General features: G+C 70.6%; 47 protein-coding genes, 1 tRNA gene and 1 pseudogene (1 of these 49 running past the window's edge). 29 read left to right on the top strand and 20 right to left on the bottom strand.

Annotated elements, in window-relative coordinates:
• Positions 1-505 carry the 5' portion of a Crp/Fnr family transcriptional regulator gene (locus A6A06_RS28425; protein ID WP_003981529.1) on the bottom strand. It extends 170 nt beyond the left edge of the window, so the window shows 505 of its 675 coding nt (coding positions 1-505); it begins with the start codon at positions 503-505; its stop codon lies off the left edge, out of view.
• Between the two features lie 287 nt (positions 506-792).
• Between A6A06_RS28425 and nth the strand changes: the two genes are divergently transcribed.
• From nth to A6A06_RS28410, 3 genes are all read left to right on the top strand, one after another.
• On the top strand, positions 793-1833 hold the full coding sequence (gene nth / locus A6A06_RS28420) for an endonuclease III (RefSeq protein WP_073765896.1): 1041 nt from the start codon (positions 793-795) through the stop codon (positions 1831-1833).
• Between the two features lie 191 nt (positions 1834-2024).
• Entirely contained in the window at positions 2025-2729 is a 705-nt protein-coding gene (locus A6A06_RS28415; protein ID WP_073764854.1) for an NUDIX hydrolase, read from the top strand.
• Between the two features lie 13 nt (positions 2730-2742).
• Positions 2743-3945 (top strand): MarP family serine protease, encoded by a 1203-nt coding sequence (locus A6A06_RS28410; protein WP_073764852.1) that lies wholly within the window; start codon positions 2743-2745, stop codon positions 3943-3945.
• 72 nt (positions 3946-4017) lie between these two features.
• Here the strand turns inward: A6A06_RS28410 and A6A06_RS28405 are convergent, their stop codons facing one another.
• From A6A06_RS28405 to A6A06_RS28370, 8 genes are all read right to left on the bottom strand, one after another.
• The gene (locus A6A06_RS28405) at positions 4018-4215 is read right to left on the bottom strand and encodes a hypothetical protein (RefSeq protein ID WP_073764850.1); all 198 of its coding nucleotides are present in this window, start codon (positions 4213-4215) and stop codon (positions 4018-4020) included.
• A 146-nt stretch (positions 4216-4361) separates the two neighbouring features.
• Complete coding sequence (locus A6A06_RS28400; protein ID WP_073764848.1) at positions 4362-5288, bottom strand: alpha/beta fold hydrolase; 927 nt, start codon at positions 5286-5288, stop codon at positions 4362-4364.
• A complete protein-coding gene (locus A6A06_RS28395) occupies positions 5285-5743 on the bottom strand; it encodes a phage holin family protein (RefSeq protein WP_073764846.1) in 459 nt (152 codons plus the stop codon). Before A6A06_RS28395 ends, A6A06_RS28400 begins: the two co-directional genes overlap by 4 nt.
• Before the next feature lie 44 nt (positions 5744-5787).
• The gene (gene nhaA, locus A6A06_RS28390) at positions 5788-7140 is read right to left on the bottom strand and encodes a Na+/H+ antiporter NhaA (RefSeq protein WP_443333806.1); all 1353 of its coding nucleotides are present in this window, start codon (positions 7138-7140) and stop codon (positions 5788-5790) included.
• Between the two features lie 345 nt (positions 7141-7485).
• Entirely contained in the window at positions 7486-9450 is a 1965-nt protein-coding gene (gene acs / locus A6A06_RS28385; protein WP_073764842.1) for an acetate--CoA ligase, read from the bottom strand.
• 189 nt (positions 9451-9639) lie between these two features.
• On the bottom strand, positions 9640-10521 hold the full coding sequence (locus A6A06_RS28380; protein WP_073764840.1) for an SDR family NAD(P)-dependent oxidoreductase: 882 nt from the start codon (positions 10519-10521) through the stop codon (positions 9640-9642).
• Positions 10521-10988 carry a MarR family winged helix-turn-helix transcriptional regulator gene (locus A6A06_RS28375; protein WP_079194417.1) on the bottom strand — a complete coding sequence of 156 codons (468 nt, stop codon included), beginning with the start codon at positions 10986-10988 and terminating at the stop codon, positions 10521-10523. Before A6A06_RS28375 ends, A6A06_RS28380 begins: the two co-directional genes overlap by 1 nt.
• A 74-nt stretch (positions 10989-11062) precedes the next feature.
• On the bottom strand, positions 11063-13357 hold the full coding sequence (locus A6A06_RS28370; RefSeq protein ID WP_073764836.1) for a bifunctional SulP family inorganic anion transporter/carbonic anhydrase: 2295 nt from the start codon (positions 13355-13357) through the stop codon (positions 11063-11065).
• A 328-nt stretch (positions 13358-13685) separates the two neighbouring features.
• Between A6A06_RS28370 and A6A06_RS28365 the strand changes: the two genes are divergently transcribed.
• Entirely contained in the window at positions 13686-14975 is a 1290-nt protein-coding gene (locus A6A06_RS28365) for a hypothetical protein (protein WP_199931233.1), read from the top strand.
• A 44-nt stretch (positions 14976-15019) separates the two neighbouring features.
• Here the strand turns inward: A6A06_RS28365 and A6A06_RS28360 are convergent, their stop codons facing one another.
• On the bottom strand, positions 15020-16006 hold the full coding sequence (locus A6A06_RS28360; protein WP_073764834.1) for an ATP-binding protein: 987 nt from the start codon (positions 16004-16006) through the stop codon (positions 15020-15022).
• Between the two features lie 110 nt (positions 16007-16116).
• Here A6A06_RS28360 and A6A06_RS28355 point away from each other — a divergent pair, with 110 nt between their 5' ends.
• Positions 16117-16938 (top strand): oxidoreductase, encoded by an 822-nt coding sequence (locus A6A06_RS28355; protein ID WP_073764832.1) that lies wholly within the window; start codon positions 16117-16119, stop codon positions 16936-16938.
• A 394-nt stretch (positions 16939-17332) separates the two neighbouring features.
• Here the strand turns inward: A6A06_RS28355 and A6A06_RS28350 are convergent, their stop codons facing one another.
• Positions 17333-18217 (bottom strand): HAD family hydrolase, encoded by an 885-nt coding sequence (locus A6A06_RS28350; RefSeq protein ID WP_073764830.1) that lies wholly within the window; start codon positions 18215-18217, stop codon positions 17333-17335.
• A gap of 436 nt (positions 18218-18653) precedes the next feature.
• Here A6A06_RS28350 and ssd point away from each other — a divergent pair, with 436 nt between their 5' ends.
• From ssd to A6A06_RS28310, 8 genes are all read left to right on the top strand, one after another.
• Positions 18654-19826, top strand: coding sequence for a septum site-determining protein Ssd (ssd, locus tag A6A06_RS28345; RefSeq protein WP_073764828.1), 1173 nt, complete (start codon positions 18654-18656; stop codon positions 19824-19826).
• Entirely contained in the window at positions 19823-21070 is a 1248-nt protein-coding gene (locus A6A06_RS28340; RefSeq protein ID WP_443333794.1) for a TadA family conjugal transfer-associated ATPase, read from the top strand. Before ssd ends, A6A06_RS28340 begins: the two co-directional genes overlap by 4 nt.
• Entirely contained in the window at positions 21067-22104 is a 1038-nt protein-coding gene (locus tag A6A06_RS28335; protein WP_073764826.1) for a type II secretion system F family protein, read from the top strand. The genes A6A06_RS28340 and A6A06_RS28335 overlap by 4 nt, the downstream gene beginning before the upstream one ends.
• 220 nt (positions 22105-22324) lie before the next feature.
• Entirely contained in the window at positions 22325-22930 is a 606-nt protein-coding gene (locus tag A6A06_RS28330) for a type II secretion system F family protein (RefSeq protein WP_338015959.1), read from the top strand.
• An 89-nt stretch (positions 22931-23019) separates the two neighbouring features.
• On the top strand, positions 23020-23337 hold the full coding sequence (locus tag A6A06_RS43590) for a DUF4244 domain-containing protein (RefSeq protein ID WP_338015958.1): 318 nt from the start codon (positions 23020-23022) through the stop codon (positions 23335-23337).
• Positions 23330-23683, top strand: coding sequence for a TadE family type IV pilus minor pilin (locus A6A06_RS28320; RefSeq protein ID WP_073764822.1), 354 nt, complete (start codon positions 23330-23332; stop codon positions 23681-23683). Before A6A06_RS43590 ends, A6A06_RS28320 begins: the two co-directional genes overlap by 8 nt.
• Positions 23658-24059: an Rv3654c family TadE-like protein gene (locus A6A06_RS28315; RefSeq protein ID WP_073764820.1), complete on the top strand. Its 402-nt coding sequence runs from the start codon at positions 23658-23660 to the stop codon at positions 24057-24059. The genes A6A06_RS28320 and A6A06_RS28315 overlap by 26 nt, the downstream gene beginning before the upstream one ends.
• Positions 24060-24184: 125 nt before the next feature.
• Positions 24185-24523, top strand: coding sequence for a cupin domain-containing protein (locus A6A06_RS28310; RefSeq protein ID WP_073764818.1), 339 nt, complete (start codon positions 24185-24187; stop codon positions 24521-24523).
• Positions 24524-24697: 174 nt separating this feature from the next.
• Here the strand turns inward: A6A06_RS28310 and A6A06_RS28305 are convergent, their stop codons facing one another.
• Positions 24698-27145 (bottom strand): DEAD/DEAH box helicase, encoded by a 2448-nt coding sequence (locus A6A06_RS28305; protein ID WP_073764816.1) that lies wholly within the window; start codon positions 27143-27145, stop codon positions 24698-24700.
• Between the two features lie 55 nt (positions 27146-27200).
• On the opposite strand from A6A06_RS28305, the gene bldG reads away from it, so the two are divergent.
• The 7 genes from bldG (at position 27201) to A6A06_RS28270 (ending at position 35052) form a co-directional block, all read left to right on the top strand.
• The gene (gene bldG, locus A6A06_RS28300) at positions 27201-27542 is read left to right on the top strand and encodes an anti-sigma factor antagonist BldG (RefSeq protein ID WP_004571875.1); all 342 of its coding nucleotides are present in this window, start codon (positions 27201-27203) and stop codon (positions 27540-27542) included.
• Between the two features lie 109 nt (positions 27543-27651).
• Positions 27652-28125 (top strand): ATP-binding protein, encoded by a 474-nt coding sequence (locus tag A6A06_RS28295; protein ID WP_073764814.1) that lies wholly within the window; start codon positions 27652-27654, stop codon positions 28123-28125.
• 956 nt (positions 28126-29081) lie between these two features.
• Complete coding sequence (locus tag A6A06_RS28290; protein WP_073764812.1) at positions 29082-31478, top strand: sodium-translocating pyrophosphatase; 2397 nt, start codon at positions 29082-29084, stop codon at positions 31476-31478.
• Between the two features lie 202 nt (positions 31479-31680).
• A complete protein-coding gene (locus tag A6A06_RS28285; RefSeq protein WP_073765890.1) occupies positions 31681-32262 on the top strand; it encodes a small secreted protein in 582 nt (193 codons plus the stop codon).
• Between the two features lie 205 nt (positions 32263-32467).
• Positions 32468-34018, top strand: a complete 1551-nt coding sequence (locus tag A6A06_RS28280; protein WP_073764810.1) for a DUF7059 domain-containing protein — start codon at positions 32468-32470, stop codon at positions 34016-34018.
• 156 nt (positions 34019-34174) lie between these two features.
• Complete coding sequence (locus A6A06_RS28275; RefSeq protein WP_073764808.1) at positions 34175-34366, top strand: hypothetical protein; 192 nt, start codon at positions 34175-34177, stop codon at positions 34364-34366.
• Positions 34367-34650: 284 nt separating this feature from the next.
• A complete protein-coding gene (locus A6A06_RS28270; protein WP_073765888.1) occupies positions 34651-35052 on the top strand; it encodes a hypothetical protein in 402 nt (133 codons plus the stop codon).
• A gap of 93 nt (positions 35053-35145) precedes the next feature.
• Here A6A06_RS28270 and A6A06_RS28265 read toward each other — a convergent pair whose 3' ends face one another.
• Positions 35146-35529 (bottom strand): DUF2752 domain-containing protein, encoded by a 384-nt coding sequence (locus tag A6A06_RS28265; RefSeq protein WP_242441039.1) that lies wholly within the window; start codon positions 35527-35529, stop codon positions 35146-35148.
• Positions 35530-36097: 568 nt separating this feature from the next.
• On the opposite strand from A6A06_RS28265, the gene topA reads away from it, so the two are divergent.
• The 6 genes from topA (at position 36098) to A6A06_RS28235 (ending at position 46221) form a co-directional block, all read left to right on the top strand.
• Positions 36098-38971, top strand: a complete 2874-nt coding sequence (gene topA, locus A6A06_RS28260) for a type I DNA topoisomerase (RefSeq protein ID WP_073764804.1) — start codon at positions 36098-36100, stop codon at positions 38969-38971.
• An 18-nt stretch (positions 38972-38989) separates the two neighbouring features.
• Positions 38990-39454, top strand: coding sequence for a hypothetical protein (locus A6A06_RS28255; RefSeq protein WP_073764802.1), 465 nt, complete (start codon positions 38990-38992; stop codon positions 39452-39454).
• A gap of 9 nt (positions 39455-39463) precedes the next feature.
• Positions 39464-42808 (top strand): dTMP kinase, encoded by a 3345-nt coding sequence (gene tmk, locus A6A06_RS28250; protein ID WP_073764800.1) that lies wholly within the window; start codon positions 39464-39466, stop codon positions 42806-42808.
• Between the two features lie 177 nt (positions 42809-42985).
• On the top strand, positions 42986-44215 hold the full coding sequence (locus tag A6A06_RS28245; RefSeq protein ID WP_073764798.1) for a DNA polymerase III subunit delta': 1230 nt from the start codon (positions 42986-42988) through the stop codon (positions 44213-44215).
• Positions 44216-44487: 272 nt separating this feature from the next.
• Positions 44488-46089 carry an alpha/beta hydrolase gene (locus tag A6A06_RS28240; RefSeq protein WP_073764796.1) on the top strand — a complete coding sequence of 534 codons (1602 nt, stop codon included), beginning with the start codon at positions 44488-44490 and terminating at the stop codon, positions 46087-46089.
• A gap of 58 nt (positions 46090-46147) precedes the next feature.
• Positions 46148-46221, top strand: a tRNA-Thr gene (locus A6A06_RS28235).
• A gap of 385 nt (positions 46222-46606) precedes the next feature.
• Here the strand turns inward: A6A06_RS28235 and A6A06_RS28230 are convergent.
• From A6A06_RS28230 to A6A06_RS28210, 5 genes are all read right to left on the bottom strand, one after another.
• Positions 46607-47194 carry a class IV adenylate cyclase gene (locus A6A06_RS28230; protein WP_073764794.1) on the bottom strand — a complete coding sequence of 196 codons (588 nt, stop codon included), beginning with the start codon at positions 47192-47194 and terminating at the stop codon, positions 46607-46609.
• The gene (locus tag A6A06_RS28225; protein ID WP_073764792.1) at positions 47184-47879 is read right to left on the bottom strand and encodes a class I SAM-dependent methyltransferase; all 696 of its coding nucleotides are present in this window, start codon (positions 47877-47879) and stop codon (positions 47184-47186) included. Before A6A06_RS28225 ends, A6A06_RS28230 begins: the two co-directional genes overlap by 11 nt.
• Positions 47797-48369, bottom strand: a complete 573-nt coding sequence (locus A6A06_RS28220; protein ID WP_079194471.1) for a hypothetical protein — start codon at positions 48367-48369, stop codon at positions 47797-47799. Before A6A06_RS28220 ends, A6A06_RS28225 begins: the two co-directional genes overlap by 83 nt.
• A gap of 61 nt (positions 48370-48430) precedes the next feature.
• Positions 48431-49333 (bottom strand): radical SAM protein, encoded by a 903-nt coding sequence (locus A6A06_RS28215; protein WP_073764788.1) that lies wholly within the window; start codon positions 49331-49333, stop codon positions 48431-48433.
• A 105-nt stretch (positions 49334-49438) separates the two neighbouring features.
• Complete coding sequence (locus A6A06_RS28210) at positions 49439-50131, bottom strand: HAD family hydrolase (RefSeq protein WP_073764786.1); 693 nt, start codon at positions 50129-50131, stop codon at positions 49439-49441.
• 95 nt (positions 50132-50226) lie between these two features.
• On the opposite strand from A6A06_RS28210, the gene A6A06_RS28205 reads away from it, so the two are divergent.
• Both A6A06_RS28205 and A6A06_RS28200 read left to right on the top strand, forming a co-directional pair.
• Positions 50227-51000, top strand: a complete 774-nt coding sequence (locus tag A6A06_RS28205; protein WP_199931231.1) for an XRE family transcriptional regulator — start codon at positions 50227-50229, stop codon at positions 50998-51000.
• Positions 50987-51454 carry an NUDIX hydrolase gene (locus tag A6A06_RS28200; RefSeq protein ID WP_073764782.1) on the top strand — a complete coding sequence of 156 codons (468 nt, stop codon included), beginning with the start codon at positions 50987-50989 and terminating at the stop codon, positions 51452-51454. Before A6A06_RS28205 ends, A6A06_RS28200 begins: the two co-directional genes overlap by 14 nt.
• Here A6A06_RS28200 and A6A06_RS28195 read toward each other — a convergent pair.
• Positions 51442-52005, bottom strand: coding sequence for an HD domain-containing protein (locus tag A6A06_RS28195; protein ID WP_073764780.1), 564 nt, complete (start codon positions 52003-52005; stop codon positions 51442-51444). The two genes, A6A06_RS28200 and A6A06_RS28195, sit on opposite strands and share 13 nt — an antisense overlap.
• Before the next feature lie 232 nt (positions 52006-52237).
• On the opposite strand from A6A06_RS28195, the gene A6A06_RS28190 reads away from it, so the two are divergent.
• Positions 52238-57118 (top strand): DEAD/DEAH box helicase, encoded by a 4881-nt coding sequence (locus tag A6A06_RS28190; RefSeq protein WP_073764778.1) that lies wholly within the window; start codon positions 52238-52240, stop codon positions 57116-57118.
• Between the two features lie 288 nt (positions 57119-57406).
• On the opposite strand, the pseudogene A6A06_RS28185 reads toward A6A06_RS28190, so the two are convergent.
• Positions 57407-57671 (bottom strand): annotated as a pseudogene (locus A6A06_RS28185) (carboxyl transferase domain-containing protein); the annotation flags it as partial.

Here is a 57671-nt window from a genome sequence, read left to right as displayed (position 1 = left end):
TGCCCTCCTCGGACTGCACGCCGAAGCGGCGCGACAGGTCCAGGAGCGCACGGGCGACCCGGCCCGGCACGTCGGAGAAGACCAGGTCGGACATCTGGTCGTTGGTCTTGCGCAGGCGGCGCGCGACGGCGCGCAGCAGTGCCGTCGCGACCTCCGGGCGGGCGTTGAGCCAGGGCTGGAGGTCGCCGTGGCCGAGGCCCAGCAGCTTGACCTCGGTGAGCGCGGTGGCGGTGGCGGTGCGTGGGCCCGGGTCGAAGAGGGAGAGCTCTCCGATCAGCTCGCCGGGGCCGAGGACGGCGAGCATGTTCTCCCGCCCGTCCGGGGAGGTGCGGTGCAGCTTCACCTTGCCCTCGGTGACCACGTACAGGCGGTCGCCCGGGTCCCCTTCGTGGAACAGGGCGTCGCCGCGGGCGAGCGTGACCTCTCCCATCGAGGCGCGCAGCTCGGCCGCCTGCTCATCGTCGAGCGCCGCGAAGAGCGGTGCGCGCCGCAGAACGTCGTCCACGAGATCTCTCCTTGTCGACATGCTCAAAGGGACCTTGGTCCCCATCATGCCGGAATGCAAAACAGTGCGATCAATCACAAGGATGCCGGACCGGTGGCGCAAGCCATACGGCAGGGGGCCGATTGGGCCCACGGGTACTTGTGATCGGACCGGATGTCAGTGGGTGGCCTTAGTCTGGCCGAGTGTCCAATACGCCGGTGAGAGCACAGGACAAGGGGGCTGAGCGAGTGAGCGCGGGCCGTGATTCCGCTGTGGGCGAACAGGCGCCTGCCGAAGCCGCGAAAGCGGTGAAATCCGAGGAAAAGCCGCAGAAGGCTACGACGCGGAAGAAGTCTGCCGCCACGGCCGCAACCGGCACCTCTGCCGCGAAGACGACGGCGAAGAAGACGACAGCGAAGAAGACCACGGCGAAGAAGACCGCCACCGCCGCGAAGACGACGGCCGCTCCGAAGAAGGCCACCGCGGCCACCACGGCCACCGCGAAGAAGACCACCGCGAAGAAGACGGCCTCGAAGCCCCCCGCCGCCAAAACCCCCACCCCCGCCTCCAAAGCCGCCCCCAAGGCCGAGTCCCGCGTGGCCATGGTGCGCCGCGCCCGCCGGATGAACCGCGAGCTGGCCGAGGTGTATCCGTACGCCCACCCCGAGCTGGACTTCCGCGACTCCTTCGAGCTGCTCGTCGCCACGGTCCTGTCCGCGCAGACCACCGACCTGCGGGTCAACCAGACCACGCCCGCCCTGTTCGCGGCCTATCCCACCCCCGAGGACATGGCCGCCGCCGATCCGGAGCGGCTGGAGGAGCTGATCCGGCCGACCGGCTTCTTCCGGGCCAAGGCGAAGTCCCTGCTGGGCCTCTCGACGGCGCTACGGGACCGTTTCGACGGTGAGGTGCCCGGCCGCCTGGAGGACCTGGTGACGCTGCCGGGCGTCGGCCGCAAGACCGCCAACGTGGTCCTGGGCAACGCCTTCGGCGTACCGGGCATCACGGTCGACACCCACTTCGGGCGGCTGGTCCGGCGGTTCCGCTGGACCGAGCAGCAGGACCCGGAGAAGGTCGAGGCGGAGATCGCCGACATCTTCCCCAAGAGCGAGTGGACGATGCTCTCGCACCGCGTCGTCTTCCACGGCCGCCGTGTCTGCCATTCCCGCAAGCCCGCGTGCGGCGCCTGCCCCATCGCGCACGACTGCCCTTCGTACGGCGAGGGCGAGCTGGACCCGGAGAAGGCGAAGAAGCTGCTCAAGTACGAGATGGGCGGTCAGCCGGGCCAGCGGCTGCGGCCCCCGGCCGACTACCCGGGCACGCCCGCGCCCCCGCTGGCGGGCCGTTGAGCGCGGCCCGCGTCCGGCGCGGCCGGCCCCGGCCTTCCGGCGCCCGTTCCCCCGCCGCCGCTCCGCCCGGGACGAAACCGTCACATCCCGGAGGGGAACCGAACCGGCCCTTTCCGGACTCAGCCTGAAGAGGACCGGCCACGGCCGCATGACCATCGATCCCACCGATCCAAGGGCCTGAGGGGGCGCGTATGACGAGCGCACGGGAGCAGTACGGGAAGACAGCGGCGTACGAGGCGGCCGTCAGTGCCGAGGGCCTGCCGCAGTGGCTGATGCCGGTCTCCCGCGCCGCCGCCACGATCGAGCCCCGGCAGCTGAGCCGGTTCCTGCCGCCCGACAGCGGCGGCCGGCAGTCCGCCGTACTGATCCTCTTCGGGCACGGCGACCGCGGCCCCGAGCTGCTGCTCATGGAGCGTGCGGGCACTCTGCGCTCGCACGCCGGCCAGCCGTCGTTCCCCGGCGGCGCCCTCGACCCCGGGGACGGCGACCCCGAGGGGGAGGGCCCGGTGCGTGCGGCGCTGCGCGAGGCGTGGGAGGAGACCGGCCTGGACCCGTCGGGTGTCCAGGTCTTCGGTGTGCTGCCGCGGCTGTACATCCCCGTGAGCGGCTTCGTCGTCACACCCGTCCTGGGCTGGTGGCGCGAGCCGAGTCCGGTGGGCGCGGTGGACGAGGCGGAGACCGCCCGGGTCTTCACGGTTCCCGTGGCGGATCTCACGGACCCCGCGCACCGGGTGACGGCCCGGCACCCCAGCGGCCACGTGGGCCCTGCCTTCCTCGTCGAGGACGCCCTGGTCTGGGGCTTCACCGCCGGGGTGATTGACCGGATCCTGCATTACGCGGGGTGGGAGCTGCCGTGGGACCGTGCCAAGCAGGTCCCGCTCGACCGGCGCGCGTGAGACGGTGGCGGGCGTGAACGTGCTGGACATCGTGTTGCTGGCCGCGGCCGTGTGGTTCGCCGTCGTCGGCTACCGCCAAGGTTTCGTCGTCGGCATCCTGTCCGTGATCGGCTTCCTCGGAGGCGGCCTGGTCGCGGTCTACCTGCTGCCCGTGATCTGGAACGAGATCACCGATGACGCCACGCCGAACACCTTCGCGGTGATCGCGGCGGTCGCCGTCGTGATCGTGTGCGCCTCGGTGGGGCAGGCGCTGACCACCCACCTGGGCAACAAGCTACGCCGCTACATCACCTGGTCACCGGCGCGCGCCCTGGACGCCACCGGCGGCGCGCTGGTCAACGTCCTGGCGATGCTGCTGGTCGCCTGGCTCATCGGCTCCGCGCTGGCCCGCACCTCGCTGCCGACGCTGGGCAAGGAGGTCCGCAATTCCAAGGTGCTGCTCGGCGTCTCCCAGGTGATGCCGCAACAGGCGAGCACCTGGTTCCAGGACTTCTCCTCCGTCCTGGCGCAGAACGGCTTCCCGCAGGTCTTCACGCCGTTCTCGAACGAGCCGATCCACTCGGTGCCCGCCCCCGATCCCGCGCTGGCCGACAGCCCGGTCGCGGCCCAGGCGCGCAAGAGCATCGTCAAGGTCGTCGGTACGGCCCCGAGCTGCGGCAAGAGCCTCGAAGGCAGCGGTTTCGTCTTCGCGCCGCACCGGGTCATGACCAACGCGCACGTGGTGGGCGGCGTCAAGGAGCCGACCGTCCAGATAGGCGGCGAGGGCCGCACGTACGACGCGAAGGTCGTGCTGTACGACTGGAAGCGCGACATCGCGGTGCTCGACGTGCCGTCCCTGCGGGCGCCCGCGCTGCGCTTCGCGCAGGACGCCGCGAGCACCGGCAAGAGCGCCATCGTCGCCGGCTTCCCGGAGAACGGCGGCTACGACGTGCGCGCCGCCCGCGTCCGCAGCCGTATCCAGGCCAACAACGGCGCGGACATCTACCACCGCGGCACGGTCGACCGGGACGTCTACTCCCTGTACGCCACGGTCCGGCCGGGCAACTCCGGAGGCCCGCTGCTCACGCCCGGCGGCGAGGTGTACGGAGTGGTCTTCGCCAAGTCTCTGGACGACCCCCGGACCGGCTACGCGCTGACGGCCGACGAGGTCCGCGAGGACATCGCCAAGGGGCGTACGGCCGAGCGGCAGGTCGACAGCCAGGGCTGCGCGATGTGACGGAAGACCGGGCCGGACGGGGCCGGGCGGGAAGGCTGAGGCCGCCGCCCGGCCCCGGGGCTCCGGCGGGGATCAGGTCCGTGGATGCTTGAGCCGCGCGGTCATCCAGCGCGCCCGGCGGCGCAGGATGCGCGGAATGCCCAGCGGATGGTCGAAGCCGGGGGACTCACCGGACACAAGGTCCGAGGGTCCCCTCTCCTGAGTGCCCACGGCAGCGGCGCTGCTGCGGCGGTTGCGTGCCACGTCACGGTAGTCGTGCGTCCAGCCCATACCCACGACTCTGCCCGTGCCCCGGGTTCCGTAACCGCCCGGTGGCCCGTCAATTGGCCTATGCGGGCGGCAATTGGCTGTTCGTCATACGTGCGTTCGGATCCGGTCGGCGTGTCGCCTCACCCGGCGCAGCGGTCCCGCCCGGTCTACCGGTCCGGTTCCGGGTCCTTCAGCCAGTTGATCAGCTCGGTGGAGAACGCCGCCGGGTCCTCCTCGTGCGGGAAGTGCCCGAGGCCGTCGAAGAGCCGCCAGCGGTACGGGGCCTCGACGTACTCGCCGGATCCGGCCGCGCTGCGGGTGCGCATCACCGGGTCGAGCGAGCCGTGCAGATGCAGCGTCGGCACCCGTACGGGCCACTTCATGCGCCGGTTGAACTGGATGCCGTCCGGCCGGGCCATCGACCGCACCATCCAGCGGTACGGCTCGATCGCGCAGTGCGCGGTCGAGGGGATGCTCATCGCCCGCCGGTAGATCTCGACGTCCTCGTCCTCGGGCAGCCGGGGCCCGGACCAGTCCCGGATCAGGCGTCCCACCAGGGCGGCGTCGTCCGCCACCAGTCGGCGTTCGGGCAGCCACGGCCGCTGGAAGTTCCAGACGTAGGAGCTCTGCCGGGTCTGCTTGACGTCGGCCAGCATGGCCGCGCGCCAGCGCCGCGGGTGCGGCATCGAGGACACCGCCAGCCGCCGTACCAGCTTCGGCCGCATCACCGCGGCGGTCCACGCCAGGTAGCCGCCGAGGTCGTGCCCGACGATCGCGGCGTCCGGCTCGCCGAGGGACCGTACGACCCCGGTGATGTCCAGGGCCAGGTTGGCCGGATCGTAGCCGCGGGGCGTGCGGTCGCTGCCGCCCACGCCCCGCAGGTCCATCGCCACCGCACGGAAACCCGCACCGGCGAGCGCCCGGAGCTGGTGGCGCCAGGTCCACCAGAACTGCGGGAAGCCGTGCAGCAACAGCACCAGCGGTCCGTCACCCATCTCGGTGATGTGGAACCGCGCGCCGTTGGCCGCCACGTCCCGATGGGTCCAGGGCCCGTCGGGACGTACGACCGAGTCGGAACTGTCGGGAGCCGTCATACCGAGGAGCGTGTCACAGACTCCAGCACCGGATGGTCCGCGGGGACCGCGCGCGGATGCGGCTTGACGTTCTGCAGTACGGCGGCCGTCTCCTTGGCCGAACTGATGGTCTTCTCCGGCTTCTTGATCTTCTTGAGCTTGCTCACCGCCACGAGGACCAGCAGCAGGGCGACGACCAGGAAGGCGCCGCCGACGATCAGGAAGGACCAGGCGAGGCCGAGGCCGAGGTTGTGGATGCCGTAGGCCGCGGCGAAGCTCAGCACCGGCAGCGCGAACAGCGCCAGCGCCCCGGCCACGAGGAACGCGGCGCTGCCGATGCCGGCCCGCTTGGCGTCCTGCCGCAGCTCGGCCTTGGCCAGTGCGATTTCGTCGTGCACCAGCGCGGACATCTCGGCGGTGGCCGTGGCCACCAGCTGCCCGAGGCTGCGGTCCGCGCCGTCGTCGGCTGTGCTCATCGACGTCTCCCTCTTGTCTTCTCCCGGATGCAAAGCCTCTCAGATCATGCCGGACCATCGTCCCCGGCGTCCGCGCCGGAGGCCACTTCGGCAAGGCGGCGGTGTTCCGCGGCCTTCGCCTCCAGGAGTTTCGCCATCCGCAGGTGGTACTCCGGGTTGCCCAGTTCGTACACGTCCGGGACGCCGTCCTGGTCCTCGTCGCGGTCTTCGTCCTCGCAGAGCTTCTTGTACTTGGCGTTACGTATCTTCAGCAGGATCCCGGACAGCACCGCGGCGATCAGCGAGCCCGTCAGGACGGCCGCCTTGATCTCGTCGGTCAGGATCGGGTCGTCGGTGAAGGCCAGCTCGCCGATGAGCAGCGAGACGGTGAAGCCGATGCCGGCGAGCGAGGCGACGGCGAAGAGGTCCGGCCATTTCAGGTCGGGGTTCAGCTCCGCCTTGGTGAAGCGGGCCGCGCACCACGTACCGCCGAAGATGCCGAGGGCCTTGCCGACGACCAGGCCGAGCACGACGCCGAGCGTCTCCGGCTTGGTGAACACGTCGTGCAGGGCGCTGCCGGAGATCGACACACCCGCCGAGAAGAGGGCGAACAGCGGCACCGCGAGGCCGGCCGAGACGGGCCGCACCAGGTGCTCGATGTGCTCGCCCGGGGACTGCTCCTCGCCGTCGCGGCGGTGGCAGCGCAGCATCAGGCCCATGGCGACGCCCGCGATCGTGGCGTGCACGCCGCTGTTGTACATCAGGCCCCAGATGACCAGGGCGAGCGGTACGTAGATGTACCAGCCGCGTACGCCCTTGCGCAGCAGCAGATAGAAGACGACGAGGCCGGCGACGGCGAAGCCGAGGGCCAGGAAGTTGAGCTGCGAGGTGAAGAAGACCGCGATGATCAGGATCGCGAAGAGGTCGTCGACGACGGCGAGGGTGAGCAGGAAGGCGCGCAGCGCGGACGGCAGGGACGTGCCGATGACGGCGAGCACGGCCAGCGCGAAGGCGATGTCGGTGGCGGTCGGTACCGCCCAGCCGTCCGTGGAGCCGCCGCCGACGGTGGTGACCAGGAAGTAGACGAGGGCGGGCATCGCCATGCCGCACAGCGCGGCGACCACGGGGAGCGCTGCCTTCTTGGGCTCGCGCAGGTCGCCCGCGACCAGCTCACGCTTGAGTTCGATGCCGGCGACGAAGAAGAAGACGGCGAGCAGGCCGTCGGCGGCCCAGTGCTGGAGGGACAGGTCCAGTCCGATGGAGCCGATGCCGAGGTGGAAGCCCCGTACCGACTCGTAGCTGTCGCCCAGGGTGTTGGCCCAGACGAGGGCCACCACGGCCGCGGCGAGCAACAGGACACCGCCCACGGTCTCGGCGCGCAGGGCATCCGCGATGAAGTTCCGCTCGGGCAGGGACATCCGCCCGAGGAATATGGATCGGCGGTTGTTGGGCGCGCTCACGCGAAGACCTCCGGTGTCTCGGCAGCTGGGTACGGCTGTTGCAGTTGCCGACCAGACTTCCCGGCGCACCTTTGGTAATTGTCGCGTTCTTGACGCGGCACCTACTGTACCCGGGCCGCGCGGGGAACAATCCGGCGATCTTCACCTTACGGGCATATGGTGCGATCGGCCGCCCGGCGGGGTGTGTGCGGGGGCGCCCGGAACAGGCGAAGGGCACCCGGCCGGTCTGCGGACGGGTGCCCTTCGGAGTGGCGGTCAGTCATCCGTATGCACGTTCGAACGTGCATACGGATGAGTGCGTGCTCAGTCCTCGCTGGCCGCTCCGGGCAGCTTCGCCTGGATGAGGTCCATGACGCCGGCGTCCGTCAGCGTCGAGACGTCGCCCAGGTCGCGGTTCTCGGCGACATCGCGCAGCAGCCGCCGCATGATCTTCCCGGAGCGGGTCTTCGGCAGCTCGGCCACCGGCATGATGCGCTTGGGCTTGGCGATCGGGCCCAGCTGCTTGGCGACGTGCGCCCGCAGCTCCTCCACCAGCCCCTCGTCCTCCGCCGCGGTGCCGCGCAGGATGACGAAGGCGCAGATCGACTGGGTCGTCTGCGGGTCGGTCGCGCCGACGACGGCGGCCTCGGCGACCTTCGGGTGCGAGACCAGCGCGGACTCGACCTCGGTGGTGGAGATGTTGTGGCCGGACACCAGCATCACGTCGTCCACCCGGCCGAGCAGCCAGATGTCGCCGTCCTCGTCCCGCTTCGCGCCGTCACCCGCGAAGTACTTCCCCTCGAAGCGCGACCAGTACGTGTCCAGGTAGCGCTGATCGTCGCCCCAGATCGTCCGCAGCATGGACGGCCACGGCTCGGTCAGGACCAGGTAGCCGCCGCCCCCGTCCGGCACCTCGCGGGCCTCGTCGTCCACGACGGTGGCCGCGATGCCGGGCAGCGGGCGCTGCGCCGAACCGGGCTTGGTCTCCGTGACACCGGGCAGCGGGCTGAGCATCATGCCGCCGGTCTCCGTCTGCCACCAGGTGTCGACGATCGGGGCCCGGTCCGCGCCGATGTGCTTGCGGTACCACATCCACGCCTCCGGGTTGATGGGCTCGCCCACCGAACCGAGGACCCGCAGCGAGGACAGGTCGAACTTCGCGGGGATGTCGTCGCCCCACTTCATGCAGGCGCGGATCGCGGTCGGCGCCGTGTAGAGGATCGTGACGCCGTACTTCTGCACGATCTCCCACCAGCGGCCCTGGTGCGGCGTGTCGGGCGTGCCCTCGTAGAGCACCTCGGTCGCGCCGTTGGCCAGCGGTCCGTAGGTGATGTACGAGTGGCCGGTCACCCAGCCGACGTCGGCGGTGCACCAGTAGACGTCGGTCTCCGGCTTGAGGTCGAAGACGGCGTGGTGGGTGTACGCCACCTGGGTGAGGTAGCCGCCGGTGGTGTGCAGGATGCCCTTGGGCTTACCCGTGGTGCCGGAGGTGTACAGGATGAACAGCGGGTGCTCGGCGTCGAACGCCTCGGGGGTGTGCGTCTCGCTCTGCCGCCCGACGGTCTCGTGCCACCACACGTCGCGGCCCTCGGTCCAGGCCACGTCCTCCTGGCCGGTACGGCGCACGACCAGCACGCTGCGCACGTTCTCCGTACCGGGCTTGGTCAGCGCCTCGTCGACGGCGGGCTTGAGGGCGGACGGCTTGCCGCGGCGGTAGCCGCCGTCCGCGGTGATCACCACGCGGGCGTCGGCGTCGTTGATACGGGTCGCCAGCGCGTCGGCGGAGAAGCCGCCGAAGACGACCGAGTGCGGTGCGCCCAGGCGGGCGCAGGCCAGCATGGAGATGACGGCCTCGGGGATCATCGGCAGGTAGATCGCGACCCGGTCGCCGGTCGTCACGCCCAGCTCGGTCAGCGCGTTGGCGGCCTGGGAGACCTCGCGCTGCAGTTCGGCGTAGGTGATCGAGCGGGAGTCGCCGGGCTCGCCCTCGAAGTGGATGGCGACGCGGTCGCCGAGCCCGTTCTCCACGTGGCGGTCCACGCAGTTGTACGCGACGTTGAGCTTGCCGTCGGCGAACCACTTGGCGAACGGCGGGTTGGTCCAGTCGAGTGTCTCGGTGGGCTCGGTCGCCCACGTCAGGCGCTTGGCCTGGGTGGCCCAGAAGCCCAGCCGGTCCGCGGTGGCCTGTTCGTACGCCTCGGCGGTGACGTTGGCGTCCGCGGCCAGTTCGGCGGGCGGCGCGAACCGCCGCTCCTCCTTCAGAAGGTTGGCCAGGCTTTCGTTGCTCACGTCATCTCCCAATCCCCGTGCGTGCGATGTGTCCCGGGCCATAGCTCATCAGCCCACGCCCCGGCCTGACAAGGGTTGACGCCAAAAATTGGTGTAGACCTTTATTGATGCGCAGGTCAAGTGCTGTTTACGGGCGGGTTTACGGGGGCTTGGAGAGGGTGAAGGAGCGGCCCGGGGCTGACGCTCGGACTACCGGGGCAGTGGCTCGATGCCCAGCAGGCGCGCGGTCCTGCCGTAGACCGTGCGGGCGAGGCCGTCGTCCTGGGCCGGGCGGGAAGGAGTCCCCGGCCGGGACTTGCTGAAGTAGCCGCCGCTGGGCCGCGGCGCGGGTGAGGCCGTGGCAAGCAGGACCGGAGTCCGCACGCCGTCGTCCGGCGAGACGGCGAACGGCTTGAACAGCGGGGCCGTCAGCCGCATCAGGCCACCGGCGTTGCTGTTGATGGCGGTGCCCTTCACCATGCCGGAATCGGCGTTGTAGGCGCTCATGCCGTCGGGCAGGCGCCGCGCGAGTTCCCGGGTGGCCAGGAGGCTGATGAGTTTGCTGGACGCGTAGACGTTGAGCTGGTGGTAGAAGCGGGTCTTCCACGACCTGCCGGTGACGTCCGGATCGCCGGTGTCGACCTTGCCGCGCTTCTCCACGAACGTCGACAGGTTGATGATCCTGGCACCGGGGGCGAGTGTTCCGTCGGCCAGGAGGGCGTGCGTGAGCAGGAACGGCGCGTGGTGGTTGAGGGCGTGGGCCCGCTCGGCGCCGTCCGCGGTCTGCTCGTAGCGGGGAAACGCGGCCCCTGCGTTGTTGATGAGCACGTCCACGGAGACGGCGTCCGAAGCGAGTCGCTCCGCCAGGCCGCGGACCTGTGACCACTGCTCCAGATCGGCGGTGTACGTCCTGGGCGCGGCGCCCCGGCCGTCGTCGGGCGCGAGGCCGCGCAGGCTGTCGGCCGCAGCGGCGGTACGCGCCGCGTCCCGGCCGACGAGGATGACCGTCTGCCCGGCCTCGGTCAGGTGACGTGCCGTCACCAGACCGAGGCCCGATCCGCCACCGGTGATCACGGTGGTTGCCGTGCTCATCACTGCCCCCGGCCGTGGTCGTCTTCTCCGGCGGAGGTCTCGGCCGGCCGGGGGGCGCCGGCCGCCTCGCGCAGCAGTGCGTGCAGGCGCAGTCTGTCGGCGCGGTCGAGGCGGGCGAAGGGTGAGTGCTCGGCGCTGTGCCGGATGACGCGGTCGCGCAGTGCGCAGCCCTCGTCGGTGAGCTGGATGACCTTGGCCCGGCGGTCGGTGGGGTGGGGCACACGGCGTACCAGGCCGCGCTTCTCCAGCCGGTCGATCATCGACGTGGCCGTTGACGCGTCGCACTGCAGGCGATCGGCCAGGTGGCGCGCGGTCATTTCCGGCCCGCGGCTCAGCCGCCACAGCACGTCGGTCTGCGTGTCCGTCAGTCCTGCCGCGCGCGCCAGGTCCTTCAACTCGGCGTGCAGCTGGGTGCGGATGGCGAACAGATGGTCGGTCAGCTCTTCGTTCAAGCGGGCGTCGTCCATGCCCGAACAGTACATGGAACTTCCAATCATTGGAAGTTCCATGTAAATCGTGTGAATCTCTTCCGGGGCTCCGGCTACGACGTGACCGCCGCCGCCTCCGGCCGTACCGCGCAGAACCGGCCGGTGGTCCGGTCGAGGACATACGCCTGGGCCTCGGCCACGTGGAAGTACATGCCGTGCAGGGTGAGCGTGCCCTCGGCGACGCGGTGGGCGACGCACGGGTACGACATGAGGTGGTCGAGCTGCTGGACGACGTTGACCAGCGCGAGGCGTTCCACGTCGTCGGCCACCGGGCGGTCGGCGAGCGCGACCTCGCCCCGGCCCAGCCGCCCGATGCGCTGCATCCGCGCCAGGCTCGGGCGGCCGTGCCGCAGCCAGCGCGCGAGCGGGGTCTGCGCGCCCGGCTCGTGGCCGGCGCCGAGCAGCGCCTGCATCGCGCCGCACCCCGAATGCCCGCAGACGGTCAGCGAGCCGACCTTCAGCACCTCCACCGCGTACTCGATGGCCGCGCCCACCGAATCGCAGGCGGCGTCCGTGCCGGGCGGCGGCATCAGGTTGCCGACGTTGCGGACGGTGAACAGGTCGCCCGGCCCGCTCGATGTGATCATGCTGGTGACCAGCCGGGAATCGGCGCACGTCAGGAAGAGCTGGGTGGGCCGCTGGCCTTCGTGGGCCAGCCGCGCCAGCTCGTCCCGTACGAGCGGTGCCGTGTGGCGCTGGAACGCGCTGACCCCGCCGAGCAGTTGGCTGCCGCTGGACCGCGGGGTGGCCGCGGCCTCCTCCGGAGGGCGGGTGCAGTGGTGGTTGCGCCACGGGGTCCACGGACGGCAGTGGTGGGCACTGGCCGGCTCCGCGATCGGGCTTCCGGCGCGGCCGCCGAGGGACACCCAGCCGCCGCCCGCGCGATGCCCGTCGGACCAGGCCCGCAGGGCCTCGTACGCGGCGTGGTCCATGAACGAGCCTCCCAGCTCGACGACGGTGTCCGCACCGGCGGGCACCTGGGACAGCGCCCGGGTCAGCCTCGGTACCGCGAGGAAAGTCAACTGCCCATTGACGCGCACCCGGTGGCGGCCGTCCTCGTCGCTGACCGTGACCCGGGTGTGGGTCAGCCGCCGCAGCGACAGGAAGACCGTCACCCCGATACCCAGGGCCACGCCCTGCAGGACGCCGAAGAGCACCACGCCTCCCAAGGTGACCGCGTAGACCGGGAACTCGCGGTGCCGCTGCACGTGCTTGATGTGCGCGAAGCTCACCATCCGTACGCCGACGGCCATCACCAGCGCGGCGAGCGCGGCCAGCGGGATCAGCTCCAGGGCCGTGGCGAACAGGCCGGCGCAGAGCACCACCCAGACGCCGTGCAGCACGGTGGCTCGCCGGCTGACGGCGCCCGCCCGTACGTTCGCCGAGCCGCGCATCGCGCCGCCGGCCACCGGGAGCCCGCCCAGCAGCCCGGACACCACGTTGGCGACACCCTGGGCGGCCAGTTCGCGGTTCAGGTCGGTGCGGGGGACGGGCACGGCGTGGTCGGCGGTGAGGCGGTCGACCGCGACCGCGGACAGCAGCGACTCCATGCTGGCCACGAGGGTGACGGTCAGGACGGCCGCGGCGAGCGCGAGGACGGGCCCGTCCGGGAGGGCGGGCAGGGCCTGCGGCGCCCAGTCGGGCAGCGCGACCCGCGGCACCGGCGCGGCCGCGCTCACGGCCGTGGCGGCGGCCACGGCGGCCAGCGGGGCCGGCACCGTCCGCGCGACCCGCCCGGCCCGTCCGGGCAGCCGCCGCCATCCGGCGAGCACCGCGACCGTGACGGCGCCGATGAGCAGGGCGGCGACGTGCGGGTGCGCCAACTGGCCGGGCAGCGACGCGACGTTGTCGACCGCCGAGCTGTCGGGGCTGCCGCCGAGCACCACGTGCAGCTGCCCGAGAGCGATGGTGACGCCGATGCCCGCGAGCATGGCGTGCACGATCGCGGGGCTGATGGCGAGGGCGCCCCTGGCGACCCGTACGGCGCCGAGGGCCAGCTGGGCGACGCCGGCGAGGACCGTGACGGCACAGGTGGCCCGCCAGCCGTACCGCTGCACCAGTTCGGCCGTGACCACGAGCAGGCTCGTCGCCGCGCCGCTGACCTGGAGGGGCGCGCCGCCGAGCAGTCCGGCCACGATGCCGCCGACGGCCGCGGCGACCAGGCCGGCCTGGAGGGGCGCGCCGGTGGCCAGGGCGAGGCCGAGCGAGAGCGGTACGGCGATCAGAAAGACGACGAACGAGGCGGACAGGTCGCCGCGCCGGGCCGCGGCGCGCGCGGCGGGCGGGGGCTGGGGGCGGGGCGTATGCGGTGCACCGGGTGGCGTTGGCGGCTGCTGCAGCTGCGACATTCCCGTCTCCTCCGGGGCGGCGCGGTCGCGCGGGGCGCGATCGTGGGCGGCGGTGTACTGCGGCGGGACGCGAGCCGGCCGGCTGGTGTCACGGTTCGTGACGGCCCGGTGACTCTCAAGCATCGGTAAATGAAGCGTAATGACACGTAAAGGCATAGAGAAGCCTTTTCAGGCATTCGGGTCTACCGTTCCGTCTTTTGAGTGAATGTGACGACGAGTCGCTTGTCCTTTTCATCCCACTTCATGGCTTATGCGAGCTTAAAAACGGTTAATCAGTTTTTTTGATTTCTCCGTTTCGCACATCGCAGCTCAGGGAGTGAGGTGGCTGATGGCAGCCGCATCAAAGGTCACGGCCGGGTTGGTCACGACGATGGCGCTGGCGGCGGTCGCCGGCTGCGCCGGGGGGAGCGAGGGCGGCCCGAACGGCGTCCAGGGGGGCCGGGCCGCGCCGCAGCGCACCGCCCAGCAGGTCAAACTCATCGGCGACGGCTCGACGGCGTACACCGGGACCCAGCCGATGCAGCCCAGGGCCGAGCGCCTGCGCCCCGGTGAGCGGCCGCCGCAGTTCGTGGTCTTCTCCTGGGACGGCGCCGGCGAGGACAGCCAGAAGCTGTTCTCGCACTTCCGCGCGGTCGGCAAGAAGTACAACGCCCGGATGACGTACTTCCTCAGCGGCGTCTACCTGCTCCCGGGCAGCAAGAAGGACGTCTACCACCCGCCCAAGCACAACCCGGGCGCCTCCGACATCGGCTTCAACGACGTCAAGGGCGTACGGGCCACCGTGGAGCAGATGCGCGGCGCCTGGATGGACGGCAACGAGATCGGCACGCACTTCAACGGCCACTTCTGCGGCGCCAACGGCGGCGTCGGCACCTGGTCGCAGGAGGAGTGGGAGAGCGAGATCCGGCAGGCCGAGGCGTTCGTCAAGACCTGGAAGACGCACACCGGGCTGAGGACCGAGAAGCCGCTGCCGTTCGACTACAGCAAGGAACTCGTCGGCGGCCGCGCCCCCTGCCTCGAAGGGCAGCGCAACCTGATCCCGGCCGCCAAGGCGATGGGCTTCCGCTACGACTCCAGCTCCGTCGGCGGCCGACAGCTGTGGCCCGAGCGGATCGACGGCATCTGGGACCTCCCCCTCCAGCAGATCCCCGTCCCCGGCCGGGCCTTCGAGACGCTCTCGATGGACTACAACTTCCTCGTCAACCAGTCCGGTACGACCAGGGGCGACCCGGCGATGCACACCGCCTGGGGCCGGCAGATGCGGGACGGCCTGGTCGCCGCGTTCGACCGTGCCGAGAAGGGCAACCGGGCGCCGCTCATCGTCGGCAACCACTTCGAGTCCTGGAACGGCGGCACGTACATGCGCGCCGTCGAGGACGCGATCAAGACCGTCTGCCCCCGCCGGGGCGTGCGCTGCGTGACCTTCAAGCAACTGGCCGACTGGCTCGACGCGCAGGACCCGCAGGTGCTGGAGAAGCTGCGCGGGCTGCCGGTGGGCGGGGCCCCGAAGGGCGGCTGGGGAGGCTATCTGACGACCCCGTCCGCGAAGCCCGGCGCGCCGGAGAGGCCCGCCGGCTCGGCCAGCCCGGCCAAGCCGGTGCGGCGGGACGCGGAGTAGCGGGCAGGCGCGCCGACCCGGCATGTACGGCCCGTGAGAGGACGTCAGGTGAGCTGCGGAGCACCCACGGGCTCCGCGAGGACGAAGGCGGGGTCGACCTGGGCCGCCAGGTCGGCGCCCGTCTTCGCGTTCGCCCAGCTCTCCGCGTTCTTCAGGTGGAAGTGCACCATCTGTCGGGTGTAGCGCTCCCAGTCGCGCTGCTCGTACGTTTCGTCAGCGGCGGCGTGCAGCTCCTTCAGGGCCTGCCGGGTGTCGGCCTCCAGCAGGTCGAAGCGGTGCGGCCGGCCCTTCTCCATGGCCCGCACCCACGCCGAGTCCCCCACCGTCAGCAGCAGGTCCTCGCCCACCTCGTCGGCCAGGAAGGCGGCGTCGTCCGGGCCCTGGACCTTGTTGCCGACGACCTTGAGGGCGATGCCGTAGTCGCGCGCGTAGTCCTTGTACTGGCGGTAGACCGCGATGCCCTTACGGGTGGGCTCGGCGACCAGGAACGTCAGGTCGAAGCGGGTGAACATCCCGGAGGCGAACGAGTCGGACCCGGCCGTCATGTCGACGACGACGTACTCCTCGCGGCCGTCCACGAGGTGGTTCAGGCACAGTTCGACCGCGCCGACCTTGGAGTGGTAGCAGGCCACCCCCAGGTCTGATTCGGTGAAGGGGCCGGTCGCCATCAGGTGCACCGTTTCGCCCTCCACGGGCACGGGCCGGGCGCACGCCGCGTACACCGGGTTGTCCTCGACGATCCGCAGCAGCCGCGAACCCTCACCGGGCGGCGTCGTCTTGATCATCGTCTCGGCGGAGGCGATACGCGGGTTGGTGCCGCGCAGGTAGTCCTTGACCAGCGGCAGCCGGGCGCCGAGCGCGGGCAGGGCGGCGGCCTCCGCCTCGTCCATGCCGAGGGCGGTGGCCAGGTGCTGGTTGATGTCGGCGTCCACCGCGATCACGGGGACGCGGGCGGCGGCGAGGTGGCGGATGAACAGGGAGGACAGCGTGGTCTTCCCACTGCCGCCCTTGCCCACGAACGCGATCTTCATGTTCACGAAGGGTAATCGCCGAGTTGCCTTGGGTGAGAGGTTCGGGTGAAGAAGACCACTCCTTCGAGCGGTGCGGTCTTGCGGCGTCCGGGGTGCGTAGGGTCGTACCCATGAGTACGACAGCCGATCCGCTCGCGACCCTGGCCTCGCTCCCGGGAGCCGCCGACGCCGTGGACTCCATGCGCAAGAGCGTGGACCGGGTCTACGGACACCGGATCATGCGGCGGCGCAGCAACGAGGTCACCTCCGAGGCGGCGCTGCGCGGAGCGCGTGCCTCCGCCGCACTGGCCGGAGCCGACTGGGCGCTGGAAGAGGTGCGGCGGCGCTCCGACTTCGGTGTCGACGGCGAGCCGCGTACGGTCGGCGCGGCACTGCGGCTGACCGCCGAGGCCGGGCAACTGCTCAGCGTGTGGCGGCAGTCGCCTCTAAGGGTGCTGGCGCGGCTGCACCTGGTGGCGGCGGGTGGCGGCACGCAGCAGGACTCGGTGGGGCGGCCGCGGCTGGCGGGCGAGCCGGTCGACGAGCCCCTCGTGGAACTGCCGCTGCCGGACGCCGACGAGGTCGCCGGGCGCCTGGACGGGCTGGCGCGGCTGCTGCTGGCGGGCAGCGAGGCGCCGGCTCTGGTGGTGGCCGCCGTGGTGCACGGCGAACTGCTGGCGCTGCGGCCCTTCGGTTCGTACAACGGACTGGTCGCGCGGGCCGCCGAACGCATCGTGCTGGTCGGCAGCGGGCTCGACCCGAAGTCGGTGTGCCCGGCGGAGGTCGGTCACGCGGAGCAGGACCGGGCCGCTTACGTCGCGGCGCTGGAGGGCTATGTGTCCGGCACCCCGGAGGGCATGACGGCGTGGATCGCGCACTGCGGGCGCGCGGTGGAGCTGGGCGCGCGGGAGAGCACGGCGGTGTGCGAGGCGATGCAGCGCGGGGCGGCGTGAGGGGCTGAGGCGGCCTTCGGCTGATCGCGCCCTGGGTCGGCTCCGCGAGGGGCGGCGGCCTCGCAGCAAAGCGCCCGGGGGCGGCGGCCTCCGGGCAAAGGGTTGCGGCGGTACCCAGTCGTTCCGGTACCGCCGCTGGCACGTCCACCGGGTTACCAAGCGCGCTCCGGATGTGCCGATCAGGTCGGAGAACTTGGTCCGTTACCTGGTTCGGCTGGCCCGTAATCGACGGGTCGGCGTCGCGTGGGTGCCCGGTTTCCGTGCTTCGGTCCGTGGGCCTTGCTGCGTAGAAGGTCTTCCTCTCGGATGTCCTCGGTCTCGCGGGCCGTTACTACCTTTGTACTCCTGGCGCGCGGGAAGCGGAACCCCTCGCCACAGTTCTTTACTTTTCGCTTCAAACGCGGGTGATACGGGCAAAAACCGGGCGCCGCCGGCTCGCGTACCAGACGAGGCCCGCGGTCGCGGCGGCCGCGCCCACGGCGGCCACCGTGGCGAGCACCGGACGCGACGGCATTCCCAGGGACGGCAGCCGCTGCTTCAGCTGGACCGGCCGGGTGAAGGAGAGCACCGGCCAGCCCCGGCTCGCGGCCTCGCGGCGCAGCGCGCGGTCCGGGTTGACGGCGTACGGGTGGCCGACCGCCTCCAGCATCGGTACGTCGGTCGCCGAATCGCTGTACGCGTAGCAGCGCGCCAGGTCGTAGCCCTCGGAGGCGGCGAGATCCCGGATCGCCTGCGCCTTGGTCGGGCCGTAGGCGTAGTACTCCACCTCGCCCGTGAAGCGGCCGTCCTCGCCGACGACCATGCGGGTGGCCACCACGCGGTCGGCGCCGAGCAGCCGTCCGATCGGCTCGACGACCTCGGCGCCCGAAGTGGAGACGATCACGACGTCGCGGCCCGCGGTGTGGTGCTCCTCGATGAGGGAGGCGGCCTCGTCGTAGATGAGCGGGTCGATCAGCTCGTGGAGGGTTTCCGCGATGATCTCCCGGACCTGGGCCACGTCCCAGCCGCGGCAGAGCGCCGACAGGTAGGCGCGCATCCGTTCCATCTGGTCGTGGTCGGCGCCGCCGGCGAGGAAGACGAACTGGGCGTAGGCGGTACGCAGTACGGCCCGGCGATTGATCAGGCCGCCTTGGTAGAACGACTTGCTGAAGGTCAGCGTGCTCGACTTAGCAATGACTGTCTTGTCCAGGTCGAAGAACGCGGCTGTGCGGGGAGTCGAGTGAGTCGCCGAGTGGGGCACGGAGTGGTTTTCCACGAGGCGAGCATAGGCGCCCACCATTCGGCGTAAGGTGTGGCGCGTGGGTTTGCCTGAGAAGGCTCTCGGGTACACCATGGAAGTCACGGATCGTTCGCGACCGTGCTAACCCGGTCCGACTCCTCCCCCCCCGAGTCGGCCGTGGGGACGACCCCCGCTCTCCCCCCCGGCGGGGGTCGTCGCATGTCCGGACGCGTTTTTGCCCGTCCGAGGCGGATCGGCCGCTTCCTCTTCATCACCCGGCCAGGGCTTGCCGACCATCGTCATACGTCACTCACGGTAGCCGTTGCGCTGCTCTGAGGGAGCCTTCAAGGTCGCTGGTATAGGTGACTGGGATATTCACAGGCATTGAGTTGTCCACAGTTTTGGACCAAGATCCACGGGATTTCCCGGATCGCTGCACGGTGAAACTCCGCGAGTTCGCGGATGTGTGAGTTGTGTAGCGATAGGGGAACGGAACGTGGCCGGACGTATGACTTCCGATCAACCTCCCGGGCCCGCCGCAGGGCGCGGCGGACCGCTGATCGTCACCGAGGACGAGGACCTTCTCGACGACCTCCTGAGACTGTGCGCGGCCGCCGGTGCGACGCCCGAAGTGGCACCCGGCGCCGCCCGGGGCCGCAGCCCCGGCTGGGCTTCGGCGCCCCTGGTGATCGTCGGCGACGACTGCGCGCCCCGGCTGTGCGGGGCCGGCCGCAGGGACGGCGTGGTGCTCGTCGCCCGGGGCGCCGACGACCGGCAGCTGTGGCGGCTGGCCGTCGCGGTCGGGGCGGAACGGGTGCTGGTGCTCCCCGGCGGCGAGAGCTGGCTCGTGGACCGGATCGCCGACGCGGTGGAAGGCGTCGGGCCCGCGGCCGTGACGGTGGGGGTGATCGGCGGCAGCGGCGGCGCCGGCGCGAGCACCCTCGCCTGCGCCCTGGCCGTGACGGCGGCCCGCGCCCGCCGCCGCACCATCCTGGTCGACGCGGACCCGCTGGGCGGCGGCCTCGACGTGCTGCTGGGCGGCGAGAAGGAGGAAGGGCTGCGCTGGCCCGCATTCGCCGAGTCGCGCGGCCGGGTGGGCGGCGGCGCCTTGGAGGAAGCGCTGCCGCGACTGCACTCCTTACGCGTACTGAGCTGGGACCGGGGCGACACGGTGGCGATCCCGCCCCAGGCGATGCGCGCGGTCATGGCGGCCGCCCGCCGACGGGGCGGCGCCGTGGTGGTGGACCTGCCGCGGCGGCTGGACGAAGCGGTCGTGGAAGCCCTCGCTCAGGTCGACGTCGGACTGCTGGTCGTCCCCGCCGAACTGCGGGCGGTCGCGGCTGCCCGGCGCGTGGCGGCGCTCGTCCGTACGGTCCTGCCGGACGTGCGGGTGGTGACACGCGGCGGCCCCGCCACGGGCACCGCCCGCGCCGCGGAACTGGAGCCCGGGGAAATCGCCCGCCTGCTCGGCCTTCCACTGGCCGGAGAGCTGGCCTGGGAGCCCGGCCTCCCGGCCGCACTGGCCCGGGGTGCGCCCCCTGGAGCGAACGCCCGATGCCCGCTGCGCCACTTCGGCACGGCCTTCTGGGAGCGGGTGCTGCCGCGGCCCGGAGAGCCGGAGGCCGGGCGGGCGGGGTTCGGTGAAGGCGCGGGGGGTGGGTTCGGATGAGGGAGGACGCGAGGGCCGGGACGCCGACAGCGGACGGACCGCGCCTCTCCGGCGTACGAACCGCCCGTGGCGGTGCCGGGACGGGCATCGGCGCCGGGCTGCTGGAGGCGGTGCGCGGGCGACTGGCCCAGGCGGGCGCGGAGCCGACGCCCGCCCGGGTCGCCATGGCGCTGCGCGCCGAGGGCCGCCTGCTCGGCGACGCGGAGGTGCTGGGCGTGGTGTCCGCCCTGCGGTCGGAGCTGATCGGCAGCGGCCCCCTGGAACCGCTCGTCGCCGAGCCGGAGGTGACCGATGTGCTGGTCACCGCGCCAGACGAGGTGTGGGTGGACCGCGGCGGCGGCCTGGAGCGCACGCCAGTGCGGTTCGCCGACGAAGCCGCGGTGCGCCGGCTCGCCCAGCGCCTGGCGTCGGTGGCCGGGCGGCGGCTGGACGACGCCTGCCCCTGGGTGGACGCCCGGCTGCCCGACGGGACCCGTCTGCACGCCGTACTGCCGCCGGTGGCGGTCGGCGGCACCTGCCTGTCGCTGCGCGTCCTGCGCCCCCGCGCCTTCACCCTGGCGGAACTGACCGCGGCGGGGACGGTGCCACCGGACGGCGACCGGCTGCTGCGCGCCGTACTGGACGCCCGGCTCTCCTTCCTGATCAGCGGCGGTACGGGCTCCGGAAAGACGACCTTGCTCAGCTCGCTGCTCAGCCTGGCCGGCCCGGCCGAACGGCTCGTACTGGCCGAGGACTCCGCGGAGCTGCGACCCGACCACCCCCATGTCGTACGGCTGGAGACCCGGCCCGCGAACCAGGAGGGCATCGGCCGCGTCACCCTGCGGGACCTGGTGCGGCAGGCACTCCGGATGCGGCCGGACCGGCTGGTGGTCGGCGAGGTGCGCGGCGCCGAAGTGACGGACCTGCTGGCGGCCTTGAACACCGGCCACGAAGGCGGCTCCGGAACCGTCCATGCGAACGCCCCGTGCGACGTCCCGGCACGCCTGGAGGCGCTCGGATCGACGGCCGGGCTCGACCGGGCCGCCCTGCACAGCCAGTTGGCGGCCGCGTTGTCGGTGCTGCTGCACCTCGTGCGGGACAGGGACGGCAGGCGGCGGCTCGCCCGGGTGGACGTGCTGGAGCGGGACCGGGACGGCTTCGTGGTGACCGTACCGGCAGCGGTCCGGGCGCCCGATGGCTTTCAAGAGGGACCGGGGTGGGCCCGGTTGATGCGTCTGTGTGAGCGGGGGAGGGGCACGGGATGAGCGACGTCGGAGTGACGGCGGTGACGACGGTGCCGGTGTGCGCGGCCGTGCTGTGCGCCGGGGCGGCGGTCTGGATGTCCGGTGGGCGGGGCGACGACGTACGGCGGGCGCGCCTGATGCTCGTGGGCGGGGAGCGGGCGGGCCCGGAGGGGCGGGGGGAGGCTGCGGGTCCCGTCCGGTCGTACGGGGAAGCGGGTGATCCCGGGCTTCGCCGGATGCTGCAACAAGCGGCGGGTTGGGTCATGTGGGGTGCGTGGGCTGTGTGGGCCACGTGGGTCGGGACGGCCACGAGGGCCGTCCATTGGGTCCCCCGGCCGGGCGGTAAGGGAAGGGACAGTCTCTCCCGCTCCCCATGGGAGCTGTGGTGCCTGCCGACGGGGATCGCCCTCGGCGTGCTGGGCGGATCGGTGCTGCCGGTGATCGCCGGTGTGGTGGCGCTGGTCCTGGTCCGGCGGTGGCTGCGGGCCCGCGAGCGGGTGCGGGAGCGGGAGCGCCGGGGCGTGGCGGTGATCGAGTTGTGCGAGGCGGTGGCGGGCGAGCTGCGGGCCGGGCGGCAGCCCGATCAGGCGCTGGTGGCTGCCGGTGCGCCGGGCTTTGGCGAGGCGGGCGCGGCGGTGGTGGCGGCGGCCCGGTTCGGCGGGGACGTGCCACCGGCCCTGCGGGCGGCGGCGCGGCTGCCGGGTGCGGAAGGGCTGGCCGGGGTGGCGGCGTGCTGGCAGGTCGCCGTCGACGGCGGGGCCGGGCTGGCCGCCGGACTGGAACGGATCGCGGCGGCCCTCCGGACACAACGTGATCAACGCGACGACCTGCGCGCTCAGTTGGCGGGCCCGCGGGCGACGGCCTTGATGCTCGCGCTTCTTCCGGCCGGAGGGCTCGCGATGGGAAGTGCCCTCGGCGCCGACCCGCTCCGGGTGTTGCTGCACACTCCGGCCGGGTGGGCGTGCCTGCTGGTCGGCGGCCTTCTGGAGTGGTGCGGCGTCGTCTGGACGGGGCGGATCATCGCGGCTGCCGAGAGGGGCGGCCATGTCCGCTGAAGACGTGAGGGGCGCCGTCCAAGAAGTTATCCACACCCTGGGGATTGTTTTTCTGATTCTCGCCGTCGGAGTGTGCGGGTCGGCCGCGGTCCGGGAAGCGCGCGGCATACGGGCCGTGCGGCGACGGGCGCGGGCAGTCCTGGCCGAGGGCGCGCGGCGCAACGGCGGTACGGGCCGGAGACCGGTGCGGCAGCGGAGCCGGGGACATCGGTGGACGGGGGTGATCCGGGAACGGGCGGGGGCCGCCGTGGTGGCGGGTTTCGTGGTCATTCTCGTCGGCGGAGTGGCCGGTGGCGTACTCGGACTCGCCGTGGCATACGGAGCCGGGCGGTGGCAGCGCCGTACGAAGGCGCGGGCCGCGCGGCAGACGGCCGAGAACGGCCTGCGCGCGGCGCTGGCACCGGCCGCGGACCTGCTGGCGGCCTGCCTGGCGGCGGGGGCCGGACCGCGGGAGTCCGCCGAGGCGGTGGGGCGGTCGCTCGGCGGAACCGTCGGCGAGCGGCTGCGGCGCGTGGCCGCCGAACTCCGGCTGGGCGGCGACCCCGCGACGACGTGGCGGCGTTTCGGCGCGCTCCCCGGCGCCCAGGGGCTGGCCACGTACATGGAGCGGGCGGGGATATCCGGGGTCCCGGCCGTGGAGGGCGTCTCCCGGATCGCTGCGGAGCTGCGGGCGCAGGCGTGCCGCGCGTCGGCCGAACGGGCCCGGCGGGCCGGAGTGCTGATCACGCTCCCGCTGACCGCGTGTTTCCTGCCCGCCTTCCTCGCGCTCGGCGTCGTACCGGTCCTGATCGGCCTGGCTTCGGCGCTCATGGCGCAGCACAACTGACGGGGTGTCACTTAGCGGATCGGGGGGACGGTCGAGGGGATGTTGGAGGGCTGCCGGAGGGCAGTCGAAGGGCTGTTGAAGGGCTGTTGATGGGCTTATGGAACACGCCGACTGACAGGCAACGAGAAGGCAGTTATCCAGGGGGAAGTGGGGAAGCGATGTGTGTACGGCAGTGGTTGCGGCGCAGGGCTTCGGTGCACCGGGGCCGGGTTCCGGCGGGCCGAGGCCGGGCTTCGGCGGATCGGAGCCGGGCTTCGGTGGACCGGGGCATGATCACGGCGGAGTACGCCCTGGGGACCCTGGCGGCGTGTGCCGCGGCGGCGGTGCTCTACAAGGTGCTGTCGGGCGGCGCCGTGGAGGCGGCACTGCGCGCGTTGATCGGGAAGGCCCTCGGCGTCCATGTCTGACGACGACCGCGACGGGGGGTACGTGACGGCGGAAACGGCCCTGGTGATCCCGGCGCTGGCCCTGTTCACGGGGCTGCTCCTGTGGGGGCTGATGGCCGCCTGCGCGCAGATCCAGTGTGTGGACGCGGCACGGGCGGGGGCCCGTGCCGCGGCTCGGTCGGAGCCGTCGGCGGCCGTCGGCGCAGTGGTCCGGGACGCGGCGCCGCCGGGGGCGCGGGTGGCGCTGGACAGGCAGGGCGACCATGTGCGCGTACGGGTCGAGGCGGCGTCGCCCGGCGTCGGCCCGCTGACGCTGACACTCCGGGGGGAGGCGACGGCTCTTGCGGAAGAAACGGTGGGGCGATGAGGGTTCGGCCACGGTGTGGGCGGTGTTCGCGGCGATGGCGCTGTGCACGGTGTTCGCGGTGGTGATCGCCATGGCCCAGGCGGTGGTGACACGTCACCGCGCGGGCGCGGCGGCTGATCTGGCGGCTCTGGCGGCGGCGGACACGGCACTCCAGGGCGCGTCGGCAGCGTGCGACGCCGCTCGCGGGGTGGCGGCGGCACAGGGCGCTCACCTGCTGCGCTGCACCGTACGAGGCGCCGTCGCGGACGTCACGGCCCGCGCTCGTACCGGCCCGTTCGCCTCGGACATCCGCGCCCGCGCAGGCCCGCCGACGACGGTGGGCCGGAGCGCCGAGCCGATACCCGGGCCGGGCGCCCCGGCCCGGCAACCGGCGTGACCGCCCGAGGTTTTGCCGAACGGTCGACCACCCGACGCCCCTGCCCGGATAGCGTCCCGGTCATCCATTGATCGCGACGTGCGGGCTCTTCGGGCAGGACCGGAGGGTCCGCCGGGAGGCATGCCATGAGTGTGATCGACGTACGGGGAGTGGCGGCCGCCCTGCCGGAAGCCTGGAGTTCCCGTTCTCTGGGGCGGGTGAGCGCGGCCTGTCTGAAGGTGCTGCGTATGGACGAGTTGCCGGGAGAGGAGGAAGCCCACGAGGGGGGCGAGGCGCTGTTCGTGCTCGACGGCAGGCTGGAACTGTCGGTGGACGGCGCGGCCGTGTCCGTGGGGCAGGGCGAGATGTACATGGTCCCGGCGGGTGCGTCCCACGCGGTCCGCGCGGGGAGCCGCGGCACGTTGATGATCGTCGAGGGGGTGGGTGAGGACGGCGGTTCTCCAGGTGCGCCGACACGGCCGTAACGGCGGGCAGTTGCAGCAGCCCGAGGCGCGAGCGATCCGGCAGGTCCGGCAGCTTAGGCAGGTCCCGCCGCTTCCGCTGCTTCCGCAGCTCCGGCAGCCCCGAGCGCGTTTTCGCGCAGGGCGCGGGAGAAGGCCGCCGAGACCCGAGTCGCCCCTGAACGTTCCTGCTGGATCTCAGGAAGCCGGTTCCGGCGCGTTCTTGAGGAGTTCGGTGAGGAGGCGTACGGCGCCTCGCTTGTGGAGGGGGTCGTTGCCGTTGCCGCACTTGGGGGACTGGATGCAGGACGGGCAGCCGGCCTCGCACTCGCAGGAGGCGATGGCCTTGCGGGTGGCGGCGAGCCACTCGGGGGCGGTGTGGAAGGCGCGTTCGGCGAACCCGGCGCCGCCCGGCTGGCCGTCGTAGACGAAGACGGTGGGAAGGAGGGTGTCGGGGTGCAGAGGCAGGGAGACGCCGCCGATGTCCCAGCGGTCGCAGGTGGCGAACAGCGGCAGCAGGCCGATCGAGGCGTGTTCGGCGGCGTGCAGGGCGCCGCCGAGCTGCTCGGGGTTGACGCGGGCCGCGTCGAGCTGGTCCTCGGTGACGGTCCACCACACGGCCCGGGTGCGCAGCGTACGGGGCGGCAGGTCCAGCTTGCTCTCGCCCAGCACCTCGCCCGTGATGAGCCGTCGGCGCAGATAGGAGACGACCTGATTGGTGACCTCGACGGAGCCGAAGCACAGCCGGGCGTCGCCCCAGGCGATCTCCGTCTCGGTCTCCAGGATGGAGACGGCTGTGGTGTCCCGCGCGGTCGTCGAATACGGCGGGTTGGCCTCCTGGACGAGCGCCACGTCGTCCTCCAGGTCCAGGCGTTCGACCAGATACGTACGGCCCTGATGGAGGTGGACGGCGCCGTCGTGGACGGTGGTGTGCGCGGCGGCCGCGTCCACCGTGCCCAGCAGACGTCCGGTGCCCGCCTCCACGACCTGCACGGGCGAGCCGCCCTGCCCGCGGATGTCGGCGAGGTCGGCGGCCCGCTCGCGGCGGGTCCAGTGCCACGCCTTGGCGCGGCGGCGCAGCAGCTTGCGGGCCTCCAGGGAGGGGAGCAGCCCCGGCGCCGCCGGGCCGAACAGGTCGAAATCGTCCTCGGTGAGCGGAAGTTCCGCGGCGGCCGCACACAGGTGCGGGGCCAGGACGTACGGATTGTCCGGGTCCAGGACGGTGGACTCGACGGGCTGGTCGAACAGCGCTTCCGGGTGGTGGACCAGGTAGGTGTCCAGCGGGTCGTCGCGGGCGACGAGGACGGCGAGCGCGCCCTGTCCGGCGCGGCCCGCGCGCCCGGCCTGCTGCCACAGCGAGGCGCGGGTGCCCGGATAGCCGGCGATCAGGACGGCGTCGAGGCCGGAGACGTCCACGCCCAGCTCCAGGGCCGTGGTGGCGGCGAGGCCCAGCAGGTCGCCGGTGTGCAGGGCGCGTTCCAGGGCGCGCCGCTCCTCGGGCAGGTAGCCGCCCCGGTAGGCGGCCACCCGGTGCGCCAGCGACCGGTCGACCGCCCCCAGCCGTTCCTGCGCGATGAGGGCGATCAGCTCGGCGCCGCGCCGGGACCGTACGAAGGCGACCGTGCGTACGTCCTGGAGGGCGAGGTCGGTCAGCAGGTCGGCGGTCTCGGCGGTGGCGGTCCGGCGGACGGGGGCGCCCTGCTCGCCGTGCAGTTCCGTCAGCGGCGGCTCCCACAGGGCGAAGACCACCTCGCCGCGCGGCGAGGTGTCTTCCGTCACCTCGGCCACGGGCAGTCCGGTCAGCCGCTCGGCCGCCTGTGCCGGTTCGGCGGCGGTCGCGGAGGCCAGCAGGAAGACCGGTTCGGAGCCGTAGCGGGCACAGACACGCCGGAGGCGTCGTATGACCTGGGACACGTGCGAGCCGAAGACGCCGCGGTAGGTGTGGCACTCGTCGATGACGACGTAGCGCAGGGCGCGCAGGAAGGCGGACCAGCGGGGGTGCGCCGGGAGGATGCCCAGGTGCAGCATGTCGGGGTTGGTCAGGACGTAGTTGCCGTACTGGCGCACCCATTCGCGTTCTTCGACCGGCGTGTCGCCGTCGTACACGGCCGGTCGCACCGCGGTACCGAGCGGGGCGGCGAGTTCGCCGACGGCGCGGCGCTGATCGGCCGCGAGCGCCTTGGTGGGCGCGAGGTACAGGGCCGTGGCGCCGCGCCCGTTGGGGGCCTCCGAGCCGTCCAGGAGCCCGGACAGCACCGGGACCAGGTAGGCGAGCGACTTCCCGGACGCGGTACCGGTGGCGATGACGACCGATTCGCCCCGCAAGGCATGATCTGCTGTACGGGCCTGATGGCTCCACGGGCGCTCGATCCCGGCGGCGCGGACGGCTTCCGTCACCTCCGGACGGATCCGTGCGGGCCATTCCGCATGGCTGCCGATGCGCGGGGGCAAGTGCTCCGTATGAGTGATGCGCGTAGCGCGGGACGCCCCCTGGGTGAGACGGTCCAGGACCGTGCGCGGGGAGGGGCTGGTGCCCCCGTCCGGGGGCAGCTGATTGGAGGCCATCGGCACCGAGTGTGTCACCGGTGTGACGGACAATGCGCACAAGGCGTCGTGCACGCCTGCTGGTAAGTGATTGAATGCCATCGCGGCTGCCGATCCATGGGGGGCGACCGCTCGATAGCAAGGTGCTGGAGGATCCGTGGACCTGTCCCTGTCGACCCGGACCGTTGGCGACCGTACGGTCGTCGAGGTCGGTGGCGAGATTGATGTATACACCGCGCCCAAGCTGCGGGAGCAGCTGGTCGAGCTTGTGAACGACGGAAGCTACCACCTCGTGGTGGACATGGAGCGTGTCGACTTCCTGGACTCCACGGGGCTCGGCGTTCTGGTCGGCGGGCTCAAGCGGGTGCGAGCCCATGAGGGCTCGCTGCGCCTGGTCTGCAACCAGGAGCGCATTTTGAAGATCTTCCGTATCACCGGACTGACCAAGGTGTTCCCGATTCACACCTCGGTCGACGAAGCCGTCGCAGCGACCGACTGACGGCCTGCCGGTCCCCGCGCCGAGGCGCGGGGGTTGGAAGCAGTGGGGGGAACCGGGCTTGGCGGTCCGGCCCCCCTGCGTTGCACGCCCGCATACCGAGGGGGATGGCATGGCCACCGTCGAACTCCGCTTCAGCGCCCTTCCCGAGCACGTCCGCACCGCGCGGCTGGTCGCGGCTGCCGTGGCGAGGCGGGCCGGCGTGGACGAGGCCGTGCTGGACGAGGTTCGGCTCGCCGTCGGCGAGGCGTGCACCCGTGCGGTGGGACTGCACCGCACCAACGGCATCTCCGCCCCGGTGCGGGTCGCCCTGGTCGAGGACGAGAAGAAGTTCTCCATCGAGGTGGGCGACGAGGTCCCGGGCAGCCCGGCCGGTGCCGGGTCGGTGCCCGGCGTCCGCAGCATGGACGGCGAACCGCTGCCCGGCGGCCCCTCCTCGGACAACGGCGACGCGGCGGAGAGCGACGACGAGATGGGGCTCGCGGTCATCAGCGGGCTGGTCGACGACGTCGAGGTGACCTCCGGCGAGAGCGGCGGGGTCATCCGCATGAGCTGGCCGACGACGCCTGCGCCGGTGCTTCCGTAGGAGTTGGTGCTTCCGCAAGGGTCGGTGCCTCCGTAGGGGCTGGTGCCTCCGTAGGGATTGGCTCTGCCGTACGGGTCGGCCCTGACGTACGCGCGCCGGTGCAGCCGTACGCGTCGGGGGAACCGACGCCGCGCGCTCCGTCACGCTGCCCTCGCGCCCCTTTCGCACCCCCGCCACGCCGTCCCCTCCCACCCGCGCGCCCCCATTCAGCCGTACGCGCCCCAACTCTTTCGTGCGTCGTGCCGTGGCCGGGGGCGCACCATCCGGCCACCCGGGGGCCGGTCACCCCCACCCCCCTCTTCAGGCCACATCCGCACGCTCGTGCCCAGAGGGCCCCTCGGACCCACGGGTCCCGTACGCGGGGCCCTCCCGCCTCCCCACCCGGCCGTACCGGTCGTACGGTCCGCCGCCGCCCCGGGGCCGCGTGGCCCCTACCGGAGTGCGTACTTCCGTGGCGGTACGGGGAAGCCGAGGCCGCCCGGCGGCCACCACCCCCGTACCGCCGCCCGTGCCCGTCCGCAGGGTCACCGGCACCCCGCAAGACGGTGCGAGCGTGCCGGCGCGCCCGTGCGGGACCCCGCGCCACCCGGTGCCCGCCGGCCCGGCGGCAGCCCGGCCGTACCCGCCCGGAATTCGAACGCGGCCCCCGTGAGCAGCGGCGTTAGGTAGGACCCTGAGATCATCATTCAGTTGTCAGCCAATTATTCGCATTCATTCGTACAGGCGAATTGCGGCGACGCGGCTACGGCCACGCTATTTTCGATCTTCGCTGCTTCTTCGCCTGATGTCTGTCCGATCTCCGTCCGTTCTTCGAACGATCTCGGCCGCCACCGGCGAATTCCCTTTGAGGCGCACTGTTTTGATCTGGTGCCGCTACCTACAATCCGTCCACACCTTTGCTCAGGACGCCTGAGCGTGCATCCGCGCGCCCATGTGCCAAACGTCAAGGAGGACGAATGGCGGGGCCTTACACCCCTCAGTTGCTGGAACACCCCTCTTACCTGGCCGAGCCATCGCTGACGTCGGGCAACCGCGGCATGGTGCTGGTGATCGCCGTGGTGGCGCTCGCGGCGCTGGCCGTCGCGGCGGTGCTGGTGCGGCAAGTGCTCGCAGCCGGTGAGGGCACCGACAGCATGAAGAAGATCGCCGCCGCCGTGCAGGAAGGCGCGAATGCCTATCTCGCGCGGCAGTTGCGCACCCTCGGCGTTTTCGCCGTGGTGGTGTTCTTCCTGCTCATGCTGCTACCCGCGGACAACTGGACGCAGCGCGCCGGGCGCAGCGTCTTCTTCTTGATCGGCGCCGGATTCTCGGCCGCCACCGGCTATATCGGGATGTGGCTGGCGGTGCGCAGCAATGTGCGCGTCGCCGCCGCGGCCCGGGAAGCCACACCGGCCGAGGGCGAGGCGAAAAAGGATCTCACGGCGGTTTCGCACCGGGCCATGAAGATCGCTTTCCGTACGGGTGGCGTCGTCGGCATGTTCACCGTGGGGCTCGGCCTGCTGGGCGCGTCCTGTGTGGTGCTCGTCTACGCCGTCGACGCCCCCAAGGTCCTGGAGGGCTTCGGTCTCGGTGCCGCACTGATCGCGATGTTCATGCGGGTCGGCGGCGGCATCTTCACCAAGGCCGCGGACGTCGGCGCCGACCTCGTCGGCAAGGTCGAGAAGGGCATCCCCGAGGACGACCCGCGCAACGCCGCGACCATCGCGGACAACGTGGGCGACAACGTCGGCGACTGCGCGGGCATGGCCGCCGACCTCTTCGAGTCGTACGCCGTGACGCTGGTCGCCGCCCTCATCCTGGGCATGGCCGCCTTCGGCGACGCGGGCCTGGCCTTCCCGCTGCTGGTCCCGGCCATCGGTGTGCTCACGGCCATGATCGGCATCTTCGTCGTGGCGCCCCGGCGCTCCGACCGCAGCGGCATGACCGCCATCAACCGCGGCTTCTTCATCTCGGCGGCCATCTCGCTGATCCTGGTCGCGGTCGCCGTCTTCACGTACCTGCCGTCCTCCTACGCCGACCTGTCGGGCGTCACGGACCCCGCGATCCTGGCCCGCGGCGGCGACCCGCGGATGCTGGCGCTGGTGGCGGTCGCCATCGGCATCGTGCTGGCCGCGCTCATCCAGCAGCTCACCGGCTACTTCACGGAGACCAGCCGGCGGCCCGTACGGGACATCGGCAAGACCTCGCTGACCGGCCCGGCGACGGTGGTGCTCTCCGGGATCTCCATCGGTCTGGAGTCGGCCGTCTACTCGGCGGTGCTGATCGGGCTGTCCGTGTACGGCGCGTTCCTGCTGGGCGGCACGTCCATCATGCTGGCCCTGTTCGCGGTGGCGCTGGCCGGCACCGGCCTGCTGACCACCGTCGGCGTCATCGTCGCGATGGACACCTTCGGCCCGGTCTCCGACAACGCGCAGGGCATCGCCGAGATGTCCGGTGACGTCACCGGCGACGGCGCGAAGGTCCTCACCGACCTCGACGCCGTCGGCAACACCACCAAGGCCATCACCAAGGGCATCGCCATCGCCACGGCGGTGCTGGCCGCGGCCGCGCTGTTCGGCTCGTACCGCGACGCCATCGCCACGGCCGTACGGGAGGTCGGCGACACCGCCCGGGGCATGGGCCTGAGCCTGGACATCTCCCAGCCGAACAACCTGGTCGGCCTGGTGCTGGGGGCCTCCGTCGTCTTCCTCTTCTCGGGGCTGGCGATCAACGCGGTGTCCCGGTCGGCCGGCTCGGTCGTCTACGAGGTGCGGAGGCAGTTCCGCGAGAAGCCCGGGATCATGGACTACACCGAGCAGCCCGAATACGGGCGTGTCGTGGACATCTGCACCAAGGACGCGCTCCGCGAGCTGACCACGCCCGGCCTGCTGGCGGTGCTCACGCCGATCGCCGTCGGCTTCTCGCTCGGCGTCGGCGCGCTCGGCTCGTTCCTCGCCGGCGCCATCGGCACCGGCACCCTGATGGCGGTCTTCCTCGCCAACTCCGGAGGCGCCTGGGACAACGCGAAGAAGCTGGTCGAGGACGGCCACCACGGCGGCAAGGGCAGCGAGGCGCACGCCGCGACCGTCATCGGCGACACGGTCGGCGACCCGTTCAAGGACACCGCGGGCCCCGCGATCAACCCGCTGCTGAAGGTCATGAACCTGGTGGCGCTGCTGATCGCACCGGCCGTCGTGAAGTTCAGCTACGGCGCGGACAAGAGCGTCGGCGTGCGGATCGTGGTCGCCGTCGTGGCCATCGGGGTCATCGTCGGCGCGGTGTACGTCTCCAAGCGCCGCGGCATCGCGGTGGGTGACGAAGACAACAACTCCGGGAAGGTGGCACAGACCGCCGACCCGGCGGTGGTCTCCTAGCGGACGGGTGTTCGTGCCGCTCAACGGGCGGGCGGAGGGCGTGCCTTGAGTGCGCCGTCCGCCCGCCTTGCCGTGCGCCCGGCCGCGGCACGGCCTTGGTGCAAATGGCTGCAATGCGGGTCGTACGGACCGACCGGCTCATGATCAAGGGGCTTCGGACGTGTATGTTCCGGGGCCGAGAGCCATGGAAGGGACCGATCCGGTGAAGAAGACGCTTGTGGCCGCGCTGTCCGGCGGCGCGGCACTGATGCTCGCGCTGACCGGCTGCAGCGACGACGGCAACAAAAAGCTCGACGACTGGGCCAAGAAGTTCTGCGACCCCGCCCAGGCCCAGTTCAAGAAGATCCAGGACGCCAACACGTCCATGCAGACGGCCGACAGCGGCGGCACCGACTCCAAGAAGGTCCAGCAGGCCGACTCCAAGGCGTTCCAGCAGATCTCCGGCGCCTACGCGTCACTGGCGAAGTCGCTGGACCAGGCGGGCGCGCCGCCCGCCGACGGCGGCGAGGAGTCCCAGAAGAACGCGGTCAAGGAGCTCAACGACCTCTCCAAGGGCTACGGCGACCTCAAGAAGCAGGTCGACGGCCTGGACACCGGGGACAAGGGCAAGTTCGCCGACGGCCTGCGGACCCTGTCCGACGGCATCAACAAGCTCAACAAGAAGAGCGAACAGGCGTTCAAAAAGCTGGAATCCGGCGACGTCGGCAAGGCGATGGCCGGGCAGTCCGGCTGCCAGAACCAGAAGGCCACGGAGGGTGCCGGGTCGGCCGGGCCGAAGAAGTAGCGGCGGGTGGCCGACACGCCGTCAGGCGCCGTGCGGACGGTGTCCGACACGCCGCCGGGTGCCGCGCGAGTGGTGTCCGACACGCCGTCGGACGCCGCGCGCGGGCCGGTGCGCCCGCGCGCGGCCGGAGGCGGGCGCCGGGCCCGTGCGGGTCGTGGGTGCCGGGCCGTGGCCGTTTGTCAGTGGTTGGCCTGACAATGGGAGCGTGAGTACGCACCTCCCCACCGCTGACCTTCGAGACCCCGACTCCGCCGCCCGCACGGCCCGGCTGCGCGACGCGCTGCGCGATGCCGCGTTCACCGCCGACGGCCTGCTGGAGCTGCTGGGCGCGCCCGCCTACGCGGCGCTGGCCCGCAGCGAGACCGTCCCGGCGCTCCGCGCGACCCGGGACGACGGCCCGCTGTCCACCCTGGTGCGGCTGTTCCTGCTCCAGCGCCCGGTGCCGTACGACCGGGCCGCCGCCGCGCTGCCGGTGGCCGACTGCCTCGCCGACGGCTGGCTGGTGCGCGACGGCGACGAGGTCCGGGCGAGCGTGGACGTACGCCCGTACGGCGGCCCCGAGGGCCAGGACTGGTGGATCGTCTCCGACCTGGGGTGCGCGGTCGGCGGCGCGGGCGGCATCCGGGCCGCCGAGGAGGCCGCGGGCGTGGACCGCGCGCAGCTGGTGCTCGGTGTCGGCGGCGCGTCCACGACGCTCGCCGGCCTCACGGTCCGCACCCCCGTCGCCAAGGTCCTCGACCTCGGCACCGGCTCCGGCATCCAGGCGCTGCACGCCTCCGCCTACGCGACTGAGGTCACGGCCACGGACCTCAACCCGCGGGCGCTGCGGATCGCCGGCCTGACGCTGGCGCTGTCCGGCGCGCCCGCCGCTGACCTCCGGGAGGGCTCGCTGTTCGACCCGGTGGGGGAGCTGACGTACGACCTGATCGTGTCCAACCCGCCCTTCGTGATCTCCCCGGGCGCCCGGCTGACCTACCGGGACGGCGGCATGGGCGGCGACGACCTGTGCCGCACCATCGTCCAGCAGGCGGCGGCCCACCTGAAGGACGGCGGGTACTGCCAGCTCCTCGCCAACTGGCAGCACGTCGAGGGCGAGGACTGGCGCGACCGCCTGCGCTCGTGGGTGCCGCGCGGCTGCGACGCGTGGATCGTGCAGCGCGAGGTCCAGGACGTCACGCAGTACGCGGAGCTGTGGCTGCGGGACGCCGGCGACCACCGTACGGGCCCCGAGGAGTACGCGGCGCGTTACGAAGCCTGGCTGGAGGAGTTCGAGGCCCGCAAGACCAAGGCCGTCGGCTTCGGGTGGATCACGCTGCGCAAGTCCGGCGCGGACGACCCGTCGATCACGGTCGAGGAGTGGCCGCACCCGGTCGAACAGCCGCTGGGTGCCGCGGTCGTCAGCCACTTCGAGCGCCAGGACTACCTGCGCGCGACGGACGACGCGGCGCTGCTGGCCGGGCATTTCCGGCTCGCCGACGAGGTCGTGCAGGAGCAGGTCGGGCTGCCCGGCGCGGAGGACCCGGAGCATGTGGTGCTGCGGCAGAACCGCGGTATGCGCCGCGCCACGAAGGTGGACACGGTCGGCGCGGGCTTCGCCGGCGTCTGCGACGGCTCGCTGCCCGCCGGCCGCATCCTCGACGCGATTGCGCAACTGGTCGGCGAGGATCCGGTGTTGCTGCGCGACCGTACGCCGGAAGCGATCCGGACGCTGGTCGAGCAGGGCTTCCTGGAGCCGGTACCGGCGGCGAAGGGCTGAGGGGGCGAGAGGGCCGAGAGGTCGCGGGGGAGCGGGAGAGCGGGAGAGCGGGAGAGCTGGGGAGCGGGAGAGAAGGAAAGGCCGTACGGGCGGCCGGACGCGCGGCATTCATCCGCAGTTCGTCGCCGCGCCGCCCGGAGGTGCCACCCTGCGCGCATGGAGAGTGGTCCCGAGGCCTTCGCCGGTGCGGTCTTCGCGCTGTTCGGCGCCGGCCTGCTGGTGTGGGCGGGTGTGTGCGTACGGACCGGGGAGCCGGTCGCCGACGGGGTGAGCCGGTCGACGGGCACGACGCTGGCTGTGCTCTTCGGCGCGGTGTTCCTGGCGACGGGGTGCTGGCTGCTGCTGTAGCGGCGGCACCGTCGTACGCGCCCGGGGCGGGACGCGATGCCCCGAGCGGCCGCCCGCGGAAAGCCCCCGGCAGGGAACGCGCCGCCGCTCCGGAACGTCTTCGCAGGGATTGCCTCGCCGCCCGGAGCCCGCACCGGTCGTTGTGCGCTCAACTGCTTTGTTCCCACGCGCCGTTCACTTCCGTCACAACGGAAAAACCACTCGCCCGTGAAGCAACCGGAACGGCCATCTGCCCGTGTTCCTGAGTGAAGGCCATCAACCGGCCCAACAGGGAGGAACACGTCATGAACCGTGCATACCGCCTCGCCGCCGCAGGTGTTCTCAGCGCCGCACTCGTCGCCGGGACCGCGGCCGCCGCCTCCGCCGCTCCCGCGGCCCCGGCCGCCCACAGCGCCACGGCCAAGGCCCCGCAGAAGGCGACGCTCACCGCCAAGGCGAGCGTCGGCACGGTCGGGGCCTGGAAGGAATTCCGTATCTCCGGCACCTCCACGGGCCTCAAGGCCGGCACCAAGGTCGCCGTCCAGCAGAAGCAGGGCGCCAAGTGGGTCTCGCTGCCCGCCGGCGTCGGCGTCAACAAGACCGGCGGCTACTCGCTCCGCGTCAAGCTGGGCATCAAGGGCGTCAACCAGCTGCGGATCGCCGGCGGCGGCGCGATCTCGCCGGTCTTCACGGTCACGGTGCGCTGAGGCGGCGTTACGGCACCACTCATACCCATATACGCACATACGCACGGCATGCCGGGCGCGCCGCTTCCCCCGCGGCGCGCCCGGCGGCCGGTTTCAGCCCGTGAGATTGCGCACGAGCATCCAGACGGCGGCGACGGTGAGGACGACGGCGTTGCCGCGCGGGCCGATGCGGGCCCGGAACCGGCGCCCGCGCAGCCCCGCGTACAGCCACCGCCCGATCGTGTACGCGGCGGCCGGCGCCCCCAGAGCCAGCAGGACGGCGTTGTCGTGGAAGGCCGCCACGAGGTCGCCGTGCATCAGGTCATACGCCAGACGGGTCCCCCCGCACAACGGGCACAGCAGCCCGGTCGCCCAGCGGAACGGACACGGAAGCAGTATCTGTCCTGGTTCATGGGGATTGGTATGCCATAGATAGGCCGCACCGAGTGCCGCGACGCCGACGGCTGCCGCGGCCCGGCGGAGCGTGGCGTTCCGTATGGCGTTCCGCGTCGTGCCGGGGGAGGAGCCGGGGGAAGAGGGAGCACTCACGGCGCGCTCACCAGGCGCTCAAGGGGGCGCTCAAGGGGGCGCTCAAGGGGGCGCTCAAGGGGGCGCTCGGGGAGACGGCAGGCGGACGCGGGGGAGTGCGCGGGCTCAGCGACCTGGCGTAGTTGACCTGATTCAGGACAAACATGACCTGCTCGGGCGATTGTCCCCGCCCCGTACGGGCCCGCACCGGCCACTCCGTGCGTCGGCCCCGGGTACATATTCGACATCGCCGCAGGAACCCCCGGGAGTGCGTGACGAGAACGGACGGTGTGTGGAGCGAGCGGATACGGCCGCCGTCCATCCTGCCAGCGCCGGACCCGGCGGGGGTCCGTGTCCGGTCCGGGCGGCGTGAAGGCATGTAGTCGGGTTACCGTTCGAGTGGCGTTGCGGGGTTTTTCCGTTTGACACGAGGGCGGGATGTACCGTCACACTCCGCAGCGTCAAGCGTCACCGCAGTGTCCCCCAGAGCTCCGGCCCGGGGGTTATCCCCCAGCGTCGACCGGAGAGAAGAGCGAAGTTGTCCCCGACCAGCGAGACCGCACAGGGCGGCGGCCGCCGACTCGTCATCGTCGAGTCGCCTGCCAAGGCGAAGACGATCAAGGGCTATCTCGGCCCTGGCTACGTGGTCGAGGCCAGCGTCGGGCACATCCGCGACCTCCCGAACGGCGCGGCGGAGGTCCCGGCGAAGTACAAGGGCGAGCCCTGGGCCCGTCTCGGCGTGAACGTCGACGCCGACTTCCAGCCGATCTACGTCGTCAACAGTGACAAGAAGGACCAGGTCAAGAAGCTCAAGGAGCTGCTGGCCGAGTCCGACGAACTCTTCCTCGCCACCGATGAGGACCGCGAGGGCGAGGCCATCGCCTGGCACCTCCAGCAGATCCTCAAGCCCAAGGTCCCGGTCCACCGGATGGTCTTCCACGAGATCACCAAGGACGCGATCCGCGCCGCCGTCGCCAACCCGCGCGAACTGAACCAGAAGCTGGTCGACGCCCAGGAGACCCGCCGCATCCTCGACCGCCTCTACGGCTACGAGGTCTCGCCGGTCCTGTGGAAGAAGGTCATGCCGCGCCTGTCGGCCGGCCGTGTGCAGTCGGTGGCCACCCGCCTCGTCGTCGAGCGGGAGCGCGAGCGCATCGCCTTCCGCTCCGCCGAGTACTGGGACCTGACCGGCACGTTCTCCACGGGCCGCGCCGGTGACACCAGCGACCCCGCCACCCTGGCCGCGCGCCTGTCGTCGGTCGACGGCCGCCGTATCGCCCAGGGCCGCGACTTCGGCTCCAACGGGCAGCTGAAGAACAGCGACGTCCTGCACCTGGACGAGGCCAACGCCCGCGCGCTGGCCGCCGCCCTGGAGAACACCGACTTCGCGGTCCGTTCGGTGGAGTCCAAGCCGTACCGCCGCTCCCCGTACGCCCCGTTCCGTACGACCACGCTCCAGCAGGAGGCCAGCCGCAAGCTGGGCTTCGGTGCGAAGTCCACCATGCAGGTGGCGCAGAAGCTGTACGAGAACGGCTTCATCACCTATATGCGTACGGACTCCACGACGCTCTCGGACACCGCGATCTCCGCGGCCCGCGCGCAGGTGACGCAGCTGTACGGCGCCTCCTACCTGCCGGACAAGCCGCGCTCGTACGCGGGCAAGGTCAAGAACGCGCAGGAGGCGCACGAGGCGATCCGGCCGTCGGGGGACCGTTTCCGCACCCCCGCGGAGACCGGTCTGACCGGTGACCAGTTCCGGCTGTACGAGCTGATCTGGAAGCGCACCGTCGCCTCCCAGATGAAGGACGCGACCGGCAACTCGGTCACCGTCAAGATCGGCGGCCGGGCGAGCGACGGCCGGGACGCCGAGTTCAGCGCCTCCGGCAAGACGATCACCTTCCACGGCTTCCTCAAGGCGTACGTGGAAGGCGCCGACGACCCGAACGCCGAGCTGGACGACCGCGAGCGGCGCCTGCCGCAGGTCACCGAGGGCGACCCGCTGACCGCGCAGGAGATCACCGCCGACGGCCACGCCACCAAGCCCCCGGCCCGCTACACCGAAGCCACGCTCGTCAAGGAGCTGGAAGAGCGCGAGATCGGCCGCCCGTCGACGTACGCGTCGATCATCGGCACGATCCTGGACCGCGGCTACGTCTTCAAGAAGGGCACCGCCCTGGTGCCGTCCTTCCTGAGCTTCGCCGTGGTCAACCTCCTGGAGAAGCACTTCGGGCGCCTCGTCGACTACGACTTCACCGCCAAGATGGAGGACGACCTCGACCGCATCGCCCGCGGCGAGGCCCAGTCCGTGCCGTGGCTGCGCCGCTTCTACTTCGGCGAGGGCGAGGCGACCGGCGCCGCCTCCGAGGCTGGCAACGGTGACGGCGACCACCTCGGCGGCCTGAAGGAACTGGTCACCGACCTGGGTGCGATCGACGCCCGGGAGATCTCCTCCTTCCCGGTCGGCGACGGCATCATGCTGCGCGTGGGCCGCTACGGCCCGTACGTGGAGCGCGGTGAGAAGGACGCCGAGGGCCACCAGCGCGCCGACGTGCCGGAGGACCTGGCGCCCGACGAGCTGACCGTCGCGTACGCGGAGGAACTGCTGGCCAAGCCGAGCGGCGACTTCGAGCTGGGCATGGACCCGGACAGCGGCAACCAGATCGTCGCCAAGGACGGCCGCTACGGCCCGTACGTCACCGAGATCCTGCCCGAGGGCACCCCGAAGACCGGCAAGAACGCGGTCAAGCCGCGCACCGCCTCGCTCTTCAAGTCGATGTCCCTGGACACCGTCACCCTCGCCGACGCGCTCAAGCTGATGTCGCTGCCGCGCGTCGTCGGCAAGGACCCCGAGGGCGTCGAGATCACCGCGCAGAACGGCCGCTACGGCCCGTACCTGAAGAAGGGCACCGACTCGCGCTCCCTGGAGACCGAGGACCAGCTCTTCGACATCACCGTGGAGCAGGCCCTCGCCATCTACGCGCAGCCCAAGCAGCGCGGCCGGGCCGCCGCCAAGCCGCCGCTGAAGGAGCTGGGCACCGACCCGGTCAGCGAGCGCCCGGTGGTCGTCAAGGACGGCCGCTTCGGCCCGTACGTCACCGACGGCGAGACCAACGCGACGCTGCGGCGGGACGACGAGGTCGAGTCGATTACGCCGGAGCGCGGCTACGAGCTGCTCGCGGAGAAGCGCGCCAAGGGCCCGGCGAAGAAGAAGACCGCCAAGAAGGCCCCGGCCAAGAAGACGACGGCGAAGAAGACCGCCGCGAAGAAGGCCCCGGCGAAGAAGACGGCCGCCAAGAAGACGACGGCCGCCGCCGCGAAGAAGACGACGACGGCCAAGAAGACGACCGCCGCGAAGAAGACCACGGCCGCCGCCGCGAAGAAGGCGGCGGCGGGCGCGGAGAGCGCGGAGTAGCCGAGCAGGGGGAGCACGATGACGTACCGCGTCACCTACACCGTCGAGGCGAAGGTGACGGCGGACGCCATGGCACCCGAGCGGCGGGGCCGGCTCGAACGCGGGCTGGCCAAGCTCGCTCTCGATCCGTACCACAAGGCCACCGCCCGTCTCGGTACGCATGAGGACAACCGCAAGGCCCAGGTGGCGCCGGGACTCCTCATCAAGTACGTCGTCGCGCACGGCTTGCTCGTCGTCGTGGTGATCGAAATCTTCGACGCCGTACTGCTGGAGGACTGGGGCAGGACCGGGAGCGGCCAGGGCGGAGCCGGGGCAGGACCGGGACAGAGCCGGGGCAGCATCGGGGCAGGATCAGGACGTATCTTTCGGGTCGGCCGGATCGGGCACGCGCGCCGTGCGCGCGGGCTGATCCGAAGGGCTCGCCCCGAATCCACCCGTCCGTGTGTTCGGGTGGACGCTGGACCTGTCATATCCGGCCGATAGGCTGGCGGGATGACGCGTGCCGAGCTCCCTACGGTCGTGACCCCCACATCCGGCGCCCTCGTCGCGGACTCCCGCGAGCGCGCCGTGCGAGCCCTGCTCCGCTTCCCCCCACTGAAGCGGCTCTGGAGCGCACAGTTCGTCGGGGCGATCGGCGATGCCCTAGCCCTGCTGGTGCTCGTACTCCTGACGCTGCAAGCGGCGGTGTACGTACCCTTCGGCGGCCAGGCGGCCTTCGGCGGCGGCTACCGGGGCGCGGCCCTCGCCGTCGCCGCCGTCTTCGCGGCCCGCATGCTGGCCACCCTGGTCTTCGGAGCGGTGCTGCTGGGCCCGCTGTCCGCGCTGACCGCGCCGTCGGGCCCGCTGGACCGCCGCTGGACCATGATCGGCGCGGACGGGGTGCGGCTGGCCCTGCTGGTCGTCGCCCCGCTGTGGATCGACTGGACCCCTGACAGCGCGCTGATCTGGCTGCTGGTGACGGTCTTCGTCGGCGGTATGGCCGAGCGCTTCTGGACCGTCGCGCGGGAGAGCGCGGCGCCCGGACTGCTCCCCGCGCCTTCCCCGGCCCCGGCCGCGCCCGACGGAGGGGACTCCCCCGAGGGAGTGGCCGTCCGTCCGCTGCCGGACAACCTGGACGCACTGCGCCGTCTGTCGCTGCGCACCGCCTTCGTCTCGCTGCCGCTGGCCGCCGCGGGCCTGATCGTCGTCGCGCTGGCCGGAAAGCTGCTGGCCAACGGCATCGCCTGGTTCGCCGACCACCAGGCCGCGCTCGCCTCGTACGTGGCCTCCGGCCTCTTCGCCGCCTCCATCTCGATCCTGTACTTCCTCGAACTTCCCGGTACGCAGACCCCGCGCCCCCGCTCCCCCCTGGAGGGCCTGCGCCGCCCCAAGAGCGACACCGGCGTCGACCGCGGCCGTACGAACGCCGTACCGCTGCTGGTCCTGGCCTGCGCGGCGGTGGCCGGCGCCATCGCCGCGGCCGTCTCCGTCGCGGTCCTGCACGCCGGCGACCTCGGCGGCGGCCCGGTCGCCTTCGGACTGCTGGTCCTGGGCCTGAGCGCCGGCCCGGTCGCGGGCATCCGCGGCGCCCGCAAGGTGCTGCCCGCCCTGTCCCGGCGCCGCCTGCTGGCCCTCGCCGTGGCCGTCACGGGTCTGGCCCTGTTGGCGGCCGGGCTGGTCCCGGACACCACGACGGTCGTGCTGCTGATGCTGCTCGCCGGAGTGGCGGCCGGAGTCGCGGCCAACACCGGACACACCCTGCTGGAGCAGGAGACCGAGGAGCCCCGCGCCGCCCGTACGACCGAGCACCTGCACGCGGTCGTACGGCTCGTCGTCGCGCTGGCCGTCATCGTCGCGCCGCTGCTGGCCGCGGCCATCGGCCCGCACCACCTGGCGGGCGACAACAACGTCTTCTCGCACGGCGGCGCGGCCTTCACCCTGATGCTGGTCGGCGCGCTGCTGCTGCCGGTCGCCGCCTGGGTGCTCGGCAAGGTCGACGACCGGCAGGGGATCCCCCTCGGCCGCGACCTGCGCGAGGCGCTGCGCGGCGGCGACCCGGACCAGGCACCGGCCCCCACCGGCTTCTTCATCGCCCTGGAGGGCGGCGACGGCGCCGGCAAGTCCACGCAGGTCGAGGCGCTGGCGGAGTGGATCCGCGGCAAGGGCCACGAGGTCGTGGTGACCCGCGAGCCGGGCGCCACCGCCATCGGCAAGCGGCTGCGCTCGATCATCCTGGACGTGTCCACGTCGGGCCTGTCGGACCGCGCCGAGGCGCTGATGTTCGCCGCCGACCGCGCCGAGCACGTCAACAGCGTGATCCGCCCCGCCCTGGAGCGCGGCGCGGTCGTCATCACCGACCGGTACATCGACTCGTCCGTCGCCTACCAGGGCGCGGGCCGCAACCTCGCCCCCACCGAGATCGCCCGCATCTCCCGCTGGGCCACCGACGGCCTCGTACCGCACCTGACCGTCCTCCTCGACGTCTCCCCGGAGACGGCCCGCGAGCGCTTCACCGAGGCACCGGACCGGATGGAGTCCGAGCCCGCCGAGTTCCACCAGCGGGTGCGCTCCGGCTTCCTGACCCTGGCCGCCGCCGACCCGGCGCGCTACCTGGTCGTGGACGCCGGCCAGGAGCCGGAGGCCGTCACCACCGTCGTACGCCACCGCCTCGACCAGGTGCTGCCGCTCTCCGAGGCCGAGGTCAAGGCCCAGGAGGAGGCCCGTAAGGCCGCCGAGGAGGAAGCCCGGCGCAAGGCCGAGGAAGAGGCCGCGCGCAAGGCCGAGGAGGAGCGCAAGGAGCGCGAGCGGCAGGAGCAGATCGCCAAGCTGCGCGCCGAGGAGGAGGAGCGCAAGCGCCGCGAGATCGAGGAAGCCAAGGCCCGCGAAGCGGCCCGCCAGGCCGAGGAAGCACGCAAGCGCGCCGAGGAGGCCCGCCAGGCCGCCGAGGAGGAGCGCAAACGGCGCGAGGCCGAGGAGCGCCAGCGGCAGGCCGAACAGGAACGGCTGCGCAAGCGCGCCGAGGAGGAAGCACGCCTTCGCGCGGAGGCCGAGGAACGCCGCATGGAGAAGCAGCGCAAGGCCGAAGAGGCGCTGCTGCGCGCCGAGCAGGCGCGGCTGGCAGCCGCGGCCGAAGCGGAGGCCAAGGCCAAGGCGGACGCGCAAGCGCGGGCGAAGCGGGAAGCCGAGGCCGCGCGCGAGGCCGAGGCGGAGGCGGCGAGGGCGGCGGAGGCCGCCGAAGCACCCACGACGGAAACGCCGATGGCGGGGCTGGAGCAGCACGCGCGTACGGAGCCGTCCGCGCATCGCACCGAGTCCGCGCATCGCACCGAGTCCACGAACCGTACGGAGCGGGCCGCTGCCTCGGACGCCGAGGAGACCGCCGTCCTGCCGCAGCACCGGGACGTTCCGGGGGCATCCGACGAGACCGCGGTGCTGCCGCCCGTACGGCCCGAGGCGCGCCAGGGCTGGCAGGAGCGGGAGGAGGCACGGCGCGGGGACGACCCGGCGGAGCGCGTACCGGCGTGGGTGTTCCGGGCGGAGGACGACGCCCGCACGGACCGCGATCGGCACGGAGCGCGTACGGACAGCGACCGGCACGACGCGCGCACGGACCGGCGGGACGCCCGTACGGACCCGCGAGCCGGCTCCGGCACGTCCGGCGTGGAACGTACGAGGGAACTCCCGCAGATCGACCCGGCCACCGGTGAACCGGTGGCGCCCCCGCCGCGCCGCCGGTCGGAGTGGGCGGAGGAGACCCCGCTCGACGACCTGCCGACGCTGGCCGACGAACTCCTCGGCCCGCGCGACGAGGAGGACGAGGAACAGCAGGGGCGGGGCCGCCGGGGTCGGCGGGGCTGAGACCGGACCTGCTGGGGCCGTCGGGGCTGAGCCCGGTGGCGGGCCGGTGACGTGTCCGTGCAGGGGGCCTGTCAGTGGCAGGCCCCACAATGGAACGAGCGCGACGCGGGGCGCAGCGGGACTGCTCGCGCAGGACGGGCAGGACGGGCAGGACGGACAGGAACGGCGGGCAGCGACATGGCTGTGTGGGACGACGTGGTCGGGCAGGAACGCCTGACGGAGCAGCTTGCCGCTGCCGCACGCGACGCGGACGCGCTGGTCACCGCCGAGGGCGCGGCGGTGAAGGGCGCCGACCCGATAGCGCAGTCCGGCGCGTCCAAAATGACGCACGCCTGGCTCTTCACCGGCCCGCCCGGCTCCGGCCGGTCCACCGCGGCGCGCGCGTTCGCCGCCGCCCTCCAGTGCGTCAGCCCCGACCGCGCGCTCGGCGGAGCCCCCGGCTGCGGCTTCTGCGACGGCTGCCACACCAGCCTCGTGGGCACCCACGCCGACGTGGAGATCGTCCGTACGGACCTGCTCTCGATCGGCGTCAAGGAGACCCGCGACCTGGTCCGCCGCTCCTCCATGTCCCCGTCCGGCGGCCGCTGGCAGGTCATCGTCCTGGAGGACGCCGACCGCCTCACCGAAGGCGCGGGCAACGTGCTCCTCAAGGCCGTCGAAGAGCCCGCCCCCCGTACGGTCTGGCTGCTGTGCGCCCCCTCCATCGAGGACGTCCTGCCCACCATCCGCTCCCGCTGCCGGCACGTGACCCTGCGGACGCCACCGGTCGCCGCCGTCGCCGACGTCCTCGTACGCCGGGACGGCATCGACCCGGAGGCCGCCGCGGCCGCCGCCCGCGCCACCCAGGGGCACATCGGCCGGGCCCGCCGCCTGGCCACCGACGAACGGGCCCGCGCCCGCCGCAACGCCGTACTGAAACTGCCCCTGCGCGTCGACGACATCGGCGGCTGCCTCAAGGGCGCCCAGGAACTGATCGACGCCGCGACGGAGGACGCCAAGCAGGTCGCGGAGGACGTCGACGCCAAGGAGACGGAAGAGCTGCGCGCCGCGCTGGGCGCCGCCGCGGGCACCGGCGGCCGCATGCCGCGCGGCACGGCAGGCGTCATGAAGGAGCTCGCGGACAAACAGAAGCGCCGCTCCACCCGCACCCAGCGCGACAGCCTCGACCTCGCCCTGACCGACCTCACCGGTTTCTACCGCGACGTCCTGGCCGTCCAGCTGAACGCCACGGTCCCGCTCGCCAACGACGAGGTCCGCGACAGCGTCCGCCGTATCGCCTCCTCCTCGACCCCGGAGCGCACACTGCGCCGGATAGAGGCCGTCATCGCCTGCCGCCAGGCCCTCGACCGCAACGTGGCGCCGCTCCTGGCGGTGGAGGCGATGACGGTGGCTCTCCGCAGGGGCTGAGGTTTACCGGGGGCACCCGCACGGGCACCCCGCCACACCTCGCCTCCCACCTCACCTCGCCTCCCCTCACCCGTACGAGGGCACACACCTACACGGAACGTCCTCGCCCGACTACGCTCCGTCTCACCACCGCTGTCGCCGACCCGACAACTCCACGACCCGACGACTCCGCGGCCCGACAGCTCCGCGACCCCGACAACTCCACGCCCCGGCACGTGACCTCCCGGCACGTGACCTCCCCGTCACCCCGCCGACCCAGGGACTGACCGCCTATGGCCACCAGCCGCCTGCTCCGCACCGCCGGTACCGTCCTGACGGCCACCGCGCTGCTCGTGTCCGGCTGCTCCTCGGGCGGTTCCCCGTCCGGGGCGGCGGCTTCCGGGCAGCCGACCGGCGGCCGTACTGGCGTCGGCGGCGCCGGGCGCGACGCGGCGACGGCCACCCTCGAACCGCTCCCCGCCGCCGTCCCCGCCAACCTCCGCCCGTACTACGGCCAGCGTCTGACCTGGCGCGAGTGCGGCATCGTCGACTTCGAATGCGCGACGATGAAGGCCCCTCTCGACTACGAGAAGCCCGAAGCCGCCACCGATCTGAAGCTGGCCGTCTCCCGCAAGAAGGCCACCGGCCCGGGCAGCCGCCTCGGCTCCCTCATGGTCAACCCGGGCGGGCCGGGCGGTTCGGCCATCGACTACCTCCAGCAGTACGCGCCGCAGCCCGAAGCCGTCCGGGCCCGCTACGACATGGTCGCCATGGACCCGCGCGGCGTGGCCCGCAGCGAACCGGTCAGCTGCCTGTCCAATGCCCAGATGGACGACTACACCCGCGTCGACCAGACCCCCGACACGGACGCCGAGGTCGACCGCCTCATCACCGCCCAGCGCAGCTTCGCCCAGGGCTGCCGGACCCGTACCGGCGCCCGCCTCGGCCACGTATCGACCGCCGAGTCGGCCCGCGACATGGACGTCCTGCGCGCCGTCCTCGGTGACGACAAGCTCACCTACGTCGGCGCTTCCTACGGCACCTTCCTCGGCGCGACCTACGCCGGACTCTTCCCGTCCCGCGTCGGCCGCCTCGTTCTCGACGGCGCCATGGACCCCTCCGTACCGGCCCGCACGATGAACCGTGACCAGACCGCCGGCTTCAACACCGCCTTCACGGCCTTCGCCAAGGACTGCGCGAAACAGCGCGACTGCCCCCTGGGCACGGGTGGCCCCGACGACGCGGGCCGCCGCCTGAGCGCGCTCTTCAAGCAGCTCGACGCCCACCCCGCTCCCACCGGCAGCTCCCGCACCCTCACCGAATCACTCGCCACCAGCGGCGTGACGGCCGCCATGTACGACGAGGGCGCCTGGCCGGTCCTGCGCGAATACCTCGCCCAGGCCCAGAAGGGCGACGGCCGCGGCCTGCTCGCGCTCTCCGACTCCTATTACGAACGCGACCCGGACGGCACGTACGCGAACCAGATGTTCGCCAACCCGGCCGTGAACTGCCTCGACCTCCCCGGCTCCTTCTCCGGCCCGGACGAGGTACGCGCCGCCCTGCCCGCCTTCCGCAAGGCGTCCCCGGTCTTCGGCGAGAGCTTCGCGTGGGCCGCCCTGAACTGCGCGTACTGGCCGGTCAAGCCCACCGGTGCACCCCACCGCATCACCGCCGAGGGCGCCGCCCCGATCCTCGTCGTCGGCACCACCCGCGACCCGGCCACCCCCTACCCCTGGGCCCGCTCCCTCGCCTCCCAGCTCTCCTCCGCCACCCTCCTCACCTACGAGGGCGACGGCCACACCGCCTACGGCCGCGGCAGCGACTGCATCGACACCGCCATCAACACCTACCTCCTGGAGGGCACACCCCCACCCCCCGACAAGCACTGCTCCTGACCCCCCACACCCGGTTCGGACCACCCCCATCCGATGTGTAGACTGGGCCCCGCACCACGCCGCCTTAGCTCAGTCGGCCAGAGCGACGCACTCGTAATGCGTAGGTCGGGGGTTCGACTCCCCCAGGCGGCTCCGTAAAAGCCCCAGGACTCACTCGCCGTGACCTGGGGCTTTTGCTTGTTCGGGGCATGGCGAGCCGCACGGTCGAGATGCCGTGGGAGGGCTTGCGTGAGCGATGCGTGAGCGGAGCCGCTCGGCGACCTACTTCTCGGGCGTCCGGCGCTTGGCCTTCACGACCTCCGTGGCCTGGGCTTTCGCCTCGTTCCTTGGACCCTCACCCAGCTCACCCGCCACCTCGACGAGCCGGCCGTCTCCGGAACGGCGAGTTCGGAAAGAAGGTCACCGGTGGCTTCGCCGGCCAGGTACGCACAGTCCTCCGCGGGCGAACCCGGCGATCCCGGGGATCACCCTGTGCTGAAAGGCGACGTCCGTCAGCATTGCTCGTCCGCCTCCGGGTTCAAAGGCCCTGGGGCGTCGTAGGAGCGTCCTCCCGCTTCTCGGCGCCGGAGAACAGGAGGGTGGGTTCGGCGAGGATGTCGCGGCCGGACTCACTCTTGTAGATCTCGTCGACGCTGCCGAACCGGGCCTCGGAGTAGTCGAGATTCAGCAGCGCGGCGGCCTGCCGCACCGACGCCTCGTCGGGGCCCTCGATCTCCAGGAAGGTGGGAAGGCCGGGCCAGGTGTCGAAGTCGAAGGCGACTTCGCCCAGGCGCCACTCCTCGCGGTAGTTCTCCTGGTATCGGACTTCGGTGAGGCCGACCCGGCGCAGGATGTCGGCCATGGCGTGCAGGTCGGTGACCTCAGTCTCGATCTCCTTGGTGCCGTCGATCGTCGTGGCGTCGGTGACCTGCTTGAGCGTGAGCGTCGAGCGGGTGCCCTCGTCACGCAGCCGAATCCAGGCCCCTCCGTCCAGAGAGTCGTTCTCGAAGATCTTGCGGGTGAGGAGCGTGCGGGGGAACGCCTGGACGGCACCGAGGGCGGTCAGCTTGGCCTGGAGGCCAACGGCGTCGACGGCCAGGAACTTCGCCTCGTACTCATGCTTCATGGGTCCTTCTTTCTCGGAAGCGGTCGGTGTGGTCGGTGAGGGTTGACGTCCGGGCCGCAAGTAGCAGGCCCATGCGGTGGGTGTGGTCGTGCGGCTGGCCGACGTGGGGCCGCTCGGTGAACTCGGTCGTGCGCAGGGTGAGCAGGACATCCCAGCCGCCGAGGAAGCGGTGGCGAAGGCGCTCGGGAGATGTGTAGTGCTCGATCACGTGGTGGCGTCTCTCGACGGGCATCATGAACTCCGCGCCGAACACACCGCCCGGGCGAACCAGGCGCTGCATGCGGTCGACGAACTCGGCGAGCGGGCGGTGGTGGTTGGCACTGTAGTGCCATGAGCAGCTCGTCCAGACTGCATCGCACTGCAGGCCCAGAGGTTCGCCGTCGAGGAAGTCGTCCTCAACGACCTGAACGTGTACGTGGAGTTCTTCGAGCTTCAGTCGATCGATCAGGCCCAAAGCGTGCGCCTGGCGGCCACCCGGGAGGAGGACGTCGCCTCCGTGGAGGGCCTCCGCGTCGCGTTCCACGGCGACGACGTGGTAGCCGGCGGCGGCGAGGGGCAGGACGAACTTGCCGTCGCTCGCGCCGACTACCGCGACGGTGGCGTCAGGGACGACACGTTCCCGCAACGTGGCGAGGAACTGTGGGAAGAAGGTGAGGGTGTGCTCCCACAGGCTCTGTGTCTGCATGGGAGTGTGCTCCTTGCGTATCGGCATCCATGATCACGCGGAGGACCTCGTCGGGGCTGTGCCCCGTGGTGTCGACGCGGTACATCGGGAACGCGGCGTAGGCGTCCGTCACCCGGTCCGTAACGGTCTCGATCAGTGCGTCCCACCGCGACGCCGGCTTGTTCCGCCCAGCGAGGCGACGCTGTCTTTCGTCGTCGGCGCAGACGAGGTGGTACGAAACCGGTTTCGGCAGCCGGTTCGGCGGGGTGATACCGAGCTGGGCGCCCAGGGCCCGGTGATGGGCAAGGCACCGGGCGAAGTAGCTTTCGACGACGACCGGGACGCCGGCGTCGAGATGGTGCTGGATCTCCTCGGCCGCGGTGAACAGAGCGGAGAGGTAGAGGCACATCCGCGCCTCGACATTTGTGCGCTCGTCCACCGCGTGTCTGAGCGGCTGATAGAGGGACGGGACGGTGGCGACGAGGACGGCTTGGCGTGCGGCGGCGAGCATCGGCGCCAGGGTGGACTTACCGGTGCCGCGTAATCCCTCCAGGCTCTCGAAGTGCGGGTGATCAGGCACGGCCGTACACCACGTCCGGCACCGCGAGGGTGATCTCGTCGGCATCCGAGGGCTTGTGGACGATGCGTCCGGCCGCCTTCTCGTACCAGAAGGCGTGCGAGTCCTTGCCCACGGCCTTGCAGGACATGGTCAGCGCACCGCGCGGGTCGGCCTCGATGCGGTCGATCTCGCGAGGACCGCTGGACGGCGCGCACACTTCTGGTGCGCCGTGCTCGGAAAGGTCCTCGTCAACGATCACTTCCAAGGGCAGGTCGGCCGACGCGAGCTCTTCACGGAGCCGACCGTAGGCGGAGGGGGTGGTGACCAGCAGCTCGGGGTGGTCGGCGGCGTTGCCGACGGGCCGCAGGTGGTGGAGCTTGAGCTGCCGGACACCGAGCTGAGCCAAGGCGCTGGCGAGAGGGAGGACCTCGTCGATGTTCCGCGAGGTGACGGTCATGGTCGCGCCCGTCGATACGCCGAGGTCACGCGCCAGATTGAACGAGTTCAGGGCGCTCTGGTAACTGCCCTGCCTGCGGATGGCGTCGTTGGTCGATCCGACGCCCTCCAGCGAGATCCTGAGCAGGTCCAGGTGCGGAGCGATCTCGGTCAGACGGCGCTCGATCCGGTACCCGTTGGTGCAGATCTCGACGCGCTGGCCCAGTTCCTCCTTCGCGTGGCGGACGACCCGCGCGAGGTCCCGGTGAACGAACGGCTCCCCGCCGAGCAGGGTCACTGCCTCCGTACCGTACTCGTCCCGCATCAGTGTGAGGAGGCTCGCGGCTTCCTCGGCGGTGAAAGCGTCGGCGTACTGGAGCCGCTTGCCGTGGAAGCAGTGCAGGCACGCGAAGTTGCAGCGGTAGAGCAGCTGCAGATACAGCATTCGGATCTTCCTGATCCCGGTGACTTCCCCGATCACATCGGCTCCTTGGGCTGACTGTCTGTTGGGAGCCTGATAGTGGCTTTCCGCTCGGGGACCTCGGTACCGCGTTCAGGGACGGTCCGAGGACGTCCTGGGACGTTTTCAGCGACCTGCGAAGGACTCCAGGATGCCGAGGACACGCTTCGTGTCCGACAGGTCGGGCAGGACTTCGGCAGCGCCGGCGGCGGTCAGTTCCTCCGGGGTGTGGATGCCTGAGGCGACGGCGAGGATCCCGGAGCCTGTGGTCAGAGCCGCTTCCACGTCACGAGGAGTGTCCCCCACGAGGACGGTGGGGACGTCAGCGGGAACACCATGCAGCCGCTGCACGCGCTCGCGGGCGACAGCGACCAGATGGGGACGGAGTTCGGCGTCCGCTCCGTAGGCGCCCACCGATAGATCCAGAAGCGAGTCGAGGCCGAACGCCGACAGCTTCACACGGGCGTTGGCGACGATGTTGCCGGTGAGGACGGAGGAGACCCAACCGCTCTGAGCGGAGGCGGTCTTCAGTGCTTCATGGACACCGGACAGGGCAGCCCCGCGCCTGCGCAGCTCATCCAGGCGCGCTTCCCCCGCCTGGGCGAGCGCGGCCTCGATGAAGGGCCAGTCAGGTATGGGCAGCCTTTCGCGGACGAACATGTCGCGCATGATCAGTCGATCCGTACGCCCCTCGGTACGCGCCGGCTCCGTGGACTCGCGTCCCGAGAGGGCAGCGAAGGCAGCGTCGTAGATCTCCTTGCTCACCCCCGCGTTCTCGATGAGGGTGTGGTCGATGTCCCACAGGACGAAGAGCTCCATGCCGCCAGAGTAGGCAGTCGGCGGAGTTCCGCTTCAGTGGCCGCGTCCCAAAACGTCCTTGCGTGATCACGCGGTGCACCGATTCGATAGCTGCTGTGAACGACCGACTGCGCACTGTGCTCGGCCAGCGCGGCGTCTCGCCCGACTCCCTTGCGGAGAGCTGCGAGGTAGATCCCAAAACGGTGAGCCGGTGGCTGGGCGGGCGGATTCCCCATGCCCGGCACCGCTTCCGCGTCGCGCGATACCTGCGCGTGGAGGAGACCTTCCTGTGGCCTGAGCCGTCCACGCGTCCCGGCCGACCGCGGGACGGGTCAGGCACCGAACTGGTCGGCACCTACCAGAACCGGGCCAGCGTGCCCCGGGACGCCTGGCTCGCGCTGCTGCGAGAGGCTCGGCACGAGATCGGCGTCCTCGTCTTCTCCGGCACCTTCTTCGCCCAGTCCAATCCCCACGTTGCCAAGATGCTCGCCGAACGTGCCGCCGAGGGAGTTCGGGTGCGCCTGTGCTTCGGCGACCCGAACGGTCAGGCAGTCGCCATCCGGGGCCGTGAGGAGGGAATCGGCGACACTCTCGCCGCCAAGATCCGCGCCTCGCTGACCTACTACCGGCCCCTGTTGGGCGAGACCGGGTGCGCCGTACGGCTCCACGACACCACCCTCTACACGTCCATGTTCCGCTACGACGACAACCTGCTCGTCAACCCCCACATCTGGGGACAACCGGCCAGCGCCAACCCCCTCCTCCACCTCAAGAGGGCAGAAGGCACAGGGTGGTTCGACATCTACGCTCAGAGCTTCGACGCCGTCTGGGCCGCCGCGCGGCCATGGGCACCCGACCAGGAGAGGACCGCCGACCATGGGCAGGACTGAGTACTACAACGACCCCACCGCCCCGAAGGCGAACACTCTCATCCCGGCCAGCAACCTTCTCGTTGTCGACGAGACCGGCGCCATCCTCCTCCAGCGCCGACGCGACACCGGCCAGTGGGCGCTCCCCGGCGGAGCCCAGGACATCGGCGAGACCGCGGCCGAGTGCGCGGTCCGCGAATGCCTGGAGGAGACCGGCATCATCGCGGAGATCACCGGATTCCTCGGCGTCTACACCAACCCGAACCACATCGTCGCCTACACCGACGGCGAGATCCGCCAGCAGTACGAGAACACCTACATCGGCCGCCCCGTCGGCGGGGCGCCCACAATCAACGACGAGGCCGACGGTGTCCGCTTCGTCCAGCCGGCCGACCTCGACCAGTACGACATTCATCCGAGCATGCGACAGCAGGTCGGGGACTACCTCGCCGGCACCTACCCCTACCTCGGCTGAGCTGCCAGTACCGCCTCCACCCGTGCCACCGCCGCGAAGATCTCCGGCGACGCCCGACGGATGAACCGCCCGACCACGCTGTCCGCGCCGTAGCGGCCGACGATCTCCCCGACCCGGTCCTGCGCGGCGGTCCGGCTGCCGTCGGGCGTCGTCGTCATGTCGCAGTACACGAGGGCGTCCACAAGCAGTGGCTCCTCCAGCAGTGGGAACTCCGTAGCGAGCACCTCTCGCAGCCCGCGTTCTTCGGCCTCAAGGAGCGCAAACGAGTGGTTCGCAACCAGCCGCACCAGCCGCTCGTCGGCCCCGTGCTCGTCACGGAGGAACCGGGCCCCGTCCAGCGGGTGGAACCCGGTCATTGAGAGTCGGGGTGCGTACCCGACATCATGCAGCGCGGCAGCGGCCGTCAACAGGTTGGCATCCTCTCCCAGGGCCCGCCCGACCTCAGCCGCACAGGATACCACGCCCTGGCTGTGTGCCCACCGCCGAGGAAGCACATCACAGAGCTCCGCCTCCGCAACCTGCCTTGCCCAGACCATGGTCACCTTGTCCATGGGCGACTACATGCCCGGAAGGACGGCCGGGCAGTCCTGAGCTGCGTCGCGCTCTCGCGTACAGGCTCAGGACGCCGGGTCGCGACATGATCTGCACGTACACCTATATGCGAAATTCGCCATCACGCCTCCGTCGTGTCCGCTGATGCCAGTAAGGTTCTGAGTACTTCTGGTGTGATCTTCTTGGCGCGCGGCTCCGCGTGCCTCCAGCAGAGATGGGAAGCGAAGCGCAGTGGCCACGACTACGTCCGTACACGACGTCATTAGGGCGATCCGCCGCGGCTCGATTGGGAAGAACCGTGATCGCGGCACGCGCTTCGAAGAGCTAATCCTCCAGTACCTGAGCACCGATCCTCAGTGGACCGAGCAGTTCAGTCGGGTATGGATGTGGGCTGACTGGCCGGGAGCGGAGCACGACAAGCGCGACACGGGCATTGACCTGGTGGCACAGGACCGGGAGACCGGGGGCTTTTGTGCCATCCAGTGCAAGTTCTACGAGCCCCAGCACACCATTCAGAAGGACGACATCGACTCCTTCTTCACGGCTTCCGGCAAAGGCGGCTTCACCCGCCGCATGATCGTTTCCACGACGGAGAAGTGGGGCGTTCACGCCGAGGCCGCGCTGGATGACCAGCAGATCCCCGTCACGCGCCTCGGCCTGTCCGACATCGCCAACAGCCCGGTGGAATGGCGTCTGCCCGCGGTCGACGATCCCATCGAGCTGGCCCTTCAGAAGAAGAAGGAACCGCGAAAGCACCAGCGCGCGGCCATCGACGACGTCTTCGTGGGCTTCGCAGATCAAAACCGCGGCAAGCTGATCATGGCCTGCGGTACCGGCAAGACTTTCACCGGCCTGAAGATCGTAGAACGGCTTCAGAAGGAGCGCGCTGCTGCCGGCGAAGGGGAGCACACCTCTGTCCTGTTCCTGGTGCCCTCCATCGCCCTGCTCTCGCAGACCCTGCGCGAGTGGTCCTTCGAGGCTGAGGTGTCGCTGAGGCCCTTCGCGGTGTGCTCGGACACCAAGGTCGGCAAGCAGCAGGCCAAGGGTGACGACAAGGACATGGCCACTCACGACCTGGCGTTGCCCGCCACCACGGATCCGGATCGCTTGATCCAGCAGATGGCCAGCGTGGAGGCGGCGCCAGGGCTGACCGTGGTGTTCTCCACGTACCAGTCCATCGCCACGATTTCTGCGGCCCAGAAGAAGGGGCTGCCCCGCTTCGATCTCATTCTATGTGACGAGGCCCATCGAACCACTGGTGTCACACTCGCTGGACACGATGAGTCGGCCTTCGTGCGAGTTCACGACGACAACTACCTCGGTGCCGACCGCCGCCTCTACATGACGGCCACCCCGCGCATCTACAACGAGGACACCAAAGCCGATGCGAAGAACGCAGAAGCTGTCCTTGTCTCGATGGATAACGAGCAGATGTTCGGCCCCGAGTTCCACCGCCTCGGCTTCGGCCGGGCCGTTGAACAGGGGCTGCTCACAGACTACAAAGTCCTCATTCTCACCATTGACGAGGACGTGGTCGCTAAGACTCTGCAACAGGGCATCGCTGGCGGATCTGCCGAACTGAACATCGACGATGCCGCGAAGATTATCGGCTGCTGGAATGCCATGGCTAAGCGCACCGGCACTTTCGCCGACGGCTCCGGCTTCGCTGAAGACGAGGCCCCAATGAAGCGGGCGGTCGCCTTCGCCCGCTCCATCGCAGACTCCAAGTCGATCGCCGATCGCTTCAAAGAGGTCGTCGACGCCTACGATGACGCGGACGACGATGTGCTCCATTGCGATGTGAACCACGTCGACGGCACCTTCAATACTCTGCAGCGCAACCGGCTCCTTGACTGGCTCAAGCAGGAGCCCGGCCAGAACCAGGCCCGCATCCTCTCCAACGCCCGTTGCCTCTCCGAGGGCGTGGATGTCCCCAGCCTGGACGCTGTCCTCTTCCTCCACCCCCGCAACTCGGTGGTCGATGTCGTCCAGTCCGTCGGCCGCGTGATGCGCCTGGCACCCGGCAAGAACTACGGCTACATCATCCTGCCTGTCGCTGTTCCTGCTGGGATGACACCGGAGAAGGCCCTTGCCGACAACCAGCGCTTCAAGACGGTCTGGCAGGTCCTCCAGGCGCTGCGCGCTCACGATGACCGCTTCAACGCGACCGTCAACCAGATCGACCTCAACAAGAACAAGCCCGACAACAAAATCGGCATCGGTAGTATCGGGCCCAACGACGAGACGATCGGCGACCAGGACGGTTCCAGCACCGCCGACAGTGCCAAGGACGCCAAGGACAAGGAAGCCCAGAGCGCCCAGCACATCCAAGACGCCCTGTTCTCCGTGAGCGACTGGCGAGACGCCATCTATGCCCGCATCGTCGACAAGGTCGGTGAACGCCACTACTGGGAGGACTGGGCCAAGGACATCGCCCAGATCGCCGACCGCCACGTCACACGTATCAAGGCAGCACTAGTGCTCCCCGAGAAGCAATCCGTATTTCAAGAGTTCGTCGGCGAGCTGCGCGCGACCATAAACCCTGGTGTCACCGAGTCCGATGCAATCGATATGCTTGCGCAGCACATCGTCACCAAGCCAGTATTCGATGCCCTGTTCAAAGACTATGAATTCGCCGAGCACAATCCGATTTCTAAGGCCATGCAGCGCATGCTAGGCATCCTCGACGACCATGGACTGGACGCTGAGGCAAAAACCCTAGAGGGTTTCTACCATTCGGTGAAGGTCCGCGCCGAGGGTATCGACAACCATGAGGGCCGCCAGCGTGTCATCGTCGAGCTGTACGATAAGTTCTTCAAGACTGCTCTGCCGAAGACCGCTGATGCGCTCGGTATTGTATATACCCCCATCGAGGTCGTTGACTTCATAATCCGTGCCACCGAGCAGGCTCTACTAAAGCACCTTGGCCGCTCTCTGTCGGACGAAGGCGTCCAGATCATCGACCCATTCGTCGGCACTGGAACCTTCCCTGTACGCCTCCTTCAATCTGGTCTTATCAAGCCGCAGGATCTGCTACGCAAGTACACGAGTGAGCTGCATGCCAACGAGATCGTCTTGCTTGCTTACTATATTGCCGCGGTCAACATCGAGGCTGCTTTTCACGACCTTGCCGACGGCGACTACCAACCCTTCGAAGGCATCGTCCTTGCAGACACGTTTCAACTTGCCGAAGGGACAGCAAAATTCGACGGAATGGATGTCCTGGAAGGCAACAGTGAGCGCGCGAAGAAGCAGCGCAGGCAGCCTATCGCCGTCGTCGTGGGCAACCCGCCTTACTCGGTGGGCCAGGATAACGCGAACGACGACAATCAGAATGTGAAGTACGAGGTGCTGGACGAGCGTATCAAGCACACCTATGCTGCTCTGTCGACAGCCACGAACAAGAACTCTCTGTACGACTCCTACGTCCGTGCCATCCGTTGGGCATCCGATCGCATCAAGGGCGAGGGCATTGTTGCCTACGTATCCAACGGGGGATACATTGACGGAAATACTGCCGACGGACTGCGTAAGTCTTTGGTTGACGAATTTGACGCGATCTATTGCTATAATCTGCGCGGAAATCAGCGCACGGCTGGAGAGCTGTCTCGCAAAGAAGGCGGCAAGATCTTCAACTCGGGCAGTCGGAATACAGTTGCCATCCTGATACTGGTCAAGGCGGGCGAGACCAATGACGGGGCATCGGGTTGCGCGCTTTATTACCGGGACATTGGTGACTACTTTAGCCGCGACGACAAGCTTCGAATCCTCGGTGCCCAGGGCATCGATACGGTGGAGTGGCAGCGCCTGCGACCCAATGCTGACGGTGACTGGGTCAATCAGCGAGACGTGCGGTTCTCAAATTACCGTCCGGTTGGGGATAAGCTTGCAAAGGGGGAGAACGCTGCCATATTTTCCCTCTACTCGCCTGGCCTGCAGACAAACCGTGATGCCTGGGTATATAACTACTCCGCGCAGAGACTTCGAGAGAACGTGGAGTCAATGGTCAACTTCTACGACCGGCAGGTTGCAGAGTTTGACAAGCGCTGCATGGTCGCTGGGATCACCGCCCCGAAGGCTGCCGACGCCGAGGCCCACATCGACCGAGACCCCAGGCGAATCAGCTGGTCTTCCAGCCTGATCTCCAGGGTTGCCCAGGGCAAGAAGATTGCTTACGACGTGGATCGCGTGGTCATCGGCACCTACAGGCCCTTCAACCGACAGGCCGTCTATTTCGACCAAGACCTTAACCATCGGCCGGGGAAGTTGCCCCAGATGTTCCCAACGCCGGAACGGGGAAATATCGGCTTCTACATCACCGGTACTGGGTCCGACGAGCCGTTTTCGGTCCTGATGACAGACTCGATTCCCGACCTGCATGCGGTCGGAACCAAGAGCGTTGGCCCGTACTTCGTTCGCTACATATATCGTGAGCTTGCAGCCGAAGGGGGCTTCGACTTCGATGATGAGAGTGATTCTTTCGAGCGTGTCGACAACATCACCGAAGCCGCCTTCCGAGATTTCCAAGAGACTTACCACGACACCAGTATCACCAAAGATGATGTGTTCTACTACACATACGGCCTGCTCCACTCCCCAGAGTACCGTGGTCGATTCGTTGCTGACCTGAAGAAGTCCCTTCCGCGCATCCCGCAAGTGCGTGATTTCCGAGGCTTCGCCGAGGCTGGCCGCGATCTTGCTGACCTGCACATCAACTACGAGCAGGCCGAGCCGTACGGAGGCATCGTCGAGACCGTGACCGGCGATGCGTCCGGAACCCCGCCGCGCGAGCTGTACCGGGTAGCCAAGATGAAGATCCCAAGGGTGAAGGGGCAGCAGGACCGTTCGACGGTTGTCTACAATCACCGCGTGACTCTCACCAATATCCCGGAGGAGGCATTTCGCTACCAGCTCGGTTCCCGTTCTGCAATCGAATGGGTAATCAACCAGTACCAGGTCAAGGTCGACAAGGCGTCGGAGATCACCAATGACCCCAACGACTGGTCCGAAGACCCGCGCTACATCATCGACCTTTTCAAGCGGGTCGTGACGGTGAGTTTGGAAACGATGAAAATCGTGGACGGACTGCCGCCGCTGGACGTCCTCGAGTAGGGGGCGTGGTCCGGGCAGGTGTTATCTGACTTGCCTGGACCACGGTTCTGCGTGAGCGATGCGTGCGCGGACGGGACGGCACTTGGATTGTGCGTTACGCCGATGAGGCTGACATGCCTCTGAGCAGGCAAAACCGGATCGGTCGCGATCATGGAACACCACCCGTCACGACCTTCCAGGCCTTCGTAACGCGTAGCCCGAAAGTTAGACGTTGTCCTATGTGGTGAGGCGGAGTAGTTGCTTGTAGCAGCACAGGGTGGCTGCCAGTCCGAGGGAGGCCAGGTAGTCGCCGTACGCCTTGCGCAGCACCACCGAGATCCGCGGCACCGTCGCATTGCAGTACGCGTACAGCAGCTTCGCGCCGTGCCGGATGATGCCGCCGTGCTCCTGGTCCACGCCCGGCAGGAAGCCGGGCACATCCAGCAGCGTCACGATGGGAATGTTGAACGCGTCGCACATCTGCACGAAGCGGGCGGCCTTCTCACTGGCCTCGATGTCCAGCACCCCGGCCAGCGACTGCGGCTGGTTGGCCACCAGCCCGACGACCTCGCCG

It is taken from the genome of Streptomyces sp. CB02923 (assembly GCF_001905005.1).
In the GTDB taxonomy this organism is placed as follows: domain Bacteria; phylum Actinomycetota; class Actinomycetes; order Streptomycetales; family Streptomycetaceae; genus Streptomyces.
The sequence above is the reverse complement of the archived record's forward strand: the minus strand, read 5'-3'. Positions and strand labels throughout refer to the sequence as shown.

Coding starts and splice junctions, on each gene's coding strand:
- A6A06_RS28245 (WP_073764798.1), top strand. CDS start 42,986: ATGGCTGTGTGGGACGACGTGGTCGGGCAGGAACGCCTGACGGAGCAG.
- A6A06_RS43590 (WP_338015958.1), top strand. CDS start 23,020: ATGGGCTTATGGAACACGCCGACTGACAGGCAACGAGAAGGCAGTTAT.
- A6A06_RS28305 (WP_073764816.1), bottom strand. CDS start 27,145: ATGGCATTCAATCACTTACCAGCAGGCGTGCACGACGCCTTGTGCGCA.
- A6A06_RS28210 (WP_073764786.1), bottom strand. CDS start 50,131: ATGGAGCTCTTCGTCCTGTGGGACATCGACCACACCCTCATCGAGAAC.
- nhaA (WP_443333806.1), bottom strand. CDS start 7,140: ATGTCCCTGCCCGAGCGGAACTTCATCGCGGATGCCCTGCGCGCCGAG.
- A6A06_RS28355 (WP_073764832.1), top strand. CDS start 16,117: ATGAGTACGACAGCCGATCCGCTCGCGACCCTGGCCTCGCTCCCGGGA.
- A6A06_RS28350 (WP_073764830.1), bottom strand. CDS start 18,217: ATGGTGGGCGCCTATGCTCGCCTCGTGGAAAACCACTCCGTGCCCCAC.
- A6A06_RS28405 (WP_073764850.1), bottom strand. CDS start 4,215: ATGGGCTGGACGCACGACTACCGTGACGTGGCACGCAACCGCCGCAGC.
- A6A06_RS28395 (WP_073764846.1), bottom strand. CDS start 5,743: ATGAGCACAGCCGACGACGGCGCGGACCGCAGCCTCGGGCAGCTGGTG.
- A6A06_RS28200 (WP_073764782.1), top strand. CDS start 50,987: ATGGGCAGGACTGAGTACTACAACGACCCCACCGCCCCGAAGGCGAAC.
- A6A06_RS28290 (WP_073764812.1), top strand. CDS start 29,082: ATGGCGGGGCCTTACACCCCTCAGTTGCTGGAACACCCCTCTTACCTG.
- A6A06_RS28380 (WP_073764840.1), bottom strand. CDS start 10,521: ATGAGCACGGCAACCACCGTGATCACCGGTGGCGGATCGGGCCTCGGT.
- A6A06_RS28275 (WP_073764808.1), top strand. CDS start 34,175: ATGGAGAGTGGTCCCGAGGCCTTCGCCGGTGCGGTCTTCGCGCTGTTC.
- A6A06_RS28370 (WP_073764836.1), bottom strand. CDS start 13,357: ATGTCGCAGCTGCAGCAGCCGCCAACGCCACCCGGTGCACCGCATACG.
- A6A06_RS28295 (WP_073764814.1), top strand. CDS start 27,652: ATGGCCACCGTCGAACTCCGCTTCAGCGCCCTTCCCGAGCACGTCCGC.
- A6A06_RS28225 (WP_073764792.1), bottom strand. CDS start 47,879: ATGCAGACACAGAGCCTGTGGGAGCACACCCTCACCTTCTTCCCACAG.
- A6A06_RS28240 (WP_073764796.1), top strand. CDS start 44,488: ATGGCCACCAGCCGCCTGCTCCGCACCGCCGGTACCGTCCTGACGGCC.
- A6A06_RS28310 (WP_073764818.1), top strand. CDS start 24,185: ATGAGTGTGATCGACGTACGGGGAGTGGCGGCCGCCCTGCCGGAAGCC.
- A6A06_RS28255 (WP_073764802.1), top strand. CDS start 38,990: ATGACGTACCGCGTCACCTACACCGTCGAGGCGAAGGTGACGGCGGAC.
- A6A06_RS28415 (WP_073764854.1), top strand. CDS start 2,025: ATGACGAGCGCACGGGAGCAGTACGGGAAGACAGCGGCGTACGAGGCG.
- A6A06_RS28195 (WP_073764780.1), bottom strand. CDS start 52,005: ATGGACAAGGTGACCATGGTCTGGGCAAGGCAGGTTGCGGAGGCGGAG.
- A6A06_RS28320 (WP_073764822.1), top strand. CDS start 23,330: ATGTCTGACGACGACCGCGACGGGGGGTACGTGACGGCGGAAACGGCC.
- A6A06_RS28400 (WP_073764848.1), bottom strand. CDS start 5,288: ATGACGGCTCCCGACAGTTCCGACTCGGTCGTACGTCCCGACGGGCCC.
- A6A06_RS28270 (WP_073765888.1), top strand. CDS start 34,651: ATGAACCGTGCATACCGCCTCGCCGCCGCAGGTGTTCTCAGCGCCGCA.
- tmk (WP_073764800.1), top strand. CDS start 39,464: ATGACGCGTGCCGAGCTCCCTACGGTCGTGACCCCCACATCCGGCGCC.
- A6A06_RS28220 (WP_079194471.1), bottom strand. CDS start 48,369: ATGCTCGCCGCCGCACGCCAAGCCGTCCTCGTCGCCACCGTCCCGTCC.
- A6A06_RS28335 (WP_073764826.1), top strand. CDS start 21,067: ATGAGCGACGTCGGAGTGACGGCGGTGACGACGGTGCCGGTGTGCGCG.
- A6A06_RS28230 (WP_073764794.1), bottom strand. CDS start 47,194: ATGAAGCATGAGTACGAGGCGAAGTTCCTGGCCGTCGACGCCGTTGGC.
- A6A06_RS28360 (WP_073764834.1), bottom strand. CDS start 16,006: ATGAAGATCGCGTTCGTGGGCAAGGGCGGCAGTGGGAAGACCACGCTG.
- A6A06_RS28340 (WP_443333794.1), top strand. CDS start 19,823: ATGAGGGAGGACGCGAGGGCCGGGACGCCGACAGCGGACGGACCGCGC.
- A6A06_RS28375 (WP_079194417.1), bottom strand. CDS start 10,988: ATGGACGACGCCCGCTTGAACGAAGAGCTGACCGACCATCTGTTCGCC.
- A6A06_RS28365 (WP_199931233.1), top strand. CDS start 13,686: ATGGCAGCCGCATCAAAGGTCACGGCCGGGTTGGTCACGACGATGGCG.